The following is a 55,594-nucleotide window of genomic DNA, read 5'->3' on the forward strand; positions in this document are numbered from 1 at the left end:
AGCACCTCATCAATGGCGGCCGCGATCTGCGCGGTCAGATGCTCCTGGGTCTGGAGCCTGCGGGCGAAGATGTCGGTCAGGCGGGCAAGCTTGGACAGGCCGACCACGCGTTCCACCGGCGTGTAGGCGATGTGCGCCTTGCCGTAGAACGGCATCATGTGATGCTCGCACTGCGAGGTGAACTCGATGTCGCGCACCAGCACGAAATCGTCGTAGCCGGCGGTCTCGCCGAACGTGCGGTCGAGCACCTCGGCCGGACACTGGTGGTAGCCCTGATAGAGTTCGTCGAAAGCCTCGACCACGCGACGCGGCGTGTCCAGCAAGCCTTCGCGCTGGGTGTTCTCGCCGATATAGGCGAGCAGCGTCTTGACCGCCTGCTCGGCTTCGGCGCGCGCGGGGCGCGGCTGGTCGGCGCGGACGGCGGCGGCGAGGAATTCGGCAGGATCAAGCTCCGCGGGGCGGCCCTCGGTCTGCTTGTCGGAAGGTTTGTTGGGGCGGATGGATTTGATTGCAGCGTCCATATCGACTCCGTTCGACGGCCTTGCGGCCGGAGTGTCACCGGCAGACGGGGCGGCGAAGCCGCCGGACGCCTGAACAGAACAATATCGGCGAAAAAGGCCTGCTGGTAACGCCAGCCGCGAGGTTCTGGATCACCGCCGGCACGCCGCTGGACTGTTTTTCCGCCAGTTCCGTCCCTATATAGGACCGTGGACGCCGCCCGCCAAGGCCGATCGGGCGAGGAAGTGCTGGACTCCATCACATGCTGAACGACATCTATAACAAGCGGATCATCGAGCTGGCCGGGAATATTCCGCGCCTCGGGCGGCTGTCGGATCCCGACGCCACTGCGACCGCCCACTCCAAATTGTGTGGCTCGACCGTGAAGATCGACCTCAAGATGGAGGGCGACAGGGTCACGGACTTCGCGCACGACGTGAAGGCCTGCGCGCTGGGACAGGCCTCCTCATCCATCATGGCAAGTCACGTGGTCGGCTCGACTGCGAGTGAACTCCGTGAGTTACGCGAAACCGTTCGCAAGATGCTGAAGGAGAACGGCTTGCCTCCTCAAGGCAAATGGGAAGAGATCAAGTTCCTCGAGCCGGTTCGCGACTACAAGGCGCGCCATGCCTCGACGCTCCTGACCTTCGATGCCGTGGTCGATGCCATCGGCCAGATCGAGGCGAAGGCCAGGCAGCCGGCCTCGGCACAAAGCTGATTCCGGGGGCGTCGCTTCACAGCGACCGAAAATGAAATCAGGGGTCTGAGGCTACTTCTGGGACGCTGCACCCGGCGTCGCCACCACGCCACCCGTCGGCACCAGGGCTTCCGCCGTCTTGGTCGACTTGGCCGGCTGCTCCGGTTCCGAACCGAACCTGGCCTGCGTCTTCGGTGCAAGCTCCACCATGGCCGGGGCGGAGATATCCACATGGGGCAGCACGTCGGCCACGAGATCGGTCGTCACGAGATTGGTGAGCTTGAGCTCGCCGGTGTCGAGCTCGTGCAGATCTTCCCACGGCGGGATGCTGAGCGCGAGCGACAGCAGGTCGCCGGCGCCGCCCATGTCGAAGGTGTATTTGGCAAGCCGGCCGATGTCGCGCTCAACGATCATCAGGTCCTGCGCGCTGTAGCTCGCCGCCTTGGCGTCGTCGGCGCGATCGCCCATCCAGATCTGGTGGACCCGCACATGCGCCGCCTCCGGCACGTAGCGCTTCTTGCCGGCCAGCAGCAGGAACACGCACATGGATTCGCAATAGGCCTCAGGCGCGACCGCCGCACGGACCGTCTGCCCGCCGCGGCTCTGAACGCTGACCCCGACCGTGGTCAGAAGTCCGAGATTGCGGAAGCGGCGGCCGAGCGTGATGGCGTCGTTGACGGAACCGCCGCTGGAATCGAGCACCACGGTGGCGCCGCCGAGCTGGCGTCCACGCGAAAACTCCTCGAAATCTCTGGGCGTATCAGCGGTGATGATGCCGACCGCGCTGACCCAACCGCGGCAATTCGGCTCGCAGGCGATCCAGTTGAACTTCATCGGCAGCTTGCGCTCTTCGAGGGCAGCACCGGCTCGGGCTGACGACCCGAGTGTCGCGACGGCGCCAGCCAACACGACTCCACAAGCGGCGGTTCCCACCAGCAACCAGCCGCGAAGATTGAGCGACTTCAGAAGTTTCAAACTGGTCCCTTCCCCAAGCCCCAAGCTTTAAGCCCAAGCCTTTAAGTTCGAGCCGATTCAGGCAAGTCCCGCTCTGACGTTCCAGTGAGTCTCACATGAACGTCACAAAAATGGTATCCGTGGGAATACAGATCGTCCATAGGTACTTGCTGCACTGCTCCCAAAAACCATGCAAAATATGGCGTGCAAACAACAGCTTAAGGTTCCCTGCGCCGGAACCGCGCAAAACCTCGCCCACGATCGCAGCAAAGCGCCCATGAAGCATTCAGCCTGCGAGCATTGCTCCAATCCCGTCGCGGGTGCGCTCCGGCTGCCGCGCAGATTCGGCCGCGCTCTGATCTGGCTCTACCGCCACACGCTCTCGCCGCTGGTTGGCTACAATTGCCGGCACCTGCCGACCTGCTCGGTCTATGGCGACGAGGCGATCGAGCGGTTCGGACTGTGGGCCGGCGGCTGGATGACGCTCGCGCGCCTGCTCCGCTGCAACCCCTTCGGCACCTCGGGCATCGACAACGTGCCCCTGATCGCGCCACCCGGTGCACGCTGGTACTTGCCCTGGCGTTACGGCCGGTGGCGCGGAGTCAACGCCGCGTAAGCATGCTGCAGTGCTTTGCGCATGCTTACGCGGCGTTGAGTGGAACCTGAACTCACCGCTCGCATTGTTCTGATGCTCCCCCGGGAGGAAACAACAATGCGCTGGAAAATCAGCCCTCATTTCCGCCTCAGGCCTGGCCCAAATCTCGGCTCCAGGGGGCATCACGACCCCAGGACCCTCGACATGCTCGCCATCATCGCGCTGCTGGTGCTGGTTGTCGGTTCCGGCTGGTATCTGGCGATGAGCTTGGCCACGCCGCCAAGCACGACGGCGTTCATCGTGCCAAGCCAGAGCGTGCACTGGTAGGCCAGACGTCAGAGATCCAGCACCAGCCGATCAGCGTCCGATCCGCCGACGCAGACCATGAGATAGCGTTCGCGCTCGTACGGCGACAGGATGCGGTCGCGGTGTAGGGGCTTGCCCTCGAGCCACCCCACCTTGCAGGCACCGCAGATGCCGCCGCAGCACGACGTCGCGATGTCGACACCTGCTTCCTGCAAGGCGGCCAGCATGCTCTGGCCCGCGCGAACCGGGATTTCGGTTCCCGAGCGCGCCAGAGCCAACGTGAACGGCTTCGCGTCGGGGTCGACGGCCGGTGGCTTCGCGACGAAGCGCTCGATATGAACATTCGCCGCCGGCCACGCTGCGGTCACGCGCTCGAAATCGCCGATCATGCTTTCCGGCCCGCAGCAGGCCACCAGCGTCTCGGCTGCGCTCTCCCCAACCAGCGCCGCAAGATCCGGACGTCCTCCCCGGGACGTGCAATGCACGACGATGCGACCTTGATCGATCAAGGGCGCCAGGTGAGACGCAAGCGGCACCTCCTCGCGCACGATCAGATGCAGCGTGAAGTCGGCATCCCCCGTTCGTGCGAGGTGCCGCGCCATCGACAGGAACGGCGTCACGCCAATGCCGCCTGCGACGAACACATGGCGCGCAATCTGCCCGCCCGGCTCCAGCCCGCCGCGCGGCAGCGAGACGCCGATGACCTCGCCAATCCTGATCTCGTCGTGAAGCGTACGCGAGCCGCCGCGTCCATCGGTCTCGCGCTTCACCGCGATGACATAGCGCGTGTTGTCGGCGGGCTCGTTGCACAGCGAATAGGTGCGGACGAGACCGTTCGGCAGGTGCAGATCGATATGCGCTCCGGGCTTGAAGGGCGGCAATTCCCATTGATCGGGATCCGTCAGCGTGAACAGCTTTATCCCGGCGCCAGCCTCTTCGATGCCGGCGACCACCGTCTTGATCGTCGTGATCGGACGCAACTTCATGCTGCGTTCCGCACGGTGTCGCCGAGCCTGACGGTGCCCCCTTGCAGGATCCTGCAGTTGAGGCCCGAGCGATTGATCAGGGGATCGAAGATCGCCTTGCCGGTGATCTCCTCGATGTGCCGGCACGGCACCGACAACCGGGTCGCTTCCAGCAAGGTCTCGCCCAGCCAGAAGCGGCGCCCGACCAGATGGTTCAGCGGCACGCCCTCGACCGTCACGTTGCGGCGGTGCTCTTCGGGGCCGAGCTCGATGCCGGCATCACGCTTGAGCGCGATCAGCGTCTCGAGCTCGAACAGGGTGACCTGGCGGCCCTCCTCGGGCTTGTGCGAGTAAAAACCTTCCTCGCGGCCGACCATGTAGCGGTCGCCTTCAATCCCTCTGCCGGCAACAAGCGTGATCGATTCCGCTGCGCGCATCGGCAGGAACGCGCGCGGGGCAAGATGAAGGAAGCGGACCACGCCGGTCCAGCCGAGCTGTGCTGCGCCGCTCTGCGCCGGGCCGGCGCTGAAAGTATCAAGCATGACAATTTCCCCTCGAGAGGCGATGGGCGCGCCGCAACAAGCGGCGCGCCGCTGGATCAGGTCAGTTCCTTGTTCGCCATCTCCGGCGCAAACGCGGTCGCGGTCGCGGTGACGACGGCGCAGGCGATCAGCAGCAGCGACACCGGCCAGGTTGCACCGCCGCTCCAGGCCATCAGAGAGGCCGCAATCAGCGGCGTCAACCCGCCGCTGAGGGCCGCGCCGACCTGAAACCCGAGCGAGGCGCCGCTGTAGCGCAGCCGCGCGGAGAAAAGCTCGGAGTACCAGGGCGCGCCGATGCCGAACATCACCATCTGGCCGAAGGTGATCGCGATCACGATGGTGCAGACGACGATGGTGGGATTGCGGGTGTCGAGCAGCCAGAACAGCGGGAAGGCAAATAACGCCGAGAACAGGCAGCTCGCATAGAACATCGACTTGCGTCCGAGGAGATCGGACAGCCAGCCGAATAAGGGAATGGCGATCAGCGCAACCAGCGAGGCGGCGAACGCGCCGTTCAGCACCACCGAGCGCGACAGGCCGAGATTGGCGGTGGCGTACGACATCACGAACACGCCGCCGATGCTGGCATAGGCGATCTCCGAAATCTTCAGTCCGACCGCGGTAAAGAAGGGCCTGCGATGGTGCTTGAAGATCTCCACCACCGGCAGGCTCGCGACCTCCTTCTTGGCCTGGACCTGACGGAAGGCGGCGGTCTCCTCCATGTTGAGGCGGATGTAGAGGCCGACGCCGACCAGCAGGATCGACAGCAGGAAAGGAATGCGCCAGCCGTAAGCCATGAACTCGCTTTCCGGCAGGCTCGCCACCAGCGCGAACATGCCGATCGCGGCGAGATTGCCGATGGGATTGCCGACTTGCACCATGCTGCCGAGCAGGCCGCGGCGATGCGTCGGACAATTCTCGACCACCATCAGCACCGCCCCGCCCCATTCGCCGCCGAGGCCGATGCCCTGGAGAAAACGCAGGCCGATCAGGAGCAACGGCGCCGCGATGCCGATCTGCTGATAGGTCGGAAGCAGGCCGATCAGGAAGGTGCCGATGCCCATCACCATGATCGTGATCGCGAGCATCGCCTTGCGGCCGACCCGGTCGCCGTAGTGGCCGAAGATTGCCGCACCCAGCGGCCGCGCCAGGAACCCGACCGCATAGGTGCCGAAGGCCGCGATGGTGGCGAGCGTGGGGTTGCCCGCGGCGAAGAAGACCTTGTTGAAGACCAGCGCGGTCGCCGTGCCATAGATCAAAAAGTCGTACCATTCGACCGCGGTGCCGATCACGCTCGACCACACGATCCGTCGCAAGCTCGCCGCTTCGTCCGGCGCTACATTCAGGGTGACGTCGTCTGCTACGGTCATCGATCTCTCCAAAAAGTACCGGCGCCAGGGAAAGCAGTTGGTTCTGTCCGTGGAGCCCATCGGCAGCCAAGGCGGTAAAATCGATCATGTTTACTGTTGGAAATCAACGACGCAGAACGCGGCAGATGCTGCGGATCGCGGCAATACGCATCATTTGCACCATTTTTCGGCGATCTTCTGCAAAATACCAGCCTGTCTGCTCACAATATCCGCGGCTGTGCTCGAAATTTCTGCGCATAAGTTTTCCATTGGAATACAGGTGTCGGGGGACCCGCGCCCGCGGTGCGGACCGCCGGGCTGGCAGTCGGCCGGCATCTGTTGCAAAAGAGGCATCAGCAGTTCAGGAGACTCATGCGTGCTTGACGTCAGCAAAGCGACAGCCGTCGGGGCCAATATCCGTCAGGCGCGGATCGCCAAGGGCCTGACGCTGGATCAACTCGCCAGGCAGAGCGACCTCACGCGCGGCTACATTTCGCTGGTCGAACGCAACCTGAAGATCCCCTCGCTCGCAGCGCTGCTGCGGATGGCGGCCGCGCTCGAGGTCAATGTCGCGAACTTCTTCGACCCGAACGCCGAGCCCGCACCGCGCTATACGCTGTTCCGCCGCGAAGGCGGCAACGTGCCGCTGTTTCAGGACACGTTCGGCGTGGTCCCGCTGGCGACCGGCCGCACCCGCAAGATGATGGAGCCGTTCCTCCTCAGCCCGCCGCACAAATCGGCGACGCGCGCCTCGCATGCAGGCGAGGAACTGCTGTTCGTCGTCAACGGCAAGATTGCGATCAAGCTCGACGGCGAAGATCTCGTCCTCGGCAAGGGCGACTGCCTGTACTTCTCAGGCGAGACCCCTCACGAGGTCAGGAGCCTCGGCCGGCAGAAGGCCGAGGTTCTGGTCGTCGTGGCCCAGAGCCCGGTGGGCTGACGTCGGCGAGTTCTACCGTAACCAGAAAAAGCGTGCCGGCGGCGGCACCGGTTCGGGCGGACGCGGCCGCTTCGGACGCTGTGGTTTGGGCGCCGGTTCGGCGGATGAGGTGGTCTCCGCACCCGGCGTCGTCTCGGACCCCGGCACCCTCACCGACAGCAACAGGTTCGACTCGTGCATGCGCCAGCGGTAGCCGACGCCGAAATCGATCGGCTGGGCGCGCGTGAACAGCTCGGCGTAACGCTCCTGGTAGCGGCCGGGGAATTCATTGATCGGTCCGAGGTAGCGGCCGAACGGGAAGAACCGCCACTGCCGCGTATTGTAGTTCGCGAGCGGAATGCCGGAATCGTCCTGGATGATGGTCGCACTGTTGGCGAGCAGCCAGTCGCGCGCGACGGTGAAGTTGCCGGAGTGCAAGAGATAGGACGCACTCTTGATCAGGCTGTTGCCGGGACCGAGCGTCCCGCAGAACTTCAGGAAGCCCGCCGCGCGCGCACCTGGGTTGGAAAGATCGGTCGAGAAATAATACAGCGTGCGCGCTTCGCCGTCGCTGCCGGCGAAGGTGATACGGGCGCCGCGCGTCGCGTTCGGTCCCGGATTGTCGTTGCCGACATGGATCCCGCCCTTGTCGTCGAGCGCGACCATCTCGACATTGCGGATGGTCTTGCCGGAGCGAACCAGGAAGACATAGAGGATCGGCAAGGTGCCGTTGACCTGGTTGGTGTGCAAATCGACCTTCATCTGCTTGGTGATGAAGAAGGAAAAGCTCAGGATCGAGCCGAGCGAGCGCTCAACATTGTAGAGCGCGGCACCGACCGAGCCGCGCGGCAGCCGTGTCAGGTCGGGCACCGCGCCGACCGGCTCCAGCGCGCCGAGCACATAAGTGCTCGCCTTGGAATAGAAGGCATTGGCATAGAGGAAATCCGGACCGCTGAACATGTAGAACATGGTCGGACGGGGTGCGGCCAGGTTGACGTCGGCCCAGCTCCGGATCTTCGAGAGCTGGCGCTGCTCGAGCTGGGCGAAGGCGCCATCGAAGAATTTCGCGTGGCGCTGCCAGCCCGGATCCTTCGTGAGTGGCACCAGCGGCGAATCCGCCGAAGGCTGCATGCCCGCAAGGAAGCGCGCGGAGTCATCGAAGGTTGCGTCGGCGGCGTGCACGGACGAGGCGGCCGCAGCCAGCAGGGCGAGAGCGACGGCCGCAATTCTCATGGGTCGAAACATGTCTATTCGCGATTGTGTGACGTGCCGGCGGCGACCGGCCGCCTGCGGAAAACGGCATAAATCAACAGGCCCGAGAGCATGACGAGCATCCCCGCCAGCGACTGCACCGGCCGCTCGGTCAACAGGTAGTACATCATGAACGCGGTCACGAGCAGGAAAATGAGCGGCGTGAACGGGTATCCCCAGGCGTGATAGGGCCGCGGCAGGTCGGGATCGGTGATGCGCAGCTTGATGACGCCGGCGACCGTGAAGAACGAGCAGAACAAGAGCGCGAACTGGATGAAGTCGAGCACCGCCTCGAAGCTGCGCGTGAACAGCAGCAGATTGGCGACCGCGAGCTGAAACAGGATGGCATAGGCTGGCGCACCGCCCACCGATCGCTTCGAGAACACGCGCAGGGCCGGAATATCCTCCCCCATCGTCATCATCACCCGCGGACCGATCCACATCATCGCGCTTATGGAGGAGATCAGGCCAAAACAGATCATCGCGCCGACGATCCGACCGCCGAGGCCGCCGAAGATGGCGCTGCCGGCGACGCTGGCGACGTCGAGCTGGCCGGCGAGTGAGCTGACCGGCGTGGAATAGAGAAACACCGCATTGAGCACGACATAGAGGACGAGCACGATCAGCGTGCCTGCGAGCAGCGCGCGCGGCAGGTCCCGCTGCGGCATGTTCATCTCGCCGATGATGTAGGTCGCGGCATTCCACCCCGAAAACGAGTACATCACGAAGACCAGCCCGATCGCGAAAGGCGCGCTGACGATGTGCGCGAGGTCGCCGGGCTGCGGCGTAAAGGCGATCGGCTGCGGCACGCCGATGATGAAGCCCGCGACAAGAAAGGCGACGATCAGCACGACCTTCAGGATGGTCGAGATCAACTGGAAGATCGAGGAGTGCCTGACGCCGGTCAGTTGCACCAGCGACACCAGCCACACCACGCCGATGGCGAGCGGGATCGGCGGCAGATCGGGCACGACCGACTTGGCATATTCGCCGAAGGCCATCGCGGCGAGCGCGACCGGCGCCGCAAAGCCGACCGTCGCCGAGACCCAGCCTGCGAGGAAGCCGAAGGCGGGGTGATAGGCGCGGCCGAGGAAATTGTACTCGCCGCTCGAGCGCGGAAACATCGCCCCGAGCTCGCTGTAGGAGAACACCCCGCACAGCGCGACGATGCCGCCGACGGTCCACAGCAACAGGATCGAGAAGCCGGACGGGATGTCCTTGACCTGGAAACCGAGGCTGGTGAAGACGCCGACCCCGATCATGTCGGCAACGACGATGGCGGTTGCGACCAGAACGGAAACCCCGGAGCCGCTTCCGGTCAGCCGGCCAGTCCAGGGCGGCGTACCCGCATCTGATGCCGTCATCGGGGTCCTCAACCTCAGGCGTACGCCTCGTGGGAGCATCGTGCAGTTTGGTCCAGTCAATTCAAGCAGGGTTAACAAGGGTTAAATGAGGCGGGCCGGATAGGTATTCAAACACCCCTTGCGCATGGCCTCGGGCAATAAACCCGCGCAAGCATCGGAGAAGCCCGTTTTCCTTCCCCACAATCAGGACACGATTGCGTGGTCCTTTTGAGCGTTCCGGATGTGGGGAAGTTTGTCCGGACACTTAACGTCGCCTAAACGCCCGTCGGCTCAATTAGCCTAAACATTGCCGCTGGGCTTGTGGACATGACTTGGGGTCATGGGTGGATGATCGGGGCCGTTCCGAACCTGAGAGCTGACATTCGTGCAGACCGGACGACGTCCGGTCTGCACGGTCGTGCGCTCCGTTTCGTCTTGATCTCAGCCTTGGTGCCGCTGTCGCTGACGCTGGTTCAATGCGGCAACGCGCCCAATCCGGCGGCGCTTGCGACGAACTCGCAGGCCAACGTGCAGGTCGTTGCGAAGACGAACCAGCAGGTCGCAAGCAGCGACACGTTCGAGGATCGCTTCCCGGCCCCGCAGTTCAGGGAGCGCTTCCCCTCGGCCAGCGAGAGTTTCCTGCAACGGCAGATGTCGGACTTCTCGCCCAAGCGCGCCATGCAGCAGCAGCCGGAGCAGGCGCCCTACAAGGTGGCCTCGCTGGCGCCGCAGGTCCCCTACCAGCGCCCGCCGCGCGAAGACCTGACCACGCTCGTCAGCATGAAGTCGTCCGCCTTCCCCTATTTCGGCAACAACCCCGCCTCCGACGCCCCCTTCCTCAACATCTCCAAGGGCGAGCGCCGCGGCCACCGCAGCTATTCGGGCCGCGTGTTCTGGCAGGACGAGACCTACAATGACAGCCGCGTGCTGATGCACGTGCCCGAGCATTTCGACGTCCGCAAGCCGGGCGTGATCGTGGTGTTCTTCCACGGCAATGGCGCGACGCTCGAGCGAGACGTCCGCGACCGGCAGCTGGTGCCGCAGCAGATCACCGATTCCGGCGCCAATGCCGTGCTGCTCGCACCGCAGATGGCGGTGGATGCCGCCGATTCCAGCGCCGGCAAGTTCTGGCAACCCGGCGGCCTCAAGCGTTTCATGGCGGAATCGGCCGACCATCTTGCCCGCCTCACCGGCGATCCCAACAGCGCCCGCGCCTTCGCCAGCATGCCGATCGTGATCGTCGGCTACAGCGGCGGCTTCCTGCCAACGGCCTGGAGCCTCGAGGTCGGCGGCATCAGCGACCGTGTCCGCGGCGTCGTGCTGCTCGACGCCGTCTATGGCGAGATGGACAAGTTTGCCTCCTGGATCGAAAGCCACCGCTCCGGCTTCTTCGTCAGCTCCTACACCCGCTACACCGCTCGGCGCGACCGCGAGCTGATGAGCATGCTGCGGCAGAAAGGCATCAGCGTCTCCGAGGACATGGACGGCCCGTTGCGTCCCGGCAGCGTGGTGTTCGTCGAAACCGGTGACGGCATCACCCATCGTGATTATGTGACGCGCGCCTGGACACGCGACCCGCTCAAGGACGTGCTGGTGAAGATGTCGGCGACGCCGTCACTCGCGTTGACGCGCGTTGCATCCACCAATCCATCCGCGTCGAGCCGCTAGGCTTGCAATATTGCGCCAGTCGGTATTTGGCCAAGCGTGCCTGCAACTGACTCGGACCTTGATCAAAATGTGATGTTGATGACCGACATCCCCGGGAGCCACCGGATTGTTTCCGCTGGCAACGAACATAGTTTGCCGGCCAAGCTGCCATAGGAATTCTGCGGGGACAGGCCGTGCGTCAAGGATTGTACAAGGTCGACTTCCACACGGTTCACGGCACCGGTTGCGGCGTCGTCTATGTGACGGACGGCAAGATGCGCGGCGGCAATTCCGCTTTCGCGTTCGTCGGCACCTACACGGGCAAAGGCGACAGCATCAAGGTCAAGATCTCGACCGAGCGCTACAATGACGACCCGTCCTTCAAGGCGCTGTTCGGCATCGACCGGATCACCCTGACGCTCGCCGGCCGGGAGGATGGCGAGACCGCGGAATTCGAGGGCACCGCACTGCAAGTGCCTGGCGTTGCCTTCAGGGCCGTGCTGAGCCGGATCAGCGACTGACCGTCCGGCTCCCGGATCTCAAGACTTGGGCTCAGACCCTGGCCTCAGACCTTGGCCTCAGATTTCGGCTTTAGGTCTTGGGCAGTTTCGGAATGCTCTCGGCAAAGCCGTTGAAGCAGGCCAGCCGCTCGTCCTCTTCCTTCAAGAAGCGGCAATCGGCGTAGCCCTTGGCCTTCGCCGGCTTCGGCTTCGGCGTCGGTGGAATAATGGCGTCGTAGCAATTGAGCCGGTCCTTGGTGCCGTCATCGAGGTCGAGGCAGGCCTGGAGTCGGGCCGCGATCGATTGCGGCTTGCCCTTCGGCGCCGCGGCCGGCTTGGCCGTTGCCTCTTTGGTGCCCGCCTTAGTCCCCTTGGGCTTGACCTGCACCAAGGGCTTGTCCCCGACCATCGGTGGCTTGTCGGCTTGCGCGAACGCGGAGGCTGAATAGAGCACCGCGGCAACCGCCAGAATCATCCTCATCTCAGTCAACTCTCTTTGGTCCCCATGACCGGCCTTCTAGCGCCCCGGCGCGCGGTTTGCCAAGCACCTTGCGCACGCGAAAAGGCGGGATTCAGGCGGGAGCTGCGGTTGCCGGCCGGGGCCGGGTCAGGACCACCAGGATCAGCGCGAGCACGACGAAACCGACCGCAACGAAGCCGAGCGCATGCAGCAGTTCGCGGGCGAACAGCAATCCGCCGACGGCAGAGCCGACCGCCTGGCCGACATAAAGAACGGAGGTGTTGAGTGCGACGGTCGCCGATGCGAGTTGTGGCGCGGCCGCGACCAGCCGCACCTGCTGCATCGAATTGGTCGAGGCAAAGCCGAGGCCCCAGATCGCGACTGCACCCGCCATCAACACGAGCGTGCCGGCGCCGAGCGCCCAGCCCGTGATCCCTGCCAGCAGCAGGCAAGTGAACAGCAGCGAGGTGCGATAGGGTCCCGAGGTGTCGACGATGCGGGTCGCGATGACGACGCCGAGGAAGCCGCAGAGGCCGTAGAGAGCGAATACCATGCCGATCGCATCGGGCCCGGCGCCGGTCAGCTTCTTGAGCAGCGGGCCCATAAAGGTGAACACCACGAACTGCCCGGACATCTGCAGCATGGTGATCGCGAGCAACAGCAGGATCGTCCTGCTGCGGCTGACTGCGCTCCAGGTCTTCAGATCCACCGGAGTGCCCTTCAACCCCGCCGGCAGCCGCAGCAGCAACAGCACGAAACTGACGCAGCCGAGCACGCCGATCTCGCCATAGGCCGCGCGCCAGCCGTAGCGGCTGGCGATGAAAGTGATCAGCGGAAGGCCGACGGCGGCGGCGAGCGACCAGCCGAGAAAGATATAGGCGATGGTGCTGCCGCGCCGCTCCACCGGCACGATCAGCGCCGCCGTGCCGGCGGCCTGCGGCGTATAGAGCGCGCCGACCGCAAGCATCACCAGGCGGATAACGAGGAGGCTCGCATATTCGGGTGCAAAGGCCGAGGCGAGATTGCCGAGAGCGAGCACCGCCAGCGTCGTGGTGAGCAGCGTCCGCCGCTCGATACGACTGGTGAGCCAGGCCGTCAGCGGCGAGCCGATGCACAGGATGATTGCGCCGAAGGTGATCAGAAGACCGGCTGCATGGATGCTGACGTCGAGCCCCGTCGCCAATTCCGGCAGCATCCCCGCCGGCGCCAGCACCGAGCAGCCGGTGACGAGGTTGCCGAGCATCAGGGCGGTTGGCGTGAAACGGCCGGCGAAAGGCGACTTTTCCATGCAGCTGCATGTAGAACACGCCTCCGGCCGGTTAAAGGGCGCCGTGCGAAATAGTTGGAGCACCGCCCCGGCTTTTGCGCGCCACTTTCTTGGAAATGCCGGATTGCGCAGGCCGAATCGCCTGATATATCGCTCGTTCCCGCTTACCTGCGCTCGTTCGCAGGAGTGAGCCTCAGGAGAAAAGCAATGACCGACCAGCCCAAGGACCAGCCCAAGTCCGAGCAGCCCAAATCCGAATCCGGCTTTCAGTACAGCCTCAGCAATCTGAGGCCCGTGACCCCGCTGGAAAAGATCACCCTCACCTTCCCCGACGGCGCCCGGCGAGAATACGCCAAGAGCATCACCGGCCTCGAGATCGCCAAGGGCATTTCGCCGTCGCTGGCCAAGCGCACGGTCGCGATGGCGCTCGACGGCGTGGTCTGCGACCTCGACGATCCCATCGAAGCCGATGCCGGGATCGAGCTGATCAACCGTGACGATCCCCGCGCGCTCGAGCTGATCCGCCACGACTGCGCCCACGTGCTGGCCGAAGCCGTGCAGACGCTGTGGCCGGGCACGCAGGTCACCATCGGCCCCGTGATCGAGAACGGCTTCTATTACGACTTCTTCCGCAACGAGCCGTTCACGCCGGAAGACTTTGCCGCGATCGAGAAGAAGATGCGCGAGCTCATCGCGCGCGACAAACCTTTCACGAAGGAGGTTTGGGATCGCGAAAAGACAAAGCAAGTGTTCCGCGACAAGGGCGAGGCGTTCAAGGTCGAGCTGGTGGACGCCATTCCCGGCAACGAGCCGATCAAGATCTACTATCAGGGCGACTGGTTCGATCTGTGCCGCGGCCCGCACATGACCTCGACCGGCAAGGTCGGCAACGCCTTCAAATTGATGAAGGTGGCCGGCGCCTATTGGCGCGGCGACAGCAACAACCCGATGCTGACCCGCATCTACGGCACGGCGTTCGCCAAGCAGGAGGACCTCGACGCCTATCTCAAGCAGATCGAGGAGGCCGAAAAGCGCGACCATCGCAAGCTAGGGCGCGAGCTCGACCTCTTCCATTTCCAGGAGGAAGGTCCGGGCGTCGTCTTCTGGCACCCGAAGGGCTGGACCATCTTCCAGCAGCTGATCGCCTATATGCGCCGGCGCCTGACCGGTGACTACAACGAGGTCAACGCGCCGCAGATCCTCGACAAGTCGTTGTGGGAGACCTCGGGCCATTGGGGCTGGTACCGCGAGAACATGTTCGCGGCGCAGTCGGCCGGTGACGAAGCCGAGGACAAGCGCTGGTTCGCGCTCAAGCCGATGAACTGCCCCGGCCACGTGCAGATCTTCAAGCACGGCCTGAAGAGCTACCGCGACCTGCCGCTGCGGCTCGCCGAGTTCGGCGTGGTGCATCGCTACGAGCCGTCCGGCGCCATGCACGGGCTGATGCGCGTGCGCGGCTTCACCCAGGACGACGCCCACATCTTCTGCATGGAGGACCAGCTCGCCGACGAGTGCCTGAAGATCAACGAGCTCATCCTGTCGACTTACGCCGATTTCGGCTTCACCGGCGATCTCACCGTGAAGCTGTCGACGCGGCCGGAGAAGCGCGTCGGCACCGACGCGATGTGGGACCACGCCGAGCGCGTGATGGCCACCGTGCTGCGCGAGATCCAGTCGCAGAACAATCACATCAAGACCGAGATCAATCCGGGCGAAGGCGCCTTCTACGGGCCGAAGTTCGAATATGTGCTGCGCGACGCCATCGGCCGCGACTGGCAGTGCGGCACCACCCAGGTCGACTTCAACCTGCCGGAGCGGTTCGGTGCGTTCTACATCGACCACGACAGCGGCAAGAAGCCGCCGGTCATGGTGCATCGCGCGATCTGCGGTTCGATGGAGCGCTTCATCGGTATCCTCATCGAGCACTATGCCGGCAACTTCCCGCTCTGGCTGTCGCCGGTGCAGGTGGTGGTCACCACCATCACGTCGGAGGCCGACGAGTATGCCAAGCAGGTGCTGGAGCAGGTCCGGCGCGCGGGGCTTCGGGCCGAGATCGACCTGCGCAACGAAAAGATCAACTACAAGGTCCGCGAGCATTCGCTGGCCAAGATCCCGGCGCTGCTCGTGGTCGGCAAGAAGGAGGCCGAGACGCAGTCGGTTTCCGTCCGCCGGCTCGGCAGCGACGGCCAGAAGGTAACGACGACGGTGGAGGCCATCGCCGCCCTCGTCGACGAGGCGACCCCGCCGGACGTGAAACGGGCGCGTGCGGCCGGCTAGCAGCCGCGCGTCCCTGCGACGCTTTGCGACTCGATTTCGCAACCTGAAGATGTAGTATCCCTCCGTCGTCATGACGGGGGGATCAGCATGAAGCTCGAATCCGCGCGCGCATTGAAGCTGGAGATCGCCAGCGAGGTCGTGCCTCCCGCCGTGGCCGCCATCAGCGCCGCCGGCGGTTTTTCGGTCACCACCTTCGCGCTGCACAAGCTGACCAATGCCGAACCCCTGGTCGCGCTGGGTGTTGCACCGGGAAAAACCGAGAATGACGTCAGGCTCGCTGTCAGATTGCAGCGCCATTCGCTGGAGCGATCGGGCGGATTGCTGGAAAATATCCGCAAGCGCGCCAAGAACGAGGTCGATGTCCGCTTCGTCGGCCGGATCGCCAAGCACGCCCTGCCTTGGTATCGCCAGCGCCAGCGGCCGCTTCAGTGCGGCTGTTCCGTCGGACACTTCAAGATCACGGCGGGAACGATCGGTGCGATCGCCAGGCAACGCAAGACCGGCCATGACGTCATCCTGAGCAACAACCATGTGCTCGCGAACGAAAACGACGCCAAAGCCGGCGACGCCATTCTGCAGGCGGGCGCCTTCGACAAGGGCAAGATGAAGGATGCGGTGGCCAAGCTCACGAAATGGGTGGACCTGCGGCCCAATGGCGCCAATCTTCTCGACGCTGCCATCGCTGCATTGTCAAAGGGCATCGACGCAGACCCGCTGGACTACAAAGGCATCGGCACGCTCGCCGGGGCGCGCATCGCGCCCCTGTCCCCCGGAATGGCGGTATCCAAGGTCGGACGGACCACCGGCGTTACCCATGGGCGGATCAGCGCGATCGAGCTCGACAAGGTCGTGATCCAGTATGACCTCGGAATGATCTCGTTCGACGACCAGGTGGAGATCGAATCCACCGGCGCCACCTCGTTCAGTGCGGGCGGCGATTCCGGCTCGCTGATCCTGGATGGGGAGAACCGCGGCTGTGCCCTGCTGTTCGCCGGCAGCGAAACCGGCGGATCGAACGGCCGCGGCCTCACCTATGCCAATCCGCTCGCAATCGTGCTCAAGAGGCTGGCAATCGACCTGCATGGCAACTAGATTACGGCCATGAACGAGACCAAGATGGCGGCGGTTCGCCGCGCCAAGGAACGGTTCAGCGCGTTGATGCCAAAGGGCCTCGACGTGGTCGGGGTCGGCATCGGCTTGAAGGGCGACGACCCGGCCCTGAAGGTCAATCTTGGAACCGCTCCGAAAGACGACAGCCTGCTGCCGGAAACGATCGACGGCGTGCCCGTTGTCTACGACTATGTCGGCAAAATCCTCAAACGCTGACCGAGGCCGCATCGCAAATCCGGCCGGCCGTCTTTTTACAATCTCTCGAAACAACCTTCCGGTTGCTTCGTCGCCGACCTATCTCGGTGACAGGAGTTGCCACTCCCTATGACGAAAGAGATCTCCGTGCCCGACGCCATCGAACTCCTGAAGACCCGCCGCTCGGTCAAGCCGCGCGAGATGTCCGGCCCCGGCCCCTCCCCGGCCGAGCTCGAGACGATCCTCACCATCGGGGCGCGCGTGCCCGACCACGGCAAGCTCGCGCCCTGGCGCTTCATCATTTTCGAGGGCGATGCACGCCAGCGCGCCGGCGAGGTGATCGCGAAGGTCTTTGCCCGGAAGAATCCCGGCGCGCCCGCGGCGGATGTCGAGACCGAGCGCAAACGCCTCACCGATGCGCCGCTGGTGATCGGCATCGTCAGCTTCACCAGGCCGCATCCCAAGGTGCCGGCCTTCGAGCAGGAATTGTCGGCGGGCGCCAGCGTCATGAACATCGTCACGGCCGCGACCGCGCTCGGCTACGGCGCCTGCTGGCTGACCGGCTGGTTCTCCTTCGATCGCGACGTGCTGGACGGTCTCGGCCTCAAGCCGGACGAGAAGCTTGCCGGCTTCGTCCATATCGGCAAGCCGACCAAGCCGAGCGAGGACCGCCCGCGACCGGTCCTTTCTGAAATCGTGACGCGATTTTAATCGAAGGCTTGTTGACGCCCCCGACGTCTTGCGGCTTTGATCCCGGCGAGGGAGGAAGCCCGGATGATGCGTCGTGAATTTCTGGTCGGGGCCGCGCTGCTTGCAGGTACGATGGCGCGAGGCCGCGCCGCCGACATCCCGGCGCCGTCGTCCGACGGGCTCGACCGCATCACGGCGTACTTCGACAACGAGGTGACGAGCGGCCGGCTGCCGGGCGCCGTGATCCTGGTCCAGCAGCACGGCAAGCCGGTCTATCTGAAGACGTTCGGCGTGCGCGACACCAGGACGGGCCTCGCGATGACGCCCGATACGGTCTTCGCCATCCACTCCATGACCAAGCCGATCACGTGCCTTGGCGCGATGATGCTGATCGACGACGGCAAGCTCGCGCTCGCCGATCCCGTCTCGAAATACATCCCCCTCTTTGCCGATACCAAGGTGGGCCTCGAGGTCACCAATCCCGACGGCACGCTGGCGGTGGATCTCGTGCCGCCAGTCCGTCCCGTCAACATCGAGGATCTGCTGCGGCACACCTCGGGCATCAGCTACGACTATATCGGCGGCAAATGGGTCGAGCAGGCCTACAAGGCCGCCAACATCTTCGAGGGGCAATTCAACAACAGGGAATTCGCCGAGCGCATCGCGAAATTGCCGCTGGCGCGGCAGCCGGGAACGCTGTGGCGCTACGGCCATTCCACCGACGTGCTCGGCAGCGTCATCGAGATCATCTCGGGGCAGACGCTGTACGCATTCCTCAAGCAGCGCATCTTTGATCCACTCGGCATGAGCAGCACCAAGTTCACGCTGGCGACGGAAGACGAGCTCGCGCGGATGGCGCGGCCGCTGCCGAACGACTACATCCTGCTCGCCGCCGAGCGCGACCGCCTCGACCATCCCGAATGGCAGTCCGGCGGCGGCGGGCTGCTCTCGACCATCAGCGACTATCAGCGCTTCTCGCAGATGCTGCTCAACGGCGGCGAGTTCGAGGGCAAGCGCTATCTGAGCGCTGCTGCCTTCAAGGCCATGACGACCGATCACATCGGGCCGGGCTCCGGCGTTGCCCGCGACTATTTCTATTTCCCGGGCGACGGCTTCGGCTATGGCTACGGCCTCGCGATGCGCACCGATCCCGGCAATGCGAAACCTCCGCCGCCGGGCTCGCTTGGCGAGTTGAAATGGGACTCAGGCAGCGGCACCTATTTCGGCGTCGATCCCAAGCTCGACATGGTCTATCTGTTGATGCAGCAGACCCAGAACGAGCGTGGCCGCATCACGCCCGCGTTCAAGGCGCTGGTCTATGACTGCTATCCCGAAGGGCTACGCCGCCCGTGAGGCGCGTCGGCCGAAATCGGCGAGCAGCTTTGCGATCTCGGCAGCAGGCCGCGCCGCGCTGAACAAGAAGCCCTGCACCTCGTTGCAGCCTTCGGCGCGGAGCCAGTCGAGCTGATCCTCGGTCTCGACGCCCTCCGCGGTCGTGGTGATGTTGAGGCTGCGGCCGAGGCCGGAGATCGCGCGCACGATCGCGCCGCAATCGGGCCGCAGCGCCAGATCCTTGACGAAGGAGCGGTCGATCTTGATCTTGTCGAAGGGAAAGCTGCGGAGATAGCTGAGGCTGGAATAGCCGGTGCCGAAATCGTCCATGGAGATGCTGACGCCGAGCTCGCGCAACTGATGCAGGATGGCGAGATTGGCGTCGGTCTCGGCCAGGAAGATCGACTCGGTGATCTCGAGCTCGAGCCGCTTCGGCGACAGGCCGGACCGCGCCAGTGCCGAGATCACGACCTGAACCAGATTGCGGCTGCGGAATTGCGCCGGCGACAGATTGACCGCGACCTTGACGTCGACCGGCCATTTCACCGCCTCGGCGCAGGCCTCGCGCAGCACCCACTCACCGAGCTGGGTGATCAGGCCGATGTCTTCTGCGACCGGAATGAACTCCGCCGGTGAGATCATGCCCTTGTCCGGGTGAAGCCAGCGCAACAGCGACTCGAAGCCGGAGATGCGGTCGGAGGCGATCGACACCAGCGGCTGGTAGTGCAGCTCGAACTCGCCATTGGCAAAGGCGCGGCGCAGATCGAGCTCCATGTCGCGGCGCTTCTGCGCCTGCAGATCCATCTCGCGCTCGAAGAAATGATGCACGCCGCCACCGTCGGACTTCGCCCGGTACAGCGCCATGTCGGCGTTGCGCATCAGCTTTTCCGACGTCACGCCGTCACCCGGCGACAGCGCGATGCCGATGCTGGCACCGATCACCATCTCCTGGCCATCGAGCTCGTAGGGCGCCTTCAGCATGTCGATCAGCAGGCTCGCACAAGGCGCTGGCTTCGTTCGGCGAGACATCGGCCGCGAGAATCACGGCGAACTCGTCGCCGCCGAGCCGCGCCGCGATATTGGCGCCGCGGACCGTGGTGCCCAGACGTGCGGCGACTTCCTTCAACAGGCGGTCGCCCACCGGATGGCCGAAGGAATCGTTGATGTTCTTGAACAGATCGAGATCGATGTAGAGCACGCCGACCCGTTTCCCCGCGGCCTGGTCGAGCGCCTGCTTCAGGCGCTCCTGGAAATATTCGCGGTTCGGCAGGTTGGTGAGCCCGTCATGGTGCGCCATATGGGCGATCCGCGCCTCCGCCTTGCGCCGTTCGGTGATGTCGACCACCGCGACCAGATAACCGTCGCGATCGTCGAAGGCAACGCGGCGGCCGAAGGTGAGCACCTCGATCTCGCTGCCGTCGGCGCGCAGATGCCGCCAGTTGCGCGAGGAGTGATAGGTGTCGCCGACGCATTCGAGCGCCTCGGCGTGGCTGTCCCACTCGTCCTGCGGCCAGATCTCGTGCAGCCTCATGCGCAGGAAGACGGCACGGCTGTAACCGTAATGCTGGACCGCCGCGTCGTTGACGCCGAGGAACTGCTTGGTCTCGGCATCGAACACCCACATCGGCATCGGGTTGTTGTCGAACAGCAGGCGGAACGAGGCGTCGCGCCGCTTCAACACGGTGACATCCGAGATCGTCAGCGAAACCATGTCGGCGAAGGCGGTGGCGCTCAGCCGCAGGTTCCGGCCATCGCTATCGATCTCGAAACAACGAGGGGCGCCGTCCGCAATGACCTCGCGCAATCGATCCATCACCTCGGGCGAAGACAGCAGGCTCTCACCATCGAGGAGTCGTTGCCATTGCAGGGTATGCGGTCCTGCTCCCAGCAGCTTCGAGGCGCCTTGATTGTGGTGCACGACTTGAAAGTCGAACGGCCGTCCACCGGCGTCGCGCAGGGTCGCCAGCGACACCACAGCGTCGTCGGTCGAGGCGAAGATCGCATCCAGCAGGTTGTACTGCGCGCCCCGCTCGTTGACGTAGGCACCGACCAGCGTCGCGCCCCAGCGCGAGGACGTCGGCAGCGCCAGCAGATCGTAGGTCCTGACCATGCCGTCGCGAACGCAATGTGCGCTGGCCTGGTGCGGCCGTCCGTTGTGGAGTGCGCCGGCCACCGCTTCCGACAGCGCCGCGGCGCAATCGGGCGCGAGCCCGGCGACCGGTATGTCCCAGCGCTCCTCGCCCAGCCATTTCTGCACATAACGTCCGCTGCGCGACAGTTCGAGCGCACCGTCGCCCTTGAGCAGCGCGATGTGGTCGGCGAGCCGTCCCAGGCTGCCGAGCATCACGTCCTCGTAGCGCGGCAGCCGTTCGCCCGGCTTCAACGCGGCATGCCATTTGCGTTGAAGCACCGGGATGTCGTCAAACATTTCGGCGGCCGGTTTTCCCGACACTTTCTTCGCGGCACTCATGGCAGTCCCCAACGCACTTTCCGAGGGCATCCAATGCAGGCGCGCTTAAGGACGTGTAAAGAGCGCTCGGGCGCAGGTTCCATTCGGCGACTATGACAGTTTTAAGTCGAGTGTTGGTTAGTGCGCGTTAGAGACCATGACGGTTGTGCGAAGGCGCCGAGCGCGTCCGCCGCGCTCGTGTCCCGGAAGCGCTGCAGCGTTCTTGCGCTGCCGCGCAGAGGCGGGACCCAGAAGACCACACGGATCACGGCGGCATGGGCCCCAAGCTCTACAGCGCATCACTTCGTGCTGCGCAGCGTCCGGGGCACGAGAGCGTTGTCGAATGACCGACATGGGCTCGCATCCTCGCGGCGAATTTCGCCCGAGCTTTGCTTGATCGACTCACCCTCATGAAAGAGGGCGCAGGGAAGACCGGGTGCCGGCTGGCACCCGCGGTCCACTGTGCGAAGTTGCAGTAGGAAATCTGCACAGCGGCATACAGGTGTAGCCAGGACATCCGGCCTTCCCTGCGCAGTGGCTTTACGGCTTATGTCGCGCTCTCCCCGGGGAGCGATGCACTATTGCCCCCGTCGCCTTGCGGATCGCTGATGCGCGCGCCCGGTTGGACGGCACGCATCACCACAAGACTTGGCGCACAGACCCCCGGGCGCCAGGACCACACGATTTTGCCGTACGCGGATCACACCGGTCGTGTGCGCGAGGCCTTCACTCACGGTTGCCCGCCCTGCGAAGCCGTTCGCGCCGGTGTGGCCTGCGTCCACCGCCGTCCGGCCCGCGTTCGTGACGATCGCGATACGCCCCTCTTCCTTGGGCCGAGTGAGACGACACATACGTTGTTTCCGAATTTCGGTAAAGTGGAATATTTTTGCCGATCGGTATCGACCCATGGATGGCGTGTTTTGCCCGTCGTGTAACGCAAGGTGTTGTGGATGCGCAGGGTGAGTTCCCGCAGCGCAACCACCCTACGAGATCACCTCACCCGCCAACCGCTCGACCACGATATCGAGCAGCGCGCGCAGGCGTGCCAGCCGGCGCAGATCGCGGTGGTAGCCGACAAAAGTGTCCCGGCCGGGCGGCGTTGTACCGATATCGAGCGCGACCAGCCGGCGATCGCGGTCGCCGAGCGGACGCGGCAGCACGGCGAACCCGCCACCGCTCGCGCAGAGCTCGGCCTGCGCCTGCCTGTTATTGCTGCGCGAGGCGATTTCCGCATTCGGCAGCGTGCGCTTCAGCCAGACCGCGTCGGGCATGTCGGCGAATTCAGCATTCATGGTGACGACGCGGGCGCCGCTTCCGTTGCCGGCGCGCGGCGCTTTACTGCCCTTCCTGCCGTAGAGCGCGTAGGGAATGTGGAGCAGCTTCCTGGAAATGACTTCAGGCTCGTCGAACCGCTTGATGCGGAAGACGAGGTCGGCCTCGCGGCGCGGCAGGCTGTAGAGGCGCGCATCGGTCAGAAGTTCGACCGTCACCCTGGGATGGCGCTCGCCGAAGGCGGCGATCACCGGCGACAGCATCACCGTCCCGAACCACTCCGACGACGACAAACGCAGCAAGCCGTCGAGCTGGGTCTCCGTGCCGGACGCTCGCCGCTCAAGGGCGATCGCCTCCTCCTCGATCCGCTCGGCATGCTGCAGTACGGCCGTACCCTCGTCGGTGAGGACAAAACCATCGGCGGTGCGCTGGAACAGCGTCTGCCCCAATGCCGTTTCGAGGGCTCGAAGCCGTCGTCCCATGGTCGGCTGGGTCTGGCCGATCTTTCGCGCGGCAGCGCCAAGCGTGCCTTCGCGCGCAATCGCCAGGAAGATGCGCAGATCGCTCCAGTCCATGGGCGTCTCACCATACAAAATTGTATGATAATCGTACATCATTGTTCCTTCTCATGCAAAAATTCATGAGCATATTGGAGGCCGACAACGGAGCAGGACGATCATGACGAGACAATCGACGATGCGTGCGGCTGTGCTGGAGACCCACAACGCACCGCTGCGCATCTCAACCATCTCCACGCCCGACATCGGCCCGTCAGAGGTGCTGGTGCGGGTACGTGCGAGCGGGGTCAATCCGCTCGACACCAAGATTCACGCTGGTGCTGCGGCGCATGCGCGCCACCCGCTGCCTGCCATTCTCGGAATCGATCTCGCCGGCACGGTGGAGCGCACCGGGGACCACGTGACGCAGTTCAAGCCCGGCGACGAGGTCTATGGCATGACCGGCGGCGTCGGCGGCGTGCCGGGATCGCTGGCCGAGTTCGCCGCTGTCGGTGCCGACCTGCTGGCGCTCAAGCCTGGCAATCTCAACATGCGGGAAGCGGCCGCCCTGCCCCTCATTTTCATCACGGCCTGGGAGGGCCTGATCGACCGCGCGGCGTTGAAGGCCGGCCAGAAGGTCTTGATTCACGGCGGCGCGGGCGGCGTCGGCCATGTCGCGATCCAGATTGCACGCGCCTTCGGAGCAGATGTGTTCGCGACCGGCTCGCCGTCGCAGCGCGCCACGATCGAAAGTCTTGGCGCTGTCTTCATCGACCGCGACGTTGCGCCCGAAGATTACGTTACGGAGCAGACCGGAGGACGCGGCTTCGACATCGTCTATGATACCGTCGGGGGCAAGGTGCTCGATGCCTCCTTCGCGGCGGTGCGCTGCTTCGGCCATGTCGTGAGCGCGCTCGGCTGGGGCACGCATGCGCTGGCGCCGCTCTCGTTCCGCGCCGCCACCTATTCCGGCGTGTTCACGCTGCTGCCGCTGCTGTCAGGCGAAGGCCGCGCGCATCACGGAGAGATCATGACGGAGGCGACGCGGCTGGTTGAGGCCGGCAAGCTGATGCCGCGGCTCGACGCCAGACACTTCACGCTGGAGAGTGTTGGCGATGCCTATGCGCTGATCCGGGATCACGCGACGAAGGGCAAGCTGGTCGTGGATGTCTGAGGCGGAGTCTGCAGCCCGGCTCTGCAAAGCTACGGTCGGGCTAGTCCTCGCTGGACGCCGCGAAACGGTTGCGCAGATAGGCTTGCGACAACAGGAAGAATAATGCGCGCTCGCCCTGATATTTGGCGGACGGCCGCGTGCGCTCGAAGCCATCGGCAAAGACCTTGCCGGACTGGTCGCACACCTGCCATCGCCAGCCAAACCGCTTACGCCTGGTGAGTATCACTTCGTACATGCTGACGGGCTTGGTCCCCTGCTCCTGCCGGTTTCACAGGCGTACGAGCCCGCTCCGGCTTCCCCCATATGAAGGATACCCGACATATAACCCAGCCCAACCGAAAGAGAACAAAATTGATTATCGGAAATACGTATCTTGCACCGGCTTTGACGAAGTCGCGATGCTGCTGGAATAAGCCGGTAAGGCCGGTGTTTAGCGCCGCTCCGGCGCAGCTTGGTAGCCCTGGCAAGGGTATTCAAATCGGAACACAGGCGCGAAAGTCCGGTAAGCAGATGCTCACCGGACTTCCATGACGGACGTCAGCGCCCGACGCGGGCCTGCAGATGCGCGGGATAGCGGTCGCCTTGCACGGCCACCCTGGCCAACACCGCTGCAATGGCCGCGAGATCCGCATCCGACAATGTCACCGCCGCCGCGCCGACATTCTCCTCGAGCCGGTGCAGCCTGGTGGTGCCCGGAATCGGCACGATCCACGGTTTCTGCGCGAGCAGCCAGGCCAGCGCGATCTGCGCCGGCGTCACTTTCCGCGCCGCGGCGATCTCGCCAAGCAGATCCACCAGCGTCCGATTGGATTTTCGTGCGCTGGATGAGAAGCGCGGTACGATATTGCGGAAGTCGCTCGCATCGAACGTCGTGCTCTCGGTGATCGCGCCGGTCAGGAAGCCCTTGCCGAGCGGGCTGAAGGGAACGAACCCGATGCCGAGCTCTTCCAGCGTCGGCAGAACCTCGTGCTCCGGCTCGCGCCACCACAGCGAATATTCGCTTTGCAATGCGGTCACGGGCTGGACCGCATGAGCACGGCGGATGGTCGAGGCGCCCGCCTCCGACATGCCGAAGTGCAAGACCTTGCCCTCGCTGATCAATTCCTTCACGGCACCGGCGGTATCCTCGACGGGCACGCCGGGATCGACACGGTGCTGATAGAACAAATCGATGCGGTCGGTCTTGAGTCGCTTCAGCGCTGCCTCCGCGACTGCCTTCACATTGGCCGGCGTGCTGTCGAGCCCGGCGTCGACCTTCCCGCCCTTGAAGCCGAACTTGGTGGCGATCACCACCTTGTCGCGAAACGGTGCAAGCGCATCACCCAGCAGTTCCTCGTTGAGGAAGGGGCCATAGGCCTCCGCAGTGTCGAACAAGGTCACGCCGCGCTCGAAGGCGGTCCTGATCAGCGTGATCGCCTGCGTCTTTTCCGTCGCCGGACCGTAGCCGTAGCTCAGTCCCATGCAGCCGAGACCGAGGGCGGAAACCTCCAGACCACTCTTGCCCAGTTTGCGCGTCTGCATTGCAGCTCTCCTTGAAAATCACGTTCGACTGCGAACTTAAGCCGCATGACACCCTGCGATTAGATGATAAAATCGGCATGTACTCATGATCGGGACTCATGAATGGCCCGCACCAACATCAATGACCTCGTCGCCTTCCTCGCGGTCGCGCGGGAGCGCAGCTTCACCCGCGCCGCGGCCCAGCTCGGCGTGTCGCAATCGGCGCTCAGCCACACGGTCCGGGGCCTGGAGGAACGGCTCGGCCTGCGGCTCTTGACCCGCACAACCCGCAGCGTCGCGCCGACCGAAGCCGGCGAGCGCCTGCTCCGCAATATCGGACCGCGCTTCGCGGAGATCGACGCGGAGCTGTCGGCGCTGACCGCACTGCGCGAGACCCCCGCCGGCACCGTCCGCATCACCACGGGCGAACATTCGGCGCAGACCATCCTGTGGCCGGCGCTCGCAAAGCTGCTGCCGCGCTATCCCGACGTCAAGGTCGAACTCGTCGTCGACTACGGCCTGACCGACATCGTCGCCGAGCGCTACGATGCCGGCGTCCGCCTCGGCGAGCAGGTCGACAAGGACATGATCGCGGTGCGGATCGGGCCGGAGATGCGCATGGCGGTGGTCGGCGCGCCCGCCTATTTCGCCGCGCGCGGCAAGCCGAAGCAGCCGCAGGATCTGACCGCTCACAATTGCATCAATCTTCGCCTGCCGACCTATGGCGGAATCTATGCCTGGGAATTCGAGAAGCGCGGCCGCGCCGTGAAGGTGCGGGTCGACGGCCAGCTCGTGTTCAACACCGGCCTGCTCAGAATGAATGCCGTGCTGGCGGGGCTCGGTCTTGCCTATCTTCCGGAAGACCTCGTGAAGCGGGAGATCGCCGACGGGCGGCTGGTCCGCGTGCTCGCCGACTGGTGCGCGCCGTTTGCGGGCTATCACCTCTATTACCCGAGCCGGCGGCAGCCGACACCGGCTTTTGCGGTGCTGGTGGAGGCGCTCAGGTATCGGAAGTGACCCCCCTCGCAATCCAGAGGCCCTCAGCGGAAAGATTCTGGATTGCTTCGCTACGCTCGCGATGACGGCACGGAGAGAGCTGACGCCCGGTCAGATCGACCCGCGGAGCAGAATCAGCGCGCGACCACTTCGACTTCGCCGTCGACGCCGTTGACGACGTTGAAGCCGCGCTCGTAGACCTTGCCCTCGTTCTTGGCGATGGCGCGGTATTCGCCTTCGGAGAGCACGACGCGCGGGAAGGCGCCGATCGATTCCTTGATGACGTCGCCGCCGGGGGTCAGCACCGACCAGGCGGTGTTGGCAAGCGCCTCGCCGCCCTTGTCGCTGACGAGCTTCAGCGTGATGACGGCAGCACGGTGGGTGATGGTGACGTCGGTGAGCTTGCCGGCCTGGACACGGATGTCCGAGCGCACCACCGAATTGGCGTCGCCATAGTTGGAGATGATGTAGTAGGTCCCCTCGGGGATCAGCACGACGTCGCCGGCGGCGACGTTGGGCACCAGCGCGGCGCGCTCGCCGGCCTCGAACTGGCTGCCCTTGTAGATCGCGAACGAGATCTGGTTCTGCGGAATGCGGCTGGTGCCGACGCGGCCCTCGATGCGCAGGCCGCCGGCCGGCAGCACGAAGGACTCGCGATCGGTCTCGGCCTTCAGGCTGACCGTGCGCACCGCGCTGACGAGGCCGAAGGCGACATGCACGACGTAATTGCCGGGCGGCAGAACGATGTTCGGGGTGGCGTTGCGGTCCTCGCGGATCAGCTTGAAGGTGCCGTTCTCGTCGGGGCGGTCGGCGAACACGCGCCAGACCAGGCCGCTGGTGATCGCGGGAGCTTCCTTGCCGTATTTCGCGGTCAGCGACAGCACGCCCTGGCCGGGCACGGCGGCGTTGAGCGGCGCGGCCGGCGGCACGGTGCTGACCGCGGGCGGCGGCATGCTGGGCGAAACCGGCTGCGTCAGGGTCGGCGGCAGGCTTGGCTGAAGGCTTGGCTGAAGGCCTGGCGGTCCGGCGCCCGGCCCGGAGGGCGGTGCCAGATTGATGGCGCCGCCGGGATCGGGCACCGAGGCGGGCGGCACCGGCGGCGGACGATCAGAGAAAAGCTGCGCCTGCGCAGCGCCTTGACCAAGGGTAACGAGGCACGCAGCAACGATCAGCGCCGGCAGCAGCGATACGCTGCGCCGCCATCCGATGATGCCGTCACGCCTGAGAGTCATGCCCCTGCTTTTCACCGAAAACGCGGCAAATTCAAGCCTCTGAAACCCCGGGAAATACGGCCCGATACGGTTTTTTGGAACCCGCTTGACGCTTGCGTGATTACGCTGAAGGCAACCGCCCCCGCCATACTCCTGCCCCGTGCCCTTCCCAAACCGGCATAAACCATGCTTCGCGCCGGTTCTGGCGAAGCGCAAATACGGTGCCTAGTCTGATGAGTGGGGCTGGCCCGGCGTAGGAGAGTTTCGGTGCTGGATATCTTGAAGGGTCGAGGCGCGAACGGCTCGAATGGCGACAAGGTGGCCGAGAAGGTTGGCCTGGGCAGCATCCGCCGGCCGGTCATTGGCCTTGCCCTCGGTGGCGGTGCCGCCCGCGGCTTCGCCCATATCGGCATTATCAGGACCCTGCTCGCCAACGGAATCGTACCCGACGTCGTGGTCGGCACCTCGATCGGCGCGGTGGTCGGCGGCCTCTATGCGGCCGGCCGGCTCGATACTCTGGAAGAATGGGGCCGGAGCCTGCAAGGCATGCGCAACATCCTCGGCTATCTCGACATCCGCCTCAACGGCTCGGGCCTGATCGGCGGCGAGAAGCTGGCGACCCGGCTCGAGGAAGCCTGCGGCCAGACCCCGATCGAGGACCTCCCGATCAAGTTCGCCGCGGTCGCGACCGAGGTTCGCACCGGCCACGAGATCTGGCTGACGCGCGGCCGCGTGGTCGATGCGATGCGCGCCTCCTACGCCCTGCCCGGCATCTTCACTCCGGTCCTGATCGGCGATCGCTGGCTGGTCGACGGCGCGTTGGTGAACCCGGTGCCGGTCTCGGCCGCCCGCGCGCTCGGCGCCGAAATCGTCATCGCCGCAAATCTTTCCAGCGATATCTTCACCTATTCGACGACGGTCTATTCGCACGGCGCGATGCCTGAACCGGTGATTCCCGTGAGCGAAGAGACGACGTCAAAGCGGCGCTTCCCGAGATTCTTCTCGCCTGAGAAGACGGTGAAGCGCGAGTTCTTCGGAGGTGGCAGCGCCCGGCCCGGCCTCTCTTCGGTGATGGTCGACGCCTTCAACATCATGCAGGACCGCATCACCCGCGCCCGCCTCGCCGGCGATCCGCCGGATCTGCTGATCACGCCGCGGGTCGGCCAGTTCGGCTGGTTCGACTTCCACCGCTCCGAAGACCTCATCGCCTTGGGCACCCGCGCCGCCGAGCGTGCACTGGACTCCATCCAGGAGGCAATCCACGTGCTGGCGCCGCCGCCCGAGGGCACGGCGCCGAAAGTTGGCGCGCAAGACTGATCAGGTCGTCTAACTGATCAGGCCGTCTTGATGTAGTCGCGCAGGGCTTCCTGCTCGGCTTCGTATTCGCGGACGCGCCATTTGACGATGTCGCCGATCGAGATCAGGCCGACCACCTTGCCGTTGTCGACGACGGGCAGGTGGCGGAACTTGCCTGTTGTCATCATCTCCATGAGCTCGGCGACCGTGTCGGCTTCCTTGCAGCTCACGACCTTGCGGGTCATGACCTGAGCGACCGGTTCCTCCAGCACGGAAGCGCCGCGCTCGCCGAGCACGCGCACGATGTCGCGCTCGGACAGGATGCCTTCGAGCCGGCTCTGGTTCATCACCAGCACCGCGCCGATCTTCTTCTCACCGAGCAGCTTGACCGCGGCGGCCAGCTTGGCGTCGGGCTCGACGCTCATGATCTGGTGGCCCTTGCTGTTGAGAATCGAACGTACCGTCATTGTCGCCTCCCTGAATCGGAACCGTCCGCCTTTGGCGGTCCGGACTTGTTCTTCGAGTCTTCAACTAACAGTTTCGGCGCCGGTTTCACGCTTCAGGCGCTTTGCGAAGCATCGCCGCTAGCGGCTTGTCGCTTCGGAACATTCTTGGCGCAAATGATGGATGAATTCGGGCGGCACCGCAAGCGCCGCTTCAAATACGGTCTGAAACGTCCTGTGATGACGCATCCGCAGCATCGTTTCGCATGCGCGGCACGGGATCGAACAACGCAAACAGCAGGAGTCCCGCGAAGAAGCCGCCGATATGCGCCTGCCAGGCGACGCTCGTGGTCTCGGAATCGATCCCGATCGCACCGACGCCGAAGATGATGTTGACGCCGAACCACACCGCGAGGAAGCCCACCACCCGCCCGTCGCGCAGCGCCCGCGACAGCGGCAGCGCCGGAACTCTTGCGGCGGTATCGGCGTCCGATCGGTTGAACGACAGGAAGCTGCCGCGGACGAAGGCGAAGCGGATCGCCGCCGCCATCGCGCCCGACACCGAGGCCGAGGCGCCGATCATCGGCGCCACCGCGTGCTCGTGGGTCACGAGATGGGCGAGCGCGCCGGCCGCCGCCGTCACCGCGAGAAACAGGAAGAACCTGACAGGGCCAAAGCGCCGCGCCAGCGCACTGCCGAACGGCAGCAGCCAAAGCACGTTGAAGCCGAGATGGGTGAGATTGGCGTGCAGCAGCGAATAGGTGACGAAACTCCAGACCTTGGCGCCGGCCCCGCCAGGAATCTGCAGATTGAGCAGCGAGGCATCGTAGCGCTTGGGGATGAAGCCGAAGACGTCGATGGTCCAGTTCTCGAGCTCCGGCGGCAGCAGCACCCGCAGATGGATGACGGCCAGCAGGACGATATAGGCTGTCAGGGCCAGGGGCAGCGTCAGGATCGGCTCGCGCGGAGCCGCCTCGACGACGGCCGGCACGTCTGGCGACGAATCCTGCGGCGGAGAATCTTGCGGGGAATCCAAGGCAGCGTCGCTTTCAAGCCCGATCGGAGCGATCCGCTTGGAGATAGTCGCCTTTACCTGCCTTGCGCAAGTGAACAAAAGGAAAAGGCAGGGCCCTGGGAAGCCCTGCCTATCCGTGTCGGCCTTCCGGTACTCCCAGGGAATTAAGGTGTATCCCCACCCCTCCCCGCAGCCCGTGACCAAACTGTTTGACGCCCGTGTACAGGCCTCGCCGAGAACCTGGAGAAAAGCGGCAAGGCTTGCGACCGCGGTCACCATAGCAGGCGCCATGCCGGCGCAAAGCGCATAGTTAATTTAACGTTAACGACGCAAAGACGGCTCCGGAGGCGGCGAAAACGCCCTCGCGGCATGGACGCTGCAAATCCCCTCCTGCACAACAACAAAGGGATCGCGGGTGCACTGATGCGGGACAGGTTTGTCCCGCAAGGTTGCACCCCGGGGTGAGCGTTCAGTCATGAAACATCCGTCGAGCCGCGCGTTCTTCGCGTATTGGGACAACAAGCGCGGCGCTGCGCGGGCCCCTGACCGGGCCGATATCGACCCGGCGGCCGTCCGCGGCCTGCTCGGCGACATCTTCGTGCTGTCCTGCGAGCCCAGGTTCGGCTTTCCGTTCCGCGTCGCCGGCACGCGCGTCTGCGCGCTCGCGGGACTGGACCTCAAGGACCAGAGTTTTGCGGCGCTGTTCACGGATGCCAGCCGCCGCGAGATCGAGGAGATCACGACAATCGTCGCCGACGAGACGCTGGGTGCGATCGCCGGTGTCACTGCCGCGCGCGAGGACGGCAGCAAGGCGCATCTCGAGCTGCTGCTGCTGCCCTTCAACGCCCGCCCGCATACGCCGGTGAGCGTGACCGGCGTGCTCGCGCCGTTCGACGACGAATACGGCTCGCTTGGCCCGTTCGCCCTCACCTCCTGGCGCTATCTGCACCAGCCGGAGAAGCTGCTGCCGCGTGCGATCCGCAAATTGCAGGTCGCCCGCGGTCTGATGGTGTATGAGGGACTGCGGTAGCTCTCGTTTCGATCTGAGCGACCTCGATGCAGGCTCTCACCGGGATGACAATGCCATGTCCGACATCATCAATTTCGGCGCGCTCCAGCTCCGCTTCCTGCAAAGCAAGGATGACACCGGCGGCAGCGTCGATATCTTCGAAATGACGCTGCAGCCGAATGCGCGGATGCCGATCCCGCACTATCACGACCGCTGGGACGAAACGATCTACGGGCTGTCCGGCGTCTCGACCTGGACGATCGACGGCAGGCAGACCGATCTTGACCCCGGAGAATCCATCTTCATCAAGCGCGGCATCGTACACGGCTTTATCAACCGTTCGACCGGGCCGGCGACATGCCTGTGCATCCTGAGCCCCGGGGTGTTGGGCCCGCAATATTTCACGGAGATGGCGGCGCTTCTGTCAGCCGGCACACCACCAGATCCCGCGAAGATGAAAGAGACGATGCTGCGCTATGGCCTGGTGCCGGCGCCGCCGGCGTGACACGCGCGAGAATGGGGACGGGCTGCCAAGCGCAGCCCGCCGGCACGTCTCGAAGGATCGCTTACGGCATCGCCAGATGCCAGGCACCGTTGAGAAAACCGTCGCCGGTGACGTCGCCGGGCTTGGTGTCCTTGGCGAAGGTGTAGAGCGGCTTGCCCTTGTAGGCCCACTGCTTAGAGCCGTCGTCGCGCGTGATGACGGTGTAGCCGTCGGCGGCGGTATCGCTGGCCTCGGCCTTCAGCACCGGCCAGTTTGTCGCACACGGGCCGTTGCAAGCCGATTTGCCGTCCGCGTCCTTGTCGAAGGTGTAGAGCGTCATGCCCTTGGCGTCGGTGAGCACGCTGCCCTTGTCGGTCTTGCCGGTCTTGGTCGGCGGCGCTGCGAACGCGGCGGGAACGATCGCGAGCGAAACGGCGAGCGTGAGCGCAAGGCGGATCGGGGATATCGTCATGGTCTCTCCTGTCATGCAATGGGCTTGCATGAGGTAGGACGCCGCCCGAGCCGTGGTATTCCTGAGAGCACGGCAAAGATATTTTTCGCTGCGCGCATCGTCGCATCGGAATAAAACGGGTTGAATGAGACCGACCGACATGAGCAAGCCGCATTGGCGTCCCGCGCACATATCCGACCTGCCGGCGATGAGTGCGATCGCGGCGCGCATCCATCCCGACCTTCCCGAGCGTCCCGAGGTGTTGGCGGAAAAGATGCGGCTCTATCCCGACGGCTGCTGCGTGCTCGCGGCGGACGATGCGATCGCCGGCTACGGCCTGTCGCATCCCTGGAAGCGGCAGCAGATCCCGCCGCTCGACCGATTGCTCGAACGGTTGCCCGGCGATGCCGATTGCCTCTATGTGCACGACGTCGCCGTACTGTCCGACTTTCGCGGCGGCGTCGCGCGCGACTATGTCGCAACCATCGAGAAGCTCGCGCGGGCATCCGGCATCGCGGCGCTTGCGCTGGTGTCGGTCTACGCCACGCGGCCGCTGTGGGAAAGTTTCGGCTTTCAGCCCGTCACGGCGGATGCAGAGTTACGCAGCAAGCTTGCATCCTACGGGGAAGGCGCAATCTACATGCTTCGTGATCTCGCCGCAGCGCCGCGTGCCGACATCTGAACTTCCGCGGCTGGAGTTCTAGCCGCGGTGTTTCTTCTTTGCCTTCTTTCCCGGTGCGCCCTTCACAGACCACGGCGTGACCGAGGGCTCTGCCTGGCCCGGCTTGTTCTTGTGCTTCTTTTTCTTCCCGAAGGCCGGAGCATCTTCGAATTTCGGCGCGCGCTCGCCGTGAGGCTTAGGGCGTGGCTTGAATTCGCTCGGCTCGCGCGCACGGTCCTGACGTTCACGACGATCACCGTCGCCGCTCTCGCCCCGAGGCGCGTGGGACCGCTCTTGCGAAGGCGCCTGCCGCTGCGGCGCGTCCGCCATCGGCTCGAGGCGGATATTGTCTTCCTTGTCCGGACGCTTGATCTTGACGGCGAAGGAATCGGCGACCCGCTCGGAAATCTCGAACTCGGTCGTGGTGTCCATGATCTTGATGGCGCCGATGTCGCCCTTGTCGATGCCGCCGCGACGGCAGATCATCGGCAGCAGCCAGCGCGCTTCCGCGTTCTTTTTGCGTCCGATGTTGGCGCGGAACCAGACGCTGCCGTCCGCCATGCCATGTTTCGACGATTTTCCCGATTTGGGTCGAGGCCTTTCGGGGCGATCGTCGCCGCGCGAGTTGCGGGCATCGTCGCGCGGTGCACGGACATTGTCACGCCCGCGATCGTCGCGCGGCCGGCTGCTGCGCTCGCCGGGATCGATGATGTCTTCGGGCGACGGCAGCCGCGCGCGATAGAGCCGCGCCAGCGCCGCGGCGATATCCTCGGCCGACCGCTCGGCCAACAGCGCCTGCGCCAGCACCAGATCGTCGGCGGTCGTCTCCTCCGTGAACAACACGTCCTTCATGCGCTCATGATCGAGCTTGCGGATTTCCTCGGCCTGCGGCGCCGTCCCCCAGACCGCGTCGATGCCCGAGAGATTGAGCAGCAGCTCGGCGCGCCGCCGTCGTGCCGGCACCACCAGCAGGACGCTTGTGCCCTTTCGGCCCGCACGTCCGGTGCGGCCCGAGCGATGCTGCATGACCTCGGCGTCGTTGGGCAGATCGGCATGAATGACGAGGTCGAGGCTCGGCAGGTCGATGCCGCGCGCGGCGACGTCGGTCGCCACACAGACGCGGGCGCGTCCGTCCCGCAAAGACTGGAGCGCCACGGTTCGCTCGTTCTGTGTCAATTCGCCTGACAACGCGACGACGGAGAAACCGCGCTCCAGCAGCGCCGCCTGCAGATGCCTGACGCCATCGCGCGTGCTGCAAAACACCAGGGCGCTCGGCGACTCGAAGTAGCGGAGCACGTTGACCACCGCATGTTCGACGTCGCCGGGGGCGACCCGGATGGCGCGGTACTCGATATCGGCGTGACCGCCTTCGTCGCCGGCGACCTCGATCCGGAACGCCTGCTGCTGGTACTGCTTGGCCAGCGCGACGATGCCGCGCGGAAACGTCGCCGAGAACATCAGGGTGCGGCGCGTGTCCGGCGTGGTCTTGAGGATGAACTCCATGTCCTCGCGAAAACCGAGATTGAGCATCTCGTCGGCCTCGTCGAGGACGACCACCTTCAATTCCGAGATGTCGAGGCGGCCGCGGCGCAAATGATCGCACAACCGGCCGGGCGTGCCGACCACGACGTGGGCGCCGGCCGCAAGCTCGCGCTGCTCGCGCCGCGGATCCATGCCGCCGACGCAGGAGACGACGCGCCCGTCGGCGTGCTGAAAAAGCCAGGCCAGTTCGCGATGAACCTGCAAGGCGAGTTCGCGGGTCGGCGCGACGATCAAGGCGAGCGGTGCGCCTGCGCGCGCGAAGCGCTCGGCGTCGCCCAGCAGGTCCCTGGCCATGGCGAGCCCATAGGCCAGCGTCTTGCCGGAGCCGGTCTGGGCCGAAACCAGGAGGTCGCGGTCGGCAGCCTCGTCCGCGAGCACGGCGAGTTGAACGGGGGTCGGACGGTCGTAGTTGCGCTCGGCCAAAGCTCGGGCGAGCGGCGGACTCATGGTCGGGAAAGACACGGGATAAAACCTTGGTTGGTCCAGGCGCGGAACGTCGAGCCGCGCGACCTGAAGCTGCGCAGGCGGCAAATGGTCCGGCCGCACGCGTGGTGATTTGATTTGGACGCTCTTTACGCCAAGCGCGGGCAAATCACCATGCCTATGACGCATGGCCTTGGCGCCATCGGGAATAAGCTTACCGGCCGCGTGACCCACTACATCCAGCGTTTTCCGGCCGATTTGCTGCATATAGCGGGATTCTGCGTCAAATCAGGTCCGGGGACCGCATAGCCAGGCAAGATCGCCCGATTGGCTGGCACCAAGTCTTGTCGCATCCGAAATTCGATCCCAGATCGTGCCTGACGAGAGAGCAACGGGTGAAACATGGCCGACAACATATCGCTTGCCGACAAGCTCGCGACCTTTGAGGACTTCTGGTCTCCACGGACGATCACGACCTTCAACGATTGCGACGTCATGGTGGTGAAGGTGAAGGGAGAGTTCACCTGGCACAAGCACGACGACACCGACGATTTCTTTCTCGTCCTCAGGGGTCGTCTGGACATCGAGCTGCGCGACCGCACGGTGACGCTCGGTCCGGGCGAACTCTACGTCGTGCCCAGGGGTGTCGAGCATCGCCCGGTGGCGCGCGAAGAGACTCACCTCCTGCTCATGGAGCCGACGGGCACGCCGAACACGGGCGACAAGGCCACCGCAGCGTTGCGCAAGCTCGCATAGAGGGGCAACGCGCCGGCCCTAATCCCGGGAGGTCACCAGCCTGCCGAAGCCGCCGACCAGCCTGCCTCTTGCCCGCGCGACAGCGTCCCTCGCCGCGCGGCTCAAGGCGCGGATGGCGCGCCAGGCTTCGGTCGCCTGCAGCCATGCCTTGACGTCGGTGAACTTGCCATAGGCCCAGGCGAAAGCCGGAATCCGCATCAGCTTGTCACGCGTGAGATGGAATAGGCGCTCGACCAGCACGAGCTTGAGCAGCTCGCCCACGATGAACGTCACAGCACCGCCCAAAACCTGTCCGGTTGCGGCAAGATAGGCCGCCACGGGCTTGATCGGCTCCAGAATGATCACGGGTACGGAAAACAGGGCGAGCGACGGATAAGGCGACAGCGATCTGATCCAGGCGCGCAATCGCCTGAATTGGAGATGCCGCCCGAGCCAGCGCGAGATTGGCCTCGCCACGGCCATGAAGACCGCATCCACCAGAAAGTAGATGGCGGCCAGGATGTAAGTGACGGGTTTCAGGATGCGCTTCACGATGAACTCTCCCGTCAACTCAAAGCCGGAACCTGGACCTAAGTTTCACCCCGGCGTGAATAACTCGCGGATTTTCGATGGAACTTTTCGGGCGCCGGTCCCGGTCTGCGCGGTTCAGAGCTCCGCGTAGACTTCCAGGAGATTGCCGTCGGGGTCGCGGAAGAACAGCGTGCGATGCCCGAAGGACTGGTTCGTCGGCGGTGACAGCAGCGCCACGCCCTGCCGCACCAGCTCATCGGCGCACGCATCGACTCCGGCTGCGGACACCTTGAAGGCCAATTGCAGCGAGGCAGTGCCGGTCGGGATCGGCGCATCGGCGGCGGTCCGGCCTGGCTTTGCGAGAGCCAGCGTGTTGCTGCCCAAGCCGTACTCGATCCAGTTCGGCGAGAGCTCCCGCAGCAACGGAAAGGCGAGGATATCCTCGTAGAAGCGTCGCATCGCCACCATGTCGCGCACGAAGACGACGGTGTAGTCGATCGCGCGGATGGCGCGGAAGGGCGAACTGGTGCGGTGGTCGGGTTCGGTTGTTTGTTCGTTTGTCATCTCGTTCCAAACTCAGTCTCTTAGCCTGCATGAGCGAACCGATATGCGGGAACGTTTGATCCACAAACACCCCGGATATCGCATCGCTCATCCGGGCCACAAAACCTTATTCCACCAGTTCCGGCCATGGCACGATCGTCGACTTCACCGTCTTCATCGCCATCGCATCCCTCACCGCTTGCGCGACGCCCTCTTCCGTGAACGGATAGATCGTCTGCATCTTCAGCCAGGGGTATTTGCCCGCCGTGCGATAGAGCATGTCGACGCCGAGCGGCAGATCGTTGCCGGTAAAGCCCCAGGAGCCCAGCACGTTGAGGTCCTTGGTGCAGATGCGGTGCCAGGACGTCTCGATCGAGCCGGCATCGGTGAACTGGCCCATCTCGACATAGGTGCCGCCGTCGCGCAGCATCTCGATGCCTTCGGGACCGGCGGTCGGATGTCCCGAGCAGTCCATCACCAGATCGGCGCCGAAGCCGCCGACGATGTCGCGCACGCGCGCGATACGATCTTGCGGTGTCTTGAGCTCCTCGATGTTCACCGTCGCCTCCGCGCCGAACTCGCGGGCGAGCTTGAGCCGCGGCTCCTCCGGCGCGCCGACGCAGATCACGCGCCCTGCTCCCATCTCCCGCGCGGCCGCGACCGCCAGAATGCCGATCGGACCTGAACCCTGGATCACCACCGTGTCGCCCCAGCTGAAACCTCCGGCACGGGTCGCGCGGTTGAAGGCGCGGATACAGGAGGTCAGCGGCTCGGACAGTGCGCCCAGCCGCAGCGACATGTCGTCGGGCAGCTTGTAGATCTTGGTGCCCGGCAGCATGTCGAGATCGACATAGACATATTCGGCCCAGCCGCCCCACATGTGAGGCGCCATCTCGAAGCCGAGATAGCGGCCGTAATAGACCGGCGTCAGGCATTTGTTGGCGGTCTGCGGGTAATGGATGCAGTAATAGCAGCGGCCGCAGGGCATCAGCGGCGGGATCATCACTTTCGATCCGACCTTGAGCGGCTTGCTCATGAAGTCCTCGGTGAACTCGTCGCCGCATTCGACGATGATTCCGCCGAGTTCGTGGCCGAGCGTGAACGGCCAGGGCAGCGGCTTCGGCCAATGCCCTTTGAGGATGTGAAGATCGGTGCCGCAGACCCCGCAGGCACCGACCTTGATCAGCGCGGCCTTCTTGCCGACCTTCGGCCACGGCACGGTGCGGATGACGGGCTCCGAGCCCGGTCCTGCGTGGGTGCAGACGCGGATCTGGTCCATGGTGTGTCCTCGATGCCCGTCTGTTATGATTGGTGGTGCGGGCGTGAGGCGAAGCGTATGTGAGATGCGCGGTCGTGCCAAGGTGCGGCAGTTCGAGGGCAACGCCGATGCTGCGTGATTGTCGAAACGAGGATGCCGAGGCGATCACGCGCGTCGCGCCCGCAGCGTTCGCGGAGTTCGAGCAGCATTATTCCGACTGGCCGATGTTCTCCGCCAATGTCGCAAGGATACCGGAGCTGGCCAAGACCGGCGAGATCATCGTCGCCGAAGATGACGGCCAGATCGCCGGCGCCGTAGCCTATGTCGGTTCGCAAGCCCCGAAGCCGGCCTTCTTCGAGCCGGCCTGGCCGATCATCCGCATGCTGGTGGTCGATCCGGCCACGCGCGGCAAGGGCATCGGCCGGCAATTGACCGAAGAATGCCTGCGCCGCGCCGAGCGCGACTAGGCGCAAGTCATCGCGCTGCATACGACGCCGATCATGACGGTCGCGCTGCCGATGTATCTGCGGATGGGATTTACCTGAGTTCGCGAGGCGCCGGATATTTTGGGCGTGCCCTACGCGTTTTACGTGAGGCCTGTGGCGTAGGCTACGGCGCCTGCCCGTCGCAACGGTGGAATGTGTGGCGGCGATGCATGGCTGATCTCCAGGCACACCCAAGTGTCTTGAGCGACAGATCGCCAACGTGTATGGCCGCAAGAGTCCCACCCAGGTGATCGCTTGAACCCCCTCCCCCAAAATCCCGTGGTCGCGTCCGGCTCGTTCGCGGCGATGAAGTCGGTGCCCTACCGCCTTCAGTTCATCGCCTACGTGCTGGCGATGATGGCGGACAATATCGAGCATGTGATCAGCTACTGGGTGGTGTTCCGGAAATTCCATTCCCCGACGTTGGGTGGTTTTGCCGTGCTGTCGCACTGGCTCCCGTTCCTGCTGTTCTCGGTTGCCGTCGGCGGGCTCGCCGACCGGTTCGATCCGCGCCGCATCATCCAGTGCGGCATGCTGCTGTTCATTGTGGCCTCCGCGGGATGGGGCTTCTTCTTCATCACCGACACGATCCAGATGTGGCACGCGATGCTGCTGCTGGTGATCCACGGCTGCGCCGGCGTGTTGTGGCAGACGCCGAACTAGCTCCTGCTCTACGACCTCGTCGGGCCCGCCGATCTTCCGAGCGCGGTGCGGCTGAACGCCATGGCGCGCTATCTCGGCATCCTGGTCGGGCCCGCCGTCGGCGGAATCATCATGCTGACGCTGGGCACCTCGCACGGCATCATCTTCAACACGCTGTTCTACCTGCCGATGCTGCTCTGGCTGTTCTGGGCGCCGGTGCGCGACAAGAGCGTCGCGGTGCGGCGCTTCGCGGTGCGCGGCCTTGCCGACATCACGCTGACGATCCGCGCCATCGGCACGCAGCCGGTGCTGACGGCGATGACGTGGCTCGCTGGCCTCACCTCCTTCATGATCGGCAATGCCTATCACGCCCAGATGCCGGGCTTTGCCGGCGATCTCGGCCATGGCGATCCCGGCGTCTCCTACAGCGTGCTGCTCGCGGCTGACGCGGCCGGTGCGCTGCTCGCCGGCATCGCGCTGGAATCCTGGGGACGCCTCAAGGGCACGCCGCGCACAGCGATCATGCTGGCGATGCTGTGGAGCGTGACGCTGCTCGGCTTCGCCGCGGTGCGGATTTATCCGGTTGCAATCGTGCTGCTGTTCTTTGCGGGCTTCTTCGAGCTGTCGTTCAACACCATGGCGCAGGCGCTGGTGCAGTTGAATGCACCGCATGACATCCGCGGCCGCGTCGTCGGCCTCTACAACATGGCGGGGCTCGGGATGCGGGCTTTCAGCGGCATCACGGTCGGGCTGTTCGGCGCGGCGATCGGCATTCACTGGTCGCTCGGGCTCTCGGCCGCGGTGCTGCTGGCGCTGCTGTGTCTCCTCTACGGGCGCGCGACGAGAAAGAGGGCCAGTTGACTCCGGCGTCTCGCCACCGCACGTTTGCACAGGGCTTGGGGAGATGAGGCGTTGCGCAATCGCTGGGGCATTCTTGCGATCCTGTTCGTCGTTCGCCTCACCATCGCGTTCCAGTTCCAGAGCGTGGCCGCGGTCGCGCCGCTGCTGCAACAGTGCTTCGGCGTCGGGCTCGCCGATATCGGCATTCTGATCGGACTTTATTTCACGCCGGGCGTGGTGCTGGCGCTGCCGGGCGGCGCGATCGGCCGGACCCTCGGCGACAAGCCGACGACCATCGCGGCGCTGCTGCTGATGACGGCCGGCAGCCTCGTCATGGCCGCAACCGATGTGTGGGGCTGGCAGATGGCAGGCCGGCTCGTCTCGGGCGCCGGCGGCGTGCTGCTGACGGTGCAGCTCACCAAGATGGGCACCGACTGGTTTGCGGGCAAGGAGATCGCCACCGCGATGGCGATCTTCGTCAACTCCTGGCCAGCCGGCGTTGCGATCTCGCTGCTGGTGCTGCCGGCGATCGGCACGGCCTATGGCGCAAGCGCGGTGTTCCTGGCGGCGGGCGCACTCACTGCAATCGGGATCGTGCTGATCACACTCTATCAGCCGCCGCCGGGGGCAACGGCCAGCGCGACCGGCTCCGGCCGGCTTGATCCCCTCGCGCTGCTGGCGGTGATCGTCGCGGGCGCGATCTGGGGTCTCTACAATGTCGGCTTCGCCATGATCTTCTCGTTCGGCCCCTCGCTGCTGGTCGAGCGCGGCTGGAGCATCGCGGCGGCAGGATCGGCAATCAGTCTCGTGATGTGGCTGTCCGTGATCTCGGTGCCAACAGGCGGCTATCTTGCCGATCGCTTCAAGCGGCCGTTGGTGCTGGCGATCGCAGCCAGCCTCATCGTGGCCGGGCTGCTGGCCTGGCTGACCCGCTCGGACGCGGTGATCACGATCCTGGTCCTGATCGGCCTCATCGGCGGCCATCCGGCCGGCCCGATCATGAGCCTGGCCGCCCGCGTGCTCGGCCCGGAGACAAGGGCGATCGGGATGGGCGTGTTCTACACGCTGTTCTATGCCGCGATGATGCTGGGACCGGCGGTGGCGGGCCGGCTCGCCAAATCGGCCGGGACCGCCGCGGTCGCGCTCGACCTCGGCGCGCTGACGGTGCTGGCCTGCCCGCCGCTGATGTGGCTTTTCGAGTGCATCGTGTCTGTCCGTAGTCGACGCGCCCAATCCTAACGCGGCATTAACCCTGTGCACCTTAGGGTCGTGCCGGACTCCGCCAGGCGGGGGGTCGGGTTGTGAAAATGGCGTTGGCGAACAAAAAATTTCTTCCGGCCGCCGAGGAACGTCGGCGTTTCCAGCGGGTGAAGGTTCACCTGCTCGGCCGCTATATGCTGCCGGACCGCCGTGAATTCCCCTGCCAGGTGATCAACATGTCGCCGGGCGGACTGGCGCTGCTGGCCCCCGGCATCGGCAATGTCGGCGACCGCGTGGTGGCCTATCTCGACCATATCGGTCGCGTCGAAGGCAAGATCACCCGCATCATCGACAACGGCTTCGCCATGACGGTCGGCGCGACGCCCCGCAAGCGCGACAAGCTGGCCGCCCAGCTCACATGGCTCGCCAACCGCGACATCCTCAATTTGCCTGAGGACCGCCGCCACGACCGTATCGTGCCGCGCAACCCGATCGCGGTGCTGACGCTCGAGGACGGCACCAAGATGACCTGCCGCATCATCGATCTCTCGCTTTCGGGCGCGGCGATCGCCGCGGAGAACCGGCCGCCGCTGAAATCGACGGTGCTGCTCGGCCGCGTGCAGGGCCGCGTGGTCCGAAACCTCGAAGACGGCTTCGCGCTGGAGTTCGTGCACGCGCAGCCGATCGAGACACTCGAAGAGAGCGTTACCGCGCGGTAAAGCGCGACAGCGCCAAAACCACTGTATTTCGAGCCTTGAAGGCGGCCTCCGCAATGCGGACGCCGCCTTTTTCGTGCACGTGACGCGCCCGGCGCGGGTTAACCCGAGGGCTGCGCAAGCGCGCAAACAACGGTTCCAGCAGCGTTTCCGCGTTAACACATAAAATTTGAATCAATTGCGGTCATTTCAAATTTTACGAGAATTCGATTCAAGTATAGATCGAATTCGCTGCGTCTTTTACTTGTATTCGTCTCGACTTGACTTGGCTGACTTAGCGGCAACTCAAAAGCTCCCTGCGCAATGTGGTCCCAACAAGAAACGGGGGCCGCAATGTTGGACTTCAGGGGACAGGGGAAGGGCTTGGCGCTGGCCGTCATGCTCTTCGGGATCGGCGCGACGGCGCAGGCCGGTGAGAACCGGCTGCTCTACGCGAGCCTCGGCGACACCACGCGCGCGCCGATCGGCTGGGTCGAGTTCTGTGCGGAGAATTCTGCCCAGTGCCAGGGCGCACCGACGCAGGCGCGCGACATCGTGATGTCGCAGGCCGCATGGCGCGACCTCGTCAAGGTCAATCGCTGGGTCAACGAGACCGTCAAGCCTTTGACCGATCAGGAGCACTGGGGCGTGATCGAGAAGTGGTCGCTGCCGACCGATGGTTACGGCGACTGTGAAGACTACGTATTGCTGAAGCGCAAGATGCTGATTGATGCCGGTTGGCCGCGCCAGGCCCTGCTCATCACCGTCGTGCGCGACAAGAAGGGCGAAGGACACGCGGTGCTGACGGTGAAGACCGACAAGGGCGAGTTCGTTCTCGACAATCAGAACGAGAACGTCGTTGCCTGGACGGAGACCGGCTACCGCTTCGTCAAGCGCCAGTCGCAGAGCGATCCCAACGTCTGGGTCTCGCTCGGCGATACCAAGCCGGCGGTCTCCACCGCCAGCGCAAGAGATCAGTAGCGACAAACGAAAGAGATACGCGACCCGGTCACATCCCCACCCCTCCCCGTCCCAGACCGGTTCGCGCGCGGCCAGCCATCCCCCAATGGCTGGCCGCAACTTTTTTTGAGGATGCGCGATCAGGCCTGCTGCGTTTGCCGCGACCACGGCACGCGCGCCGCGGTGAAGTCGCGCCAGGTGCCTTGCAAGGAAGGCTGCACGCCGGCCGATGCACGCGCCTGCCAGCCGGTGATCGCAGCAGCAGCAATGGCGCAGTTGGGCTCGGCGCCGAGCCCGTCGAGCAACGATGCCGTGACCGCCATGTCGTTGAAGGCGCCAAGTTCCTCCTGCAAGCCGGCGAGCCGGTGCGAGAATTTTCGCGCCGATTTGCCATCCGCGAACAGCGGCAGCAGGAACTCGCCGAGATAGCGCAGCCGCTTGGTCGCGAGCCGGACCCGGTGCAGCTGTTCGGCGGGAAGCGACTTGAAGCGGCGGCCGCGCTTGAGCACCTTGGCATATTGCGCCGACAGGATGCGCTGCGCGAAGTCGATCGCGGGCTCGGCGAGCTGGCCAAGATCCTCGGTGGCGACGTCGTTGCGCCAGCCGCGCGCCTCGATCCAGTTACCGAGACCGATCAGGAAGATGGCGCAGCGCCGATCGTCGAGCGCATCATGCGCCTTGCGATAGGCATCCGACTGGCGCCCGGCCGCAAGCCGGTCCAGCGCATCGAATCCGGCGATCGAAGGGCAGGCTTTTGCGATCGTCGGCAAGGTGTCGAGCCGGAACACATCCCAGTCGCGCGCGGCGGACAGATCCTGCGCCAGCCATTTGGCTTCCGTCCGCAACGTGTCGAGATTGCTCAGCGCCCCCGCCGATCGCATCAGATCCAGCACCGACCGGAGCCGGCGCAGCGAGACGCGCAGCTGATGGATTCCTTCCGGATTGCGGCCATCCTCGGCGGCCGGCAGCGACTGGAGCAGATGGAGGAAGCAGGAGCGCAGGATGGTGGCGAAAGCCTCGTCGAGCGTGACCGACGCATCGAGGCGAAGCTTTCGCGGGCGTCGCGCCGACGGCGGCTTGCCGGCGGCAAGATCGAAGCCGCGTGCCGACTTGGTCCGGATCGACGGCTTCACCGCCCCGTGCTCGGCAAGCCGCAGCGCGATCTCGTAGATCGTGCTCGCGCTACCGCTCTTCAGCTCAAGTTCGATCTCGCTCACGGGCAGCGAATTGTCGTCGGCCGTCAGCTCGCCCAAGTCGAAGGCGATCTCGACCGTGCCGGACGGCAGGTCGATCATCCGCGCATGGCGATGGATGTCGGCGGTGAAGACCGCTTCAAGGGGCTGCGCTTCCAGATGGCCGCGAAGCTTCTCCGGAATGAAGGGCATCGCCAGAGCAAGATCAGGCGCAAGCGACGGCACGCTCGCCTCCCACTCGCCGCGACGCAGCGGGTCGTCCGCCGCATCGGTCTTTACGGTCTGCACGAAGCGGGCGCCGCTCCGACGTACGCGCAGGCTCAATCCGTTGCGCCGAAGTGTCCGCTCCGGCGTGTCATAATAGACCGACTTGAGACGCTTGCGCGTGCCCTTGCTGCGCGCGTTCATCGCGATCACGGGCGCGGCGTTGAAATGCGCCATGCGGTCGGCATCGACGAGAAGCTTGAGCTCGATCTCGCCGGCGGCACGCGCGGCAGCGCTCGACTGGCGTGGTTCTTGTGCCGGCTCCGCGTCTCGCGGTGGCATCTGATCAACCACAGCGCCCTCGACGATCACAGGTTCCGCGGCGAGTTCGGCGGGTTCAAGCTGCCTGAGGAAGCCGGCGCCGATTTGCGTTCTCTTGTCGTCCTTAGGAACAGGATTCCGATCCGGCGCGCTCATGGTTTTGCGAGCCGGTGTAGCGTCTGATTTCAACATTTCCGGTGACATGACAGTTCAATGACAGAACGTCAGCATATAGCCGGTACGGCCCGGGAGGAATAGTAACGTTACATCGCAACGCCCTGTCATAATTCGGCGCGGCTGACGAATTAAATTGCCGACGCGTACAGTAAGCGGTCGAATGACTAGCGAATCTCACGGTTCCCGAAACCAAGATGAACGCGTCAGCGAGCTTGACTCATTCGAGCCGGAGATCGCGTCCGGTTCACAGCGAAGAAAGTCGGGCGACGACGACCGGCGGTAAGAGCCGCCAAGCAATCGCGCGCTCACGCGCCCAGCACATCCGCGAGCCGCAGCTCGTCGGCGGCGGGATCCTTCAGGAACAGCTCGGCCTCGATCTCGTTCAGATGCGACAGCATCTGCGCGCGCGCAGCCTGCCTGTCGCGCTTGCGGATCGCGGCGACGATGCCGGCGTGATGGTCAGTGCCGCAGGCCGGCGTGTCGTGGCGGCGGTAGAGCAGGATGATGAGCGAGGAGCGCGCAATCAACTCCTTCAGGAAGCCGAGATAGATGCTGTGGCCACTCATCTCGGCGACGAGACGGTGAAACTCTCCGGAGAGCCGGACCGAGGCACGCGCGTCGCCGCGCAGTTCGGCTTCGCGTTCCTCGGTGAGATGTTGCTGGAGACGATCGATCCAGGCCGGCGACATCGCTTCAACGGCGTGATCGACGATCGTCGGCTCGATCAGGCGGCGCGCCTCGAACACCTCGCGGGCATCCGCGGGCGTCGGTCGCGCGACGAAGGCGCCGCGGTTCTTCTCGATGTTGACGATGCCCTCATGCGCGAGTTGCTGGAGCGCGGTGCGGACCAGCGTGCGGCTCGCGCCGTAGATCTCGCCGATCTCGTCCTCGCCGAGCTTGGTGCCGGGCAGCAGACGATGCTCGAGGATCGCCGCGGTCATGCCCTCCCGGATACGGCTGACGCGATCGCTCGCATCTGGCGCGTCGGATTTCGGGCGAATCTTGGCAGCCATCAGTTCGAGGGGTTGGGGTTGAGGGCTCGGCGACGTTCAGCCACGAATGTTAGTCGACGAGCTGTATCCAATCACAGGCGAAACTTTATACAATCTGCGCCCGTTTTGTGTGCAGACCGCGGTGCATGCGGCGGACGGCCCGGATCCGGCGGATTCGATCTAACGATTTGACTCCGCTGCACTGTTTCGGAATTCGGCCGGCCATGGGCGATTGGCATGGACCTTGCGGAGAGAGGCGAAGCATCGCCCTCGCCCCCGGACACGCCATGGCCACTCCCGCCGCCCTCGAACTGGTCTCCGTCACCAAGCGCTACGACACGACGCTGGCGGTCGACACCGTCAATTTGAAGATCCCGGCCGGCACCTATTGCTGCCTGCTCGGCCCGTCCGGCTGCGGCAAGACCTCGACGTTGCGCATGATCGCCGGTCACGAGGCGGTCAGCGAGGGCGACATCATCCTCGGCCCGCAGAACGTCACCGATCTCGAACCTGCCAAGCGCGGCACGGCGATGATGTTCCAGTCCTATGCCCTGTTTCCGCACCTCACCGTGGTCGATAACGTCGCGTTTGCCCTGAAGATGCGCGGCGTCGACCGGGCGACGCGGCACAAGCGCGCCGGCGAGTTGCTGGAGCTGGTGGCGATGACCCCTTATGCGGCAAGGCTTCCCGCCCAGCTCTCCGGCGGCCAGCAGCAGCGCGTCGCGCTGGCCCGCGCGCTGATCACCGAGCCGCAAATCCTCCTGCTCGACGAGCCGCTATCGGCGCTCGATCCGTTCCTGCGGGTGAAGATGCGCGGCGAGTTGAAGCGACTGCAGCGCGAGCTCGGCATCAGCTTCATCCAGGTCACCCACGGCCAGGAAGAAGCGATGGCGCTCGCCGACCACATCGTCGTGATGAACCAGGGCAGGATCGAGCAGCAGGGCTCGGCCCGCGACATCTTCCACCATCCCCGCACCGAATTCGTGGCCCGCTTCATCGGCGGCCACAACGTCCTCAGCGACGCCGGCAAACTCATCGCAGTGCGCGCCGATCAGCTCGGCATCGTGCCGTTCACTGACGGCGCGTACGGTGCGCCCGCGCTGCTGACCCAGACCGAGTACCAGGGCTCCTACATCGCCGTCTCGCTCACGCTCGAGGACGGCACCGCCCTGTTCTGCCACCTCCCCGAGGCCGCCTTCGACGTCCACCCGTTCCGGCCGGGCGATCGCGTGCTGGCCACCTGGGATCCCGCCAAGGCGCAACGCCTGCAATAGCGCCGAACAATCAACGGAATGCGCAACAGAGGAGTGACTGACATGACCGAAACGACCGGGAAGAAGGGCTTCAGCCGCCGCACGCTGCTCAAGGGCACCGCGGGTCTCGCCGGCCTTGCCGCCGGCTCCGGCGCCATCACCGGCTTTCCCTATGTAAAGTCGGCCGAAACGAAGGTGCTGCGCTATCTCGGCACCGCCGTGAACGAGGGCGACGACATCTCCAAGCAGTGCCTGAAGGACACCGGCATCAAGATCGAATACATCACCGCAACCACCGACGACGTCACCAAGCGCGTGATGACCCAGCCGAACTCCTTCGACGTGCTGGACACCGAATATTTCTCGCTCAAAAAGCTGGTGCCGTCGGGCAACATCCTTGCCCTCGACGCCAAGAAGATCAAGGAATTCGACAACATCACGCCCGTCTTCACCAAGGGCCAGACCCCCGGCGGCAAGAAGATCGGCAACCAGGGCACCGCGCCCTGGAAAGTGCTCTATCTCGAAGGCAAGGACTCCAAGAAGTTCGCGACGTCGGCGACCGAATTCGTCACGTTGATCCCGACGGTCTACAACGCAGACACGCTCGGCATCCGCCCCGACCTGATCAAGCGCCCGATCAGCTCCTGGTCGGAGCTGCTCAATCCCGAATTCAAGGGCAAGGCCTCGATCCTCAACATCCCCTCGATCGGCATCATGGACGCCGCGATGGTCGTGGAAGCCACCGGCAAGTACAAATATGCCGACAAGGGCAACATGACCAAGGAGGAGATCGATCTCACCATGAAGGTGATGACCGAAGCCAAGAAGGCCGGCCAGTTCCGCGCCTTCTGGAAAGACTTCAACGAGAGCGTCAACCTGATGGCATCAGGCGAAACCGTGATCCAGTCGATGTGGTCGCCGGCGGTGACGAAGGTGCGCTCCATGGGCATCGCCTGCACGTTCCAGCCGTTGAAGGAAGGCTACCGCTCCTGGGCGTCGGGCTTCTGCGTCTCCAAGGGCGTCTCGGGCGCCAAGCTCGAATGGGCCTATGAGTTCGTCAACTGGTTCCTGTCCGGCTATGCCGGCGCCTATCTCAACCGCCAGGGCTACTACTCTGCCGTGCTCTCCACCGCCAAGGCGCATATGGAGCCCTACGAGTGGGCGTACTGGATGGAAGGCAAGCCGGCCGAGAAGGACATCAAGGCGCCCGACGGCTCGCTGCTGGAAAAGGCCGGCGCGGTGCGCGACGGCGGCTCCTACGAAGACCGCATGGGCGGCGTGGCCTGCTGGAACGCCGTGATGGACGAGAACGACTACATGGTCCGCAAGTGGAACGAGTTCATCGCGGCGTAATTTGATGGACACGTCGGAAGACATCCTGCAACAGGCCCCCCCGGGATTGATCCCGGGGTCGGGCACAGCGCGCGCCGCAAAGCCGACGCGCCTGTCGCCGTCCTTCATCTCCTGGCTTCAGGCCGGGCCGATGATGCTGGTGTTTCTCGCCTTCTTCCTGATCCCGCTCGTCTTCGTCGTCATCGTCTCGTTCTGGGACTACAATGAATACCAGTTGCTGCCGGCCTTCTCCGGCCGCGGCTACACCGACACGTTCGAAGGCTGCATCGCGCAGCTTCCCGATCTCTGCACCATCGCCAGGACCTATCTGATGACCTTGAAGCTGTGCTTCCTGGTGTGGGTCATCACGCTCTTCATCGGCTTCTGGGTCGCCTATTTCCTCGCCTTCCACGTCAAATCCAAGACCTGGCAGATGGGATTGTCGCTGCTCTGCACGATCCCGTTCTGGACCTCCAACGTGATCCGCATGATCGCCTGGATTCCGCTGCTCGGCCGCAACGGCCTCGTCAATTCCGGCCTCGTCAAAACAGGGCTGATCAACCAGCCGCTGGAATGGCTGCTGTTCTCCGAATTCTCCGTGGTGCTGGCGCTGGTGCACCTGTTCACCTTCTTCATGGTGGTGCCGATCTTCAACTCGATGGTGCGCATCGACAAGTCGCTCATTGAAGCCGCCTATGACGCCGGCGCGACCGGCTTCCAGACGCTGGTCAACGTCATCATCCCGCTCGCAAAGCCCGGCATCGTGATCGGCTCGATCTTCGTCATCACCATCGTGATGGGCGACTTCATCACCATCGGCGTGATGGGCGGCCAGCAGATCGCCGCGGCCGGCAAGATCATCGAGACGCGGGTGAACGCGCTGCAGTTCCCGGCCGCAGCCGCCAATGCCGTGATCCTGCTCGTGATCACCTTCCTGATCATCACCATGATGTCGCGCATCGTCGACATCAAGAAGGAGCTCTAGAGCATGAAGGAAGGACGCCCGCGCTCTTTCTACGTGCTCGCGATCTTCTTCGCGGCCTACACGTTGTTTCTCTATGGCCCGATGATCGCGATCTACGTCCTGTCGTTCCAGGGCCCCCAGGGCGGCCTGACCTTCCCGATGAACGGCGTGTCGACCTTCTGGATCGCAAAACTGTTCCAGGGCACCGGCATCGTCGATCTCGGCGCCGCCTTCCGCCGCTCGCTGCTGCTCGGCATCATCGTGATGATCGTCACCGTCGTGCTGTCGGTCGCCGCCGGCATGGCCTTCCGCCGCAAGTTCAAGGCGCAAAGCATCCTGTTCTACTCGGCGATCGCGAGCCTCATCGTTCCCTCGATCATCACCTCGCTCGGCATCTCGCTTGAATTCCGCATCATCGACGACCTGATCAAGGCCCACTGGAACGAGAACTTCGAGACCTCGATGGGTCTGCTGACGTCAGGACTCGGCGCGCATCTGACCTGGACGCTGCCATTCGGCCTGCTCATCATGTTCGCGATCTTCAACCGCTTCGATCCCCGGCTCGAGGAAGCCGCGCGCGATCTCGGGGCGACGCCGTGGCAGGCCTTCCGCCATGTCGTGCTGCCGATCATCCTGCCCTCCGTGATCGGCATCGGCCTGTTCGGCTTCACGCTGTCCTGGGACGAACTCGCCCGCTCCAGCCAGGCGATCGGGGCGGTGAATACATTGCCGCTCGATCTGCAGGGCCTCACCACCACCGTGACGAACCCCGACATCTATGCGCTCGGCACCGTGATCTCAGCCGTTTCGTTCACGGTGATCACGCTTGCGCTCGGCACCATTCACGTGCTGAACAAGCGGCAGGCGGCCAAGGGCTCGGACGCCGGCAAAGGGCTTGTCTGATCTGATGCGACTTCACGTCGTCAATCCCAACACCACCGCGTCGATGACGGCGAAGATCGCGGCCGCGGCGCGCGCGGTCGCCCTGCCGGGCACCGTGATCGACGCGCGCCAGCCGGCGATGGGCCCGGTTTCGATCGAGGGATTTTACGACGAGGCCTTTGCCGTGCCCGGCATGCTCGGCTGCATCCGCGAGGCCGACCGTGACGGCGCGGATGCGCACATCATAGCCTGCTTCGACGACACCGGGCTCGACGCCGCGCGGGCCGCAGCCAGGGTGCCGGTGATCGGCATCGGCGAAGCCGGCTTCCACATGGCAAGCCTGATCGCGGCGCGCTTCGCCGTGGTGACGACGCTCAATGTCTCCATCGTGCCGATCGAACATAATTTGCGGAATTACGGCCTCGCTGAGCGCTGCGCCCGCGTCCGCGCCGCCGAGGTGCCGGTGCTCGCGCTCGAAGAGCGCAACGCCGATGCCATCGGCAAGATCTCCGCGGAGATCACGGCTGCAATCCGCGACGACCGCGCAGAGGCCATCGTGCTCGGCTGCGCCGGCATGTCCGATCTCGCCGCCGAACTCGCCGACACGCACGGCCTGCCCGTGGTCGACGGCGTCGCGGCGGCGGTCACGCTGGCGGAATCGCTGGTGCGGCTGGGACTGACGACGTCGCGGCTCGGGCCCTACGCGGCGCCGCGGTCGAAGCCCTATTCCGGACCGTTTTCGCCGTTTCAGCCGTGATCGCTGCCCTGGCCGGGTATTCGGAAGCCTTAAGGCCTCCTGATTGCTGGTTTTTTCGCGCTTAGCCTCTTTTTGGTCCCATTCCTTGCCGAAACGTAGCGCTTTCGGGACGCCCCGGCCGCCCAAGGGTTGCCGGTCTTCGCAACGCACCAAGTTTCAATTTGGGTTTTGTCAGCGATGATCGATCTCGCAGAGGACACACGGTCCAACCCCCTTCTTCGCCTCGGCGCCCAGCCCATCGCGCTGACCGCCGCCGCCCTCCTCCTGCTCATCACCGGCGTGACCTCGATCGCGATCTGGCGGGCCTATACCGGCGCAATCCCCGAGACCGACCGGGTGGTGGCGTCGCGGCAGCTCCAGGCCCGCACCGCCCAGGCCTCCGAGCAACTGGTCGAGAAGACCAAGGGGCTGGAGGCGACCCAGCAGGAATCGATCGACCAGCTTCAGGTCGTGCAGGATCAGCTCACGACGATGAAGCGGCTGATGGCGGCGCAGCAGGCCGACAACAAGCGCCTGTCCGAGCAGGTCGCCTCGCTGAACGAGTCGATCGACAGTCTGCGGCAGTCCTTTGCCAGCGCCCGGGCGACCGAGACGGAGGCCCCCTCGGTTACCCGCAGGAAACCGGTGCGGCACCGCGTCCAGGCCAGCACGCGCAAGCGTTCGCGCGGCTGAGAGGCTCGCGACGCGACTTTAAATTCTTCGACTTGTGAACTGGATCACATTCGCCCGTATGATTCCGCGCGATGCTTGCCGTTACCGGATGGCGTGAGCCGATTTCAATGTCCGGGGCTGGCAAGGTCGTTGACGGTATACTGCGTCAACGACCTTGTTTTTTAACGGGTCATTCGCAGACGTCGACGCGACGGAATCGCCATCCCGCAGGCGTCATCACCCGCCTCCGGGCGACGTAGCAGCCGCCATAACCATCGTCGTAGCCGGTACCATAATAGTAGGGGCTGCCGTAATAGGGGTAGCCGTAGCCGTAATAGCCGCCGTAGTAGCCGGCGCCGGCAAGACCCGCTCCGATCGCAACCCCGGGCCAGAAGCCGCCGCCGTGCCAGTGGCCGCCATGGCCCCAGCCCCCGCCGTGCCCGAAACCCCGCGCCTGTGCCGCCTGCGGTGCCGACAGTCCGACCGCCGCGACGGCCAGCGCCGCCAAGATCATCTTGCGTAACATCACTTGATCCTCTGCGTGGATACGCTCCACCGCTCCAAAGCAGGACCAAGCTAATCACCTTGGGGCGTTCCGGACAGCCTCGCTGTCTCACTTCCCCGCGAGCATCAGCAGCCTCGACAGATGCTCTTGAGCTTCTTGTCGAGCGTGCGGTTCTCGGCATTGACGGCGGCGTCGGTGGATCCGCCTGCACCGGTACCGGTGGTGGCTCCGGGGGCGGCATTCGTTCCGGATGATTGCGCCGTACCCAGGCTGTTGGTCCCGGGCGGAGGTGCCGCAGAATTGGCGACACCCCCGGCCGATCCCGCAGAGCCGCCGGTCGCTTGCGCGAACGATACGGCCGGCATCGCCGCAAGGCCGAAGATGACGATCATGATCTTGATTGAACGGGCTGCGGACGATGGTGCCATTCGGATTCTCCTTTCCCGATCAACCGCCGCAGCGATCACCGGTTCCGGAACAATTGCCGTCGGTTCAGCTTGAACAGGGAGAGTCACGATCATGCGAAAGCCGATCGTGTTCGACGCGGCAAACCGGAAAGGCGAAATCAGGATGACGGATCGCGATCCTTTTGCAGAGGGCGAACGCGCCGCGCAGGAAAACATTCCGGCAGAAGCCAATCCCTACTCGGACGGCAGCGACGAACACGCGTTGTGGGCCGCCGGTCACGAGAAGGTCGCGGGCGCAATCGAAGCGCGCGAATCCGAGCGAAGCTGACACGTTGCTCCGGATGGCGCGCGCCGGTGGCTATGCGGCCGCCACCATCGTCTCGGTCCGGTCCTCGACCATGGTCACGAACATGTGGGACTCTTCACCGGCGCCGCCGATCTGGACACGGCGGGCGGAGATCACGCGCCGCCCTCGCGTGGGATTGTCGATGGTGTCGATGATCGGCTCGAGCTGCTGCTTCTGCGCCAGAAGCTGCCGGTCGCGCCGCTCGATCAATTCGGCCGCTTCGGCGGAAAACAGCTCCCGCGCGGTCTTGCCGATGATCTCGCCACGCGACATGCCGATCATCTTCTCGGCGGCCTTGTTGACGAAGACATAGCGCAAATTGCGTGCATCCTTGGCGATGATGCCTTCGGCCACGTTCTCGATGATGGTGGCGAGGAAACGCTCCATTCGCTCCAGGATGCGCTGGCGCTGACGTTGTTCGGTGACGTCCTCCTGCACCGAGACCCAGCCGCCACCGTCCATCGGACGCTCGTAGATCTTGATGATGCGGCCATCGTTCAGGGCGACCTCGTAGGCCGCGGGCTCGCGCTTGGCGATCCGGTCGACAACCGCCGCGACATATTTCACGACGTCGCCGGTGAACAACCCGCTCTTGACCCGGTGCTGGAGAATCTCCTCGAGCGTCGATCCCGACTGGATTGTCTCGGGCAGATTGTAGATCCGCCGGTAGTTGGCGTTCATCGCGACCACATTGGCCTTGCCGTCGAGCATGATCAGGCCCTGCGGCATGCTGTTGATCGCGGCCGACATCTGCCACTTCTTGGCCTGGTACTTGTCGTTGAACTTGTCGCGCTCGGTCATCGCCGCATCGCGCGCCTGCGCGGTGCCGAGCTCGATCTCCTCGAGCTCGAAGATGCGCGCCACCGCGTCGCGGAAGTTCTGCACGGCGCGCGCAAGATGCCCGATCTCGTCGTGACGGCGCAGATGCGGCACCTCGCTCTTGACGTCGCCTTGCGCGACCCGGTCGGTCGCCTGGGTGATCTCGGCCAGCGCTCCCACCACCGAGCCTCGCATCACGACGACGTTCAGCCCCGCGAGCAGCAGGGCCGCCAGACCGAGCGCGAACAGATAGGCCGCGGCATATCTGTTCTCGTTGGCGAGATCGTCCGCCTCGCGGGCACGTTGCCCGTAAATTCTCTCGAGCGTCTCGAGATCGCTGTTGAGCTTGTTGCGCAACGTCCGGTTGGCGTCGTTGTCGCCCCATTCGCGCGCCGCCGCCGGACTGATCTCCAGGCCGCGCCGTACCAGCTCCTGGCGAAACTCGACGAATTGCGAGATGCGCTGGCGGAAGGCGGCAATCTGTTCGGCGTCGTCGTCACCGACTGTCCGCTCCATGTTCTTCACCGCCGCAGCGAGCTCGCGGTTGCGCCTGAGCAGCCCGTCGGCGAACTGCTTCATCGCGGCCCGATCGGCGGACATGTAGATGCCGCGCGATTCCATCACGATGGCGTAGATCAGCGCGTTGATGCGGCCGACGTTGATGGCCGCCTCGGCGGAGGTGGCGTGCATGTGGCGATAGGTCGTCTGCAGGCGGACCGACTGGATCGACATCACGAGCAGGAAGGTGGTGACGATCGCCAGGAAGCCGGCGATGCTGTAGACCTTTTCCGCCACGCTCAGCGTGTCCGTGCCGCGCGCGAAACGAACGAATTTCTTCAATAGTCTGGTTCCGGCGTCGAGGCCGGATCCCACCGCCGCAGCGTCCATAGCGCCGCTCCTCTTGATTGAGAACGCACCACGATACCAGTCGTGGCGCTAGCGGAGCCTTAAAGTTCTCGGCGGTATTGTTACGGTATGGAACCGCGGCATCTCACCCGATCCGCTTCAGGCCCTTCGTGAATCGCGGGCCATTGGCGACGTAGAACCTGGCCGCGCTCCCCATCTTCTGCACCTGGGCGTCGTCGAGCGTGCGGATGACGCGCGCGGGCGAGCCGATGATCAGCGAGCGTTCGGGGAACTCCTTGCCCTCGGTGATGACGGAGCCGGCGCCGACGATGCTGTTGCGCCCGATCCTGGCGCCGTTCATCACGATCGAGCCCATGCCGACGAGCGCGCCCTCCTCGATGGTGCAGCCGTGCAGGATGACGTTGTGGCCGACGGTGCAGTTCCTGCCGATGTGAAGCGGAAAGCCGAGATCGGTGTGGCAGGTCGAGCCGTCCTGCACGTTGGCGCCCTCGCCGATCTCGATCCACTCATTGTCGCCGCGCAGCACCGCGCCGAACCAGACGCTCGCCCCCGGCTTCAGGCGCACGCGGCCGATCACGGTGGCGGTCTCCGCGATGAAATAATTGCCGTCGGCGGGAAGATCGGGCGCCTGCCCGTCGAGCTCGTAGATCGCCATGAGGGTCTCCTGTCACGTCGAGACTGGCATAGCGAAACGGCGGCCTGGACGCAAAGGGGG

At 64.7% G+C, this 55,594-nt stretch carries 55 protein-coding genes and 2 pseudogenes (1 of these 57 running past the window's edge); 30 read left to right on the top strand and 27 right to left on the bottom strand.

The features are described 5' to 3' along the window. On the bottom strand, window positions 1-521 hold the 5' portion of the coding sequence (folE, locus tag OC450_RS29285) for a GTP cyclohydrolase I FolE (protein WP_211386859.1). It extends 172 nt beyond the left edge of the window; only the first 521 of its 693 coding nucleotides appear in the window; its start codon is at window positions 519-521; the stop codon falls past the left edge of the window. A 239-nt stretch (window positions 522-760) separates the two neighbouring features. On the opposite strand from folE, the gene OC450_RS29290 reads away from it, so the two are divergent. Then, window positions 761-1,216 carry an iron-sulfur cluster assembly scaffold protein gene (locus OC450_RS29290; RefSeq protein WP_211386858.1) on the top strand — a complete coding sequence of 152 codons (456 nt, stop codon included), beginning with the start codon at window positions 761-763 and terminating at the stop codon, window positions 1,214-1,216. A 51-nt stretch (window positions 1,217-1,267) separates the two neighbouring features. Here OC450_RS29290 and OC450_RS29295 read toward each other — a convergent pair whose 3' ends face one another. Then, entirely contained in the window at window positions 1,268-2,170 is a 903-nt protein-coding gene (locus tag OC450_RS29295) for a hypothetical protein (RefSeq protein WP_211386857.1), read from the bottom strand. A gap of 256 nt (window positions 2,171-2,426) precedes the next feature. Between OC450_RS29295 and yidD the strand changes: the two genes are divergently transcribed. Then, the gene (gene yidD / locus OC450_RS29300) at window positions 2,427-2,765 is read left to right on the top strand and encodes a membrane protein insertion efficiency factor YidD (RefSeq protein WP_262049156.1); all 339 of its coding nucleotides are present in this window, start codon (window positions 2,427-2,429) and stop codon (window positions 2,763-2,765) included. Window positions 2,766-2,861: 96 nt separating this feature from the next. Next, the gene (locus OC450_RS29305; protein ID WP_262049157.1) at window positions 2,862-3,071 is read left to right on the top strand and encodes a hypothetical protein; all 210 of its coding nucleotides are present in this window, start codon (window positions 2,862-2,864) and stop codon (window positions 3,069-3,071) included. 8 nt (window positions 3,072-3,079) lie between these two features. Here the strand turns inward: OC450_RS29305 and OC450_RS29310 are convergent, their stop codons facing one another. The 3 genes from OC450_RS29310 to OC450_RS29320 are packed head-to-tail and all read right to left on the bottom strand — an operon-like array spanning window position 3,080 to window position 5,927. Beyond that, a complete protein-coding gene (locus OC450_RS29310; RefSeq protein WP_262049158.1) occupies window positions 3,080-4,036 on the bottom strand; it encodes a PDR/VanB family oxidoreductase in 957 nt (318 codons plus the stop codon). Then, complete coding sequence (locus OC450_RS29315) at window positions 4,033-4,557, bottom strand: MOSC domain-containing protein (protein WP_262049159.1); 525 nt, start codon at window positions 4,555-4,557, stop codon at window positions 4,033-4,035. The genes OC450_RS29310 and OC450_RS29315 overlap by 4 nt, the downstream gene beginning before the upstream one ends. A gap of 56 nt (window positions 4,558-4,613) precedes the next feature. Further along, window positions 4,614-5,927: an MFS transporter gene (locus OC450_RS29320; protein ID WP_262049160.1), complete on the bottom strand. Its 1,314-nt coding sequence runs from the start codon at window positions 5,925-5,927 to the stop codon at window positions 4,614-4,616. A gap of 355 nt (window positions 5,928-6,282) precedes the next feature. Here OC450_RS29320 and OC450_RS29325 point away from each other — a divergent pair, with 355 nt between their 5' ends. Further along, window positions 6,283-6,846, top strand: a complete 564-nt coding sequence (locus tag OC450_RS29325; protein ID WP_211386851.1) for a helix-turn-helix domain-containing protein — start codon at window positions 6,283-6,285, stop codon at window positions 6,844-6,846. 12 nt (window positions 6,847-6,858) lie between these two features. Here OC450_RS29325 and OC450_RS29330 read toward each other — a convergent pair whose 3' ends face one another. Both OC450_RS29330 and OC450_RS29335 read right to left on the bottom strand, forming a co-directional pair. Further along, entirely contained in the window at window positions 6,859-8,058 is a 1,200-nt protein-coding gene (locus OC450_RS29330) for a hypothetical protein (protein ID WP_249129605.1), read from the bottom strand. A gap of 14 nt (window positions 8,059-8,072) precedes the next feature. Beyond that, a complete protein-coding gene (locus OC450_RS29335; protein ID WP_262049161.1) occupies window positions 8,073-9,440 on the bottom strand; it encodes an APC family permease in 1,368 nt (455 codons plus the stop codon). 327 nt (window positions 9,441-9,767) lie between these two features. Here OC450_RS29335 and OC450_RS29340 point away from each other — a divergent pair, with 327 nt between their 5' ends. Then, complete coding sequence (locus OC450_RS29340) at window positions 9,768-11,087, top strand: alpha/beta hydrolase (RefSeq protein WP_262049162.1); 1,320 nt, start codon at window positions 9,768-9,770, stop codon at window positions 11,085-11,087. Window positions 11,088-11,260: 173 nt separating this feature from the next. Beyond that, entirely contained in the window at window positions 11,261-11,587 is a 327-nt protein-coding gene (locus OC450_RS29345) for a GrlR family regulatory protein (RefSeq protein ID WP_211386847.1), read from the top strand. Window positions 11,588-11,657: 70 nt separating this feature from the next. Here the strand turns inward: OC450_RS29345 and OC450_RS29350 are convergent, their stop codons facing one another. Together OC450_RS29350 and OC450_RS29355 are read right to left on the bottom strand one after the other, a co-directional pair. Continuing rightward, a complete protein-coding gene (locus OC450_RS29350) occupies window positions 11,658-12,047 on the bottom strand; it encodes a hypothetical protein (RefSeq protein ID WP_262049163.1) in 390 nt (129 codons plus the stop codon). A gap of 91 nt (window positions 12,048-12,138) precedes the next feature. Further along, entirely contained in the window at window positions 12,139-13,314 is a 1,176-nt protein-coding gene (locus tag OC450_RS29355; RefSeq protein ID WP_262049164.1) for an MFS transporter, read from the bottom strand. A gap of 186 nt (window positions 13,315-13,500) precedes the next feature. Here OC450_RS29355 and thrS point away from each other — a divergent pair, with 186 nt between their 5' ends. The 5 genes from thrS (at window position 13,501) to OC450_RS29380 (ending at window position 18,918) form a co-directional block, all read left to right on the top strand. After that, entirely contained in the window at window positions 13,501-15,570 is a 2,070-nt protein-coding gene (thrS, locus tag OC450_RS29360) for a threonine--tRNA ligase (RefSeq protein ID WP_256807824.1), read from the top strand. 87 nt (window positions 15,571-15,657) lie between these two features. After that, window positions 15,658-16,662, top strand: a complete 1,005-nt coding sequence (locus tag OC450_RS29365; RefSeq protein WP_211386843.1) for a hypothetical protein — start codon at window positions 15,658-15,660, stop codon at window positions 16,660-16,662. 24 nt (window positions 16,663-16,686) lie between these two features. Further along, a complete protein-coding gene (locus OC450_RS29370) occupies window positions 16,687-16,896 on the top strand; it encodes a hypothetical protein (protein WP_262049165.1) in 210 nt (69 codons plus the stop codon). A 126-nt stretch (window positions 16,897-17,022) separates the two neighbouring features. Then, the gene (locus OC450_RS29375) at window positions 17,023-17,586 is read left to right on the top strand and encodes a nitroreductase (protein WP_211386932.1); all 564 of its coding nucleotides are present in this window, start codon (window positions 17,023-17,025) and stop codon (window positions 17,584-17,586) included. 63 nt (window positions 17,587-17,649) lie between these two features. Then, on the top strand, window positions 17,650-18,918 hold the full coding sequence (locus OC450_RS29380; protein WP_211386841.1) for a serine hydrolase domain-containing protein: 1,269 nt from the start codon (window positions 17,650-17,652) through the stop codon (window positions 18,916-18,918). Here OC450_RS29380 and OC450_RS29385 read toward each other — a convergent pair. After that, window positions 18,904-21,367, bottom strand: a pseudogene (locus OC450_RS29385) (putative bifunctional diguanylate cyclase/phosphodiesterase). The gene OC450_RS29380 and the pseudogene OC450_RS29385 overlap by 15 nt on opposite strands. Window positions 21,368-22,329: 962 nt before the next feature. Further along, window positions 22,330-23,193: a LysR family transcriptional regulator gene (locus OC450_RS29390; RefSeq protein ID WP_262049166.1), complete on the bottom strand. Its 864-nt coding sequence runs from the start codon at window positions 23,191-23,193 to the stop codon at window positions 22,330-22,332. Window positions 23,194-23,296: 103 nt separating this feature from the next. Between OC450_RS29390 and OC450_RS29395 the strand changes: the two genes are divergently transcribed. Next, window positions 23,297-24,289: a zinc-dependent alcohol dehydrogenase family protein gene (locus tag OC450_RS29395; RefSeq protein WP_256807827.1), complete on the top strand. Its 993-nt coding sequence runs from the start codon at window positions 23,297-23,299 to the stop codon at window positions 24,287-24,289. Window positions 24,290-24,329: 40 nt separating this feature from the next. Here OC450_RS29395 and OC450_RS29400 read toward each other — a convergent pair whose 3' ends face one another. Both OC450_RS29400 and OC450_RS29405 read right to left on the bottom strand, forming a co-directional pair. After that, window positions 24,330-24,524 (bottom strand): hypothetical protein, encoded by a 195-nt coding sequence (locus tag OC450_RS29400; RefSeq protein ID WP_211385092.1) that lies wholly within the window; start codon window positions 24,522-24,524, stop codon window positions 24,330-24,332. Between the two features lie 302 nt (window positions 24,525-24,826). Beyond that, window positions 24,827-25,810: an aldo/keto reductase gene (locus OC450_RS29405; RefSeq protein ID WP_211385093.1), complete on the bottom strand. Its 984-nt coding sequence runs from the start codon at window positions 25,808-25,810 to the stop codon at window positions 24,827-24,829. Between the two features lie 102 nt (window positions 25,811-25,912). Between OC450_RS29405 and OC450_RS29410 the strand changes: the two genes are divergently transcribed. After that, complete coding sequence (locus OC450_RS29410) at window positions 25,913-26,806, top strand: LysR family transcriptional regulator (RefSeq protein WP_211385094.1); 894 nt, start codon at window positions 25,913-25,915, stop codon at window positions 26,804-26,806. A gap of 113 nt (window positions 26,807-26,919) precedes the next feature. Here the strand turns inward: OC450_RS29410 and OC450_RS29415 are convergent, their stop codons facing one another. Beyond that, window positions 26,920-28,017 (bottom strand): hypothetical protein, encoded by a 1,098-nt coding sequence (locus OC450_RS29415; protein WP_256807829.1) that lies wholly within the window; start codon window positions 28,015-28,017, stop codon window positions 26,920-26,922. 246 nt (window positions 28,018-28,263) lie between these two features. Here OC450_RS29415 and OC450_RS29420 point away from each other — a divergent pair, with 246 nt between their 5' ends. Further along, the gene (locus OC450_RS29420; protein WP_262049167.1) at window positions 28,264-29,313 is read left to right on the top strand and encodes a patatin-like phospholipase family protein; all 1,050 of its coding nucleotides are present in this window, start codon (window positions 28,264-28,266) and stop codon (window positions 29,311-29,313) included. A gap of 17 nt (window positions 29,314-29,330) precedes the next feature. Here the strand turns inward: OC450_RS29420 and OC450_RS29425 are convergent, their stop codons facing one another. Next, entirely contained in the window at window positions 29,331-29,759 is a 429-nt protein-coding gene (locus OC450_RS29425) for a CBS domain-containing protein (RefSeq protein WP_211385097.1), read from the bottom strand. 190 nt (window positions 29,760-29,949) lie between these two features. Then, window positions 29,950-30,771, bottom strand: a complete 822-nt coding sequence (locus tag OC450_RS29430; protein WP_211385098.1) for a rhomboid family intramembrane serine protease — start codon at window positions 30,769-30,771, stop codon at window positions 29,950-29,952. A 454-nt stretch (window positions 30,772-31,225) separates the two neighbouring features. On the opposite strand from OC450_RS29430, the gene OC450_RS29435 reads away from it, so the two are divergent. Further along, window positions 31,226-31,780 (top strand): PAS domain-containing protein, encoded by a 555-nt coding sequence (locus OC450_RS29435; protein WP_262049168.1) that lies wholly within the window; start codon window positions 31,226-31,228, stop codon window positions 31,778-31,780. 55 nt (window positions 31,781-31,835) lie between these two features. After that, on the top strand, window positions 31,836-32,264 hold the full coding sequence (locus tag OC450_RS29440) for a cupin domain-containing protein (RefSeq protein WP_211385100.1): 429 nt from the start codon (window positions 31,836-31,838) through the stop codon (window positions 32,262-32,264). 61 nt (window positions 32,265-32,325) lie between these two features. On the opposite strand, the gene OC450_RS29445 is transcribed toward OC450_RS29440, so the two are convergent. Beyond that, entirely contained in the window at window positions 32,326-32,715 is a 390-nt protein-coding gene (locus tag OC450_RS29445; RefSeq protein ID WP_256807833.1) for a hypothetical protein, read from the bottom strand. 139 nt (window positions 32,716-32,854) lie between these two features. Here OC450_RS29445 and OC450_RS29450 point away from each other — a divergent pair, with 139 nt between their 5' ends. Next, on the top strand, window positions 32,855-33,376 hold the full coding sequence (locus OC450_RS29450; protein ID WP_211385102.1) for a GNAT family N-acetyltransferase: 522 nt from the start codon (window positions 32,855-32,857) through the stop codon (window positions 33,374-33,376). A gap of 18 nt (window positions 33,377-33,394) precedes the next feature. On the opposite strand, the gene OC450_RS29455 is transcribed toward OC450_RS29450, so the two are convergent. Then, window positions 33,395-35,344 carry a DEAD/DEAH box helicase gene (locus tag OC450_RS29455; protein ID WP_262049178.1) on the bottom strand — a complete coding sequence of 650 codons (1,950 nt, stop codon included), beginning with the start codon at window positions 35,342-35,344 and terminating at the stop codon, window positions 33,395-33,397. Window positions 35,345-35,722: 378 nt separating this feature from the next. Between OC450_RS29455 and OC450_RS29460 the strand changes: the two genes are divergently transcribed. Further along, window positions 35,723-36,076: a cupin domain-containing protein gene (locus tag OC450_RS29460; RefSeq protein ID WP_211385103.1), complete on the top strand. Its 354-nt coding sequence runs from the start codon at window positions 35,723-35,725 to the stop codon at window positions 36,074-36,076. A gap of 18 nt (window positions 36,077-36,094) precedes the next feature. On the opposite strand, the gene OC450_RS29465 is transcribed toward OC450_RS29460, so the two are convergent. The 3 genes from OC450_RS29465 to OC450_RS29475 all read right to left on the bottom strand — a co-directional run bounded on the left by OC450_RS29465 (window position 36,095) and on the right by OC450_RS29475 (window position 38,408). After that, entirely contained in the window at window positions 36,095-36,607 is a 513-nt protein-coding gene (locus OC450_RS29465; protein ID WP_211385104.1) for a hypothetical protein, read from the bottom strand. A 114-nt stretch (window positions 36,608-36,721) separates the two neighbouring features. After that, on the bottom strand, window positions 36,722-37,150 hold the full coding sequence (locus OC450_RS29470) for a VOC family protein (RefSeq protein WP_262049169.1): 429 nt from the start codon (window positions 37,148-37,150) through the stop codon (window positions 36,722-36,724). Between the two features lie 106 nt (window positions 37,151-37,256). Continuing rightward, window positions 37,257-38,408: a zinc-binding dehydrogenase gene (locus OC450_RS29475; protein ID WP_211385106.1), complete on the bottom strand. Its 1,152-nt coding sequence runs from the start codon at window positions 38,406-38,408 to the stop codon at window positions 37,257-37,259. Between the two features lie 107 nt (window positions 38,409-38,515). Here OC450_RS29475 and OC450_RS29480 point away from each other — a divergent pair, with 107 nt between their 5' ends. From OC450_RS29480 to OC450_RS29500, 5 genes and pseudogenes are all read left to right on the top strand, one after another. After that, window positions 38,516-38,854, top strand: a complete 339-nt coding sequence (locus tag OC450_RS29480) for a GNAT family N-acetyltransferase (RefSeq protein WP_262049170.1) — start codon at window positions 38,516-38,518, stop codon at window positions 38,852-38,854. Between the two features lie 273 nt (window positions 38,855-39,127). Next, a pseudogene (locus tag OC450_RS29485) lies at window positions 39,128-40,375 on the top strand (MFS transporter). 51 nt (window positions 40,376-40,426) lie between these two features. Beyond that, entirely contained in the window at window positions 40,427-41,593 is a 1,167-nt protein-coding gene (locus OC450_RS29490; protein WP_262049171.1) for a CynX/NimT family MFS transporter, read from the top strand. 68 nt (window positions 41,594-41,661) lie between these two features. Next, on the top strand, window positions 41,662-42,273 hold the full coding sequence (locus OC450_RS29495) for a PilZ domain-containing protein (RefSeq protein WP_094895511.1): 612 nt from the start codon (window positions 41,662-41,664) through the stop codon (window positions 42,271-42,273). 330 nt (window positions 42,274-42,603) lie between these two features. Next, complete coding sequence (locus OC450_RS29500) at window positions 42,604-43,230, top strand: transglutaminase-like cysteine peptidase (protein WP_211385108.1); 627 nt, start codon at window positions 42,604-42,606, stop codon at window positions 43,228-43,230. Window positions 43,231-43,349: 119 nt separating this feature from the next. Here the strand turns inward: OC450_RS29500 and OC450_RS29505 are convergent, their stop codons facing one another. Next, a complete protein-coding gene (locus OC450_RS29505; RefSeq protein ID WP_262049172.1) occupies window positions 43,350-45,119 on the bottom strand; it encodes a CYTH and CHAD domain-containing protein in 1,770 nt (589 codons plus the stop codon). A gap of 290 nt (window positions 45,120-45,409) precedes the next feature. Then, the gene (locus OC450_RS29510) at window positions 45,410-46,117 is read right to left on the bottom strand and encodes a GntR family transcriptional regulator (protein ID WP_256807841.1); all 708 of its coding nucleotides are present in this window, start codon (window positions 46,115-46,117) and stop codon (window positions 45,410-45,412) included. 266 nt (window positions 46,118-46,383) lie between these two features. Here OC450_RS29510 and OC450_RS29515 point away from each other — a divergent pair, with 266 nt between their 5' ends. The 6 genes from OC450_RS29515 (at window position 46,384) to OC450_RS29540 (ending at window position 51,956) form a co-directional block, all read left to right on the top strand. Further along, window positions 46,384-47,370, top strand: coding sequence for an ABC transporter ATP-binding protein (locus tag OC450_RS29515; protein WP_262049173.1), 987 nt, complete (start codon window positions 46,384-46,386; stop codon window positions 47,368-47,370). Between the two features lie 42 nt (window positions 47,371-47,412). After that, window positions 47,413-48,702, top strand: coding sequence for a PotD/PotF family extracellular solute-binding protein (locus tag OC450_RS29520; protein WP_262049174.1), 1,290 nt, complete (start codon window positions 47,413-47,415; stop codon window positions 48,700-48,702). Between the two features lie 4 nt (window positions 48,703-48,706). Further along, window positions 48,707-49,666, top strand: a complete 960-nt coding sequence (locus tag OC450_RS29525) for an ABC transporter permease (protein WP_211385113.1) — start codon at window positions 48,707-48,709, stop codon at window positions 49,664-49,666. A gap of 3 nt (window positions 49,667-49,669) precedes the next feature. After that, window positions 49,670-50,548 (top strand): ABC transporter permease, encoded by an 879-nt coding sequence (locus OC450_RS29530; protein ID WP_211385114.1) that lies wholly within the window; start codon window positions 49,670-49,672, stop codon window positions 50,546-50,548. A gap of 4 nt (window positions 50,549-50,552) precedes the next feature. Next, entirely contained in the window at window positions 50,553-51,284 is a 732-nt protein-coding gene (locus OC450_RS29535; protein WP_211385381.1) for an aspartate/glutamate racemase family protein, read from the top strand. Between the two features lie 177 nt (window positions 51,285-51,461). Further along, the gene (locus OC450_RS29540) at window positions 51,462-51,956 is read left to right on the top strand and encodes a hypothetical protein (RefSeq protein ID WP_211385115.1); all 495 of its coding nucleotides are present in this window, start codon (window positions 51,462-51,464) and stop codon (window positions 51,954-51,956) included. Window positions 51,957-52,125: 169 nt separating this feature from the next. Here the strand turns inward: OC450_RS29540 and OC450_RS29545 are convergent, their stop codons facing one another. Together OC450_RS29545 and OC450_RS29550 are read right to left on the bottom strand one after the other, a co-directional pair. After that, window positions 52,126-52,461, bottom strand: a complete 336-nt coding sequence (locus tag OC450_RS29545; protein WP_211385116.1) for a hypothetical protein — start codon at window positions 52,459-52,461, stop codon at window positions 52,126-52,128. Window positions 52,462-52,565: 104 nt separating this feature from the next. Further along, on the bottom strand, window positions 52,566-52,868 hold the full coding sequence (locus tag OC450_RS29550) for a hypothetical protein (protein ID WP_211385382.1): 303 nt from the start codon (window positions 52,866-52,868) through the stop codon (window positions 52,566-52,568). 91 nt (window positions 52,869-52,959) lie between these two features. On the opposite strand from OC450_RS29550, the gene OC450_RS29555 reads away from it, so the two are divergent. Continuing rightward, a complete protein-coding gene (locus OC450_RS29555; RefSeq protein ID WP_211385392.1) occupies window positions 52,960-53,175 on the top strand; it encodes a hypothetical protein in 216 nt (71 codons plus the stop codon). 30 nt (window positions 53,176-53,205) lie between these two features. Here OC450_RS29555 and OC450_RS29560 read toward each other — a convergent pair whose 3' ends face one another. Beyond that, window positions 53,206-54,900, bottom strand: a complete 1,695-nt coding sequence (locus OC450_RS29560; RefSeq protein WP_211385117.1) for a PAS-domain containing protein — start codon at window positions 54,898-54,900, stop codon at window positions 53,206-53,208. Window positions 54,901-55,003: 103 nt separating this feature from the next. Next, complete coding sequence (locus OC450_RS29565; RefSeq protein WP_211385118.1) at window positions 55,004-55,534, bottom strand: gamma carbonic anhydrase family protein; 531 nt, start codon at window positions 55,532-55,534, stop codon at window positions 55,004-55,006. Window positions 55,535-55,594 lie beyond the last annotated feature (60 nt).

It is taken from the genome of Bradyrhizobium sp. Bra78, from assembly GCF_024519855.1.
Classification (GTDB): Bacteria; Pseudomonadota; Alphaproteobacteria; order Rhizobiales; family Xanthobacteraceae; genus Bradyrhizobium; species Bradyrhizobium japonicum_G.

What these genes read in the sequence shown, in the direction of transcription:
- OC450_RS29290 (WP_211386858.1), top strand. Translation starts at nt 761, where the DNA reads ATGCTGAACGACATCTATAACAAGCGGATCATCGAGCTGGCCGGGAAT.
- yidD (WP_262049156.1), top strand. Translation starts at nt 2,427, where the DNA reads ATGAAGCATTCAGCCTGCGAGCATTGCTCCAATCCCGTCGCGGGTGCG.
- OC450_RS29305 (WP_262049157.1), top strand. Translation starts at nt 2,862, where the DNA reads ATGCGCTGGAAAATCAGCCCTCATTTCCGCCTCAGGCCTGGCCCAAAT.
- OC450_RS29310 (WP_262049158.1), bottom strand. Translation starts at nt 4,036, where the DNA reads ATGAAGTTGCGTCCGATCACGACGATCAAGACGGTGGTCGCCGGCATC.
- OC450_RS29315 (WP_262049159.1), bottom strand. Translation starts at nt 4,557, where the DNA reads ATGCTTGATACTTTCAGCGCCGGCCCGGCGCAGAGCGGCGCAGCACAG.
- OC450_RS29320 (WP_262049160.1), bottom strand. Translation starts at nt 5,927, where the DNA reads ATGACCGTAGCAGACGACGTCACCCTGAATGTAGCGCCGGACGAAGCG.
- OC450_RS29330 (WP_249129605.1), bottom strand. Translation starts at nt 8,058, where the DNA reads ATGAGAATTGCGGCCGTCGCTCTCGCCCTGCTGGCTGCGGCCGCCTCG.
- OC450_RS29335 (WP_262049161.1), bottom strand. Translation starts at nt 9,440, where the DNA reads ATGACGGCATCAGATGCGGGTACGCCGCCCTGGACTGGCCGGCTGACC.
- OC450_RS29340 (WP_262049162.1), top strand. Translation starts at nt 9,768, where the DNA reads ATGATCGGGGCCGTTCCGAACCTGAGAGCTGACATTCGTGCAGACCGG.
- OC450_RS29350 (WP_262049163.1), bottom strand. Translation starts at nt 12,047, where the DNA reads ATGAGGATGATTCTGGCGGTTGCCGCGGTGCTCTATTCAGCCTCCGCG.
- OC450_RS29355 (WP_262049164.1), bottom strand. Translation starts at nt 13,314, where the DNA reads ATGGAAAAGTCGCCTTTCGCCGGCCGTTTCACGCCAACCGCCCTGATG.
- thrS (WP_256807824.1), top strand. Translation starts at nt 13,501, where the DNA reads ATGACCGACCAGCCCAAGGACCAGCCCAAGTCCGAGCAGCCCAAATCC.
- OC450_RS29365 (WP_211386843.1), top strand. Translation starts at nt 15,658, where the DNA reads ATGAAGCTCGAATCCGCGCGCGCATTGAAGCTGGAGATCGCCAGCGAG.
- OC450_RS29370 (WP_262049165.1), top strand. Translation starts at nt 16,687, where the DNA reads ATGGCGGCGGTTCGCCGCGCCAAGGAACGGTTCAGCGCGTTGATGCCA.
- OC450_RS29380 (WP_211386841.1), top strand. Translation starts at nt 17,650, where the DNA reads ATGATGCGTCGTGAATTTCTGGTCGGGGCCGCGCTGCTTGCAGGTACG.
- OC450_RS29390 (WP_262049166.1), bottom strand. Translation starts at nt 23,193, where the DNA reads ATGGACTGGAGCGATCTGCGCATCTTCCTGGCGATTGCGCGCGAAGGC.
- OC450_RS29395 (WP_256807827.1), top strand. Translation starts at nt 23,297, where the DNA reads ATGACGAGACAATCGACGATGCGTGCGGCTGTGCTGGAGACCCACAAC.
- OC450_RS29400 (WP_211385092.1), bottom strand. Translation starts at nt 24,524, where the DNA reads ATGTACGAAGTGATACTCACCAGGCGTAAGCGGTTTGGCTGGCGATGG.
- OC450_RS29405 (WP_211385093.1), bottom strand. Translation starts at nt 25,810, where the DNA reads ATGCAGACGCGCAAACTGGGCAAGAGTGGTCTGGAGGTTTCCGCCCTC.
- OC450_RS29410 (WP_211385094.1), top strand. Translation starts at nt 25,913, where the DNA reads ATGGCCCGCACCAACATCAATGACCTCGTCGCCTTCCTCGCGGTCGCG.
- OC450_RS29415 (WP_256807829.1), bottom strand. Translation starts at nt 28,017, where the DNA reads ATGACTCTCAGGCGTGACGGCATCATCGGATGGCGGCGCAGCGTATCG.
- OC450_RS29425 (WP_211385097.1), bottom strand. Translation starts at nt 29,759, where the DNA reads ATGACGGTACGTTCGATTCTCAACAGCAAGGGCCACCAGATCATGAGC.
- OC450_RS29435 (WP_262049168.1), top strand. Translation starts at nt 31,226, where the DNA reads ATGAAACATCCGTCGAGCCGCGCGTTCTTCGCGTATTGGGACAACAAG.
- OC450_RS29440 (WP_211385100.1), top strand. Translation starts at nt 31,836, where the DNA reads ATGTCCGACATCATCAATTTCGGCGCGCTCCAGCTCCGCTTCCTGCAA.
- OC450_RS29445 (WP_256807833.1), bottom strand. Translation starts at nt 32,715, where the DNA reads ATGACGATATCCCCGATCCGCCTTGCGCTCACGCTCGCCGTTTCGCTC.
- OC450_RS29450 (WP_211385102.1), top strand. Translation starts at nt 32,855, where the DNA reads ATGAGCAAGCCGCATTGGCGTCCCGCGCACATATCCGACCTGCCGGCG.
- OC450_RS29455 (WP_262049178.1), bottom strand. Translation starts at nt 35,344, where the DNA reads ATGAGTCCGCCGCTCGCCCGAGCTTTGGCCGAGCGCAACTACGACCGT.
- OC450_RS29460 (WP_211385103.1), top strand. Translation starts at nt 35,723, where the DNA reads ATGGCCGACAACATATCGCTTGCCGACAAGCTCGCGACCTTTGAGGAC.
- OC450_RS29470 (WP_262049169.1), bottom strand. Translation starts at nt 37,150, where the DNA reads ATGACAAACGAACAAACAACCGAACCCGACCACCGCACCAGTTCGCCC.
- OC450_RS29475 (WP_211385106.1), bottom strand. Translation starts at nt 38,408, where the DNA reads ATGGACCAGATCCGCGTCTGCACCCACGCAGGACCGGGCTCGGAGCCC.
- OC450_RS29480 (WP_262049170.1), top strand. Translation starts at nt 38,516, where the DNA reads ATGCTGCGTGATTGTCGAAACGAGGATGCCGAGGCGATCACGCGCGTC.
- OC450_RS29495 (WP_094895511.1), top strand. Translation starts at nt 41,662, where the DNA reads ATGGCGTTGGCGAACAAAAAATTTCTTCCGGCCGCCGAGGAACGTCGG.
- OC450_RS29500 (WP_211385108.1), top strand. Translation starts at nt 42,604, where the DNA reads ATGTTGGACTTCAGGGGACAGGGGAAGGGCTTGGCGCTGGCCGTCATG.
- OC450_RS29505 (WP_262049172.1), bottom strand. Translation starts at nt 45,119, where the DNA reads ATGTTGAAATCAGACGCTACACCGGCTCGCAAAACCATGAGCGCGCCG.
- OC450_RS29510 (WP_256807841.1), bottom strand. Translation starts at nt 46,117, where the DNA reads ATGGCTGCCAAGATTCGCCCGAAATCCGACGCGCCAGATGCGAGCGAT.
- OC450_RS29515 (WP_262049173.1), top strand. Translation starts at nt 46,384, where the DNA reads ATGGCCACTCCCGCCGCCCTCGAACTGGTCTCCGTCACCAAGCGCTAC.
- OC450_RS29520 (WP_262049174.1), top strand. Translation starts at nt 47,413, where the DNA reads ATGACCGAAACGACCGGGAAGAAGGGCTTCAGCCGCCGCACGCTGCTC.
- OC450_RS29525 (WP_211385113.1), top strand. Translation starts at nt 48,707, where the DNA reads ATGGACACGTCGGAAGACATCCTGCAACAGGCCCCCCCGGGATTGATC.
- OC450_RS29530 (WP_211385114.1), top strand. Translation starts at nt 49,670, where the DNA reads ATGAAGGAAGGACGCCCGCGCTCTTTCTACGTGCTCGCGATCTTCTTC.
- OC450_RS29535 (WP_211385381.1), top strand. Translation starts at nt 50,553, where the DNA reads ATGCGACTTCACGTCGTCAATCCCAACACCACCGCGTCGATGACGGCG.
- OC450_RS29540 (WP_211385115.1), top strand. Translation starts at nt 51,462, where the DNA reads ATGATCGATCTCGCAGAGGACACACGGTCCAACCCCCTTCTTCGCCTC.
- OC450_RS29545 (WP_211385116.1), bottom strand. Translation starts at nt 52,461, where the DNA reads ATGTTACGCAAGATGATCTTGGCGGCGCTGGCCGTCGCGGCGGTCGGA.
- OC450_RS29550 (WP_211385382.1), bottom strand. Translation starts at nt 52,868, where the DNA reads ATGGCACCATCGTCCGCAGCCCGTTCAATCAAGATCATGATCGTCATC.
- OC450_RS29555 (WP_211385392.1), top strand. Translation starts at nt 52,960, where the DNA reads ATGCGAAAGCCGATCGTGTTCGACGCGGCAAACCGGAAAGGCGAAATC.
- OC450_RS29560 (WP_211385117.1), bottom strand. Translation starts at nt 54,900, where the DNA reads ATGGACGCTGCGGCGGTGGGATCCGGCCTCGACGCCGGAACCAGACTA.
- OC450_RS29565 (WP_211385118.1), bottom strand. Translation starts at nt 55,534, where the DNA reads ATGGCGATCTACGAGCTCGACGGGCAGGCGCCCGATCTTCCCGCCGAC.